The 57,671-nt window shown below is 68.8% G+C and carries 34 protein-coding genes and 7 pseudogenes; 24 read left to right on the top strand and 17 right to left on the bottom strand.

What is annotated here, in order from left to right; genetic code table 11:
* The first annotated feature begins 809 nt into the window (after positions 1-809).
* The 6 genes from ACZ7IB_RS14525 to ACZ7IB_RS14500 all read left to right on the top strand — a co-directional run bounded on the left by ACZ7IB_RS14525 (position 810) and on the right by ACZ7IB_RS14500 (position 17,006).
* On the top strand, positions 810-1,751 hold the full coding sequence (locus ACZ7IB_RS14525; RefSeq protein ID WP_470912796.1) for a sterol desaturase family protein: 942 nt from the start codon (positions 810-812) through the stop codon (positions 1,749-1,751).
* An 80-nt stretch (positions 1,752-1,831) separates the two neighbouring features.
* On the top strand, positions 1,832-11,254 hold the full coding sequence (locus ACZ7IB_RS14520; RefSeq protein ID WP_470912794.1) for a non-ribosomal peptide synthetase/type I polyketide synthase: 9,423 nt from the start codon (positions 1,832-1,834) through the stop codon (positions 11,252-11,254).
* On the top strand, positions 11,244-12,926 hold the full coding sequence (locus ACZ7IB_RS14515; protein WP_470912792.1) for a phytoene desaturase family protein: 1,683 nt from the start codon (positions 11,244-11,246) through the stop codon (positions 12,924-12,926). Before ACZ7IB_RS14520 ends, ACZ7IB_RS14515 begins: the two co-directional genes overlap by 11 nt.
* A gap of 20 nt (positions 12,927-12,946) precedes the next feature.
* Positions 12,947-14,671 (top strand): phytoene desaturase family protein, encoded by a 1,725-nt coding sequence (locus tag ACZ7IB_RS14510; protein WP_470912790.1) that lies wholly within the window; start codon positions 12,947-12,949, stop codon positions 14,669-14,671.
* Positions 14,668-15,723, top strand: coding sequence for an MDR family NADP-dependent oxidoreductase (locus ACZ7IB_RS14505; RefSeq protein ID WP_470912788.1), 1,056 nt, complete (start codon positions 14,668-14,670; stop codon positions 15,721-15,723). The genes ACZ7IB_RS14510 and ACZ7IB_RS14505 overlap by 4 nt, the downstream gene beginning before the upstream one ends.
* 80 nt (positions 15,724-15,803) lie before the next feature.
* Positions 15,804-17,006, top strand: a complete 1,203-nt coding sequence (locus tag ACZ7IB_RS14500; protein ID WP_470912786.1) for a cytochrome P450 — start codon at positions 15,804-15,806, stop codon at positions 17,004-17,006.
* Positions 17,007-17,093: 87 nt separating this feature from the next.
* On the opposite strand, the gene ACZ7IB_RS14495 is transcribed toward ACZ7IB_RS14500, so the two are convergent.
* Positions 17,094-18,383, bottom strand: a complete 1,290-nt coding sequence (locus ACZ7IB_RS14495) for a cytochrome P450 (RefSeq protein WP_470912783.1) — start codon at positions 18,381-18,383, stop codon at positions 17,094-17,096.
* A gap of 662 nt (positions 18,384-19,045) precedes the next feature.
* On the opposite strand from ACZ7IB_RS14495, the pseudogene ACZ7IB_RS14490 reads away from it, so the two are divergent.
* The 3 genes and pseudogenes from ACZ7IB_RS14490 to ACZ7IB_RS14480 form a co-directional block, all read left to right on the top strand.
* Positions 19,046-19,342, top strand: a pseudogene (locus ACZ7IB_RS14490) (mycothiol transferase); the annotation flags it as partial.
* Positions 19,343-19,497: 155 nt separating this feature from the next.
* The gene (locus ACZ7IB_RS14485) at positions 19,498-20,736 is read left to right on the top strand and encodes a DUF4032 domain-containing protein (RefSeq protein ID WP_470912921.1); all 1,239 of its coding nucleotides are present in this window, start codon (positions 19,498-19,500) and stop codon (positions 20,734-20,736) included.
* 190 nt (positions 20,737-20,926) lie between these two features.
* A pseudogene (locus tag ACZ7IB_RS14480) lies at positions 20,927-21,118 on the top strand (SpoIIE family protein phosphatase); the annotation flags it as partial.
* Between the two features lie 104 nt (positions 21,119-21,222).
* On the opposite strand, the gene ACZ7IB_RS14475 reads toward ACZ7IB_RS14480, so the two are convergent.
* The 3 genes from ACZ7IB_RS14475 to ACZ7IB_RS14465 all read right to left on the bottom strand — a co-directional run bounded on the left by ACZ7IB_RS14475 (position 21,223) and on the right by ACZ7IB_RS14465 (position 24,546).
* The gene (locus tag ACZ7IB_RS14475; protein WP_470912781.1) at positions 21,223-22,248 is read right to left on the bottom strand and encodes a PP2C family protein-serine/threonine phosphatase; all 1,026 of its coding nucleotides are present in this window, start codon (positions 22,246-22,248) and stop codon (positions 21,223-21,225) included.
* Positions 22,249-22,573: 325 nt separating this feature from the next.
* Positions 22,574-23,815: a SpoIIE family protein phosphatase gene (locus tag ACZ7IB_RS14470; protein WP_470912779.1), complete on the bottom strand. Its 1,242-nt coding sequence runs from the start codon at positions 23,813-23,815 to the stop codon at positions 22,574-22,576.
* A gap of 110 nt (positions 23,816-23,925) precedes the next feature.
* Positions 23,926-24,546, bottom strand: a complete 621-nt coding sequence (locus ACZ7IB_RS14465; protein WP_470912776.1) for a TetR/AcrR family transcriptional regulator — start codon at positions 24,544-24,546, stop codon at positions 23,926-23,928.
* A gap of 414 nt (positions 24,547-24,960) precedes the next feature.
* On the opposite strand from ACZ7IB_RS14465, the gene ACZ7IB_RS14460 reads away from it, so the two are divergent.
* Both ACZ7IB_RS14460 and ACZ7IB_RS14455 read left to right on the top strand, forming a co-directional pair.
* Positions 24,961-26,157, top strand: coding sequence for a cytochrome P450 (locus tag ACZ7IB_RS14460; protein WP_470912772.1), 1,197 nt, complete (start codon positions 24,961-24,963; stop codon positions 26,155-26,157).
* Between the two features lie 31 nt (positions 26,158-26,188).
* Positions 26,189-26,377, top strand: coding sequence for a ferredoxin (locus ACZ7IB_RS14455; RefSeq protein WP_093897037.1), 189 nt, complete (start codon positions 26,189-26,191; stop codon positions 26,375-26,377).
* 43 nt (positions 26,378-26,420) lie between these two features.
* On the opposite strand, the gene ACZ7IB_RS14450 is transcribed toward ACZ7IB_RS14455, so the two are convergent.
* The 7 genes and pseudogenes from ACZ7IB_RS14450 to ACZ7IB_RS14420 all read right to left on the bottom strand — a co-directional run bounded on the left by ACZ7IB_RS14450 (position 26,421) and on the right by ACZ7IB_RS14420 (position 34,246).
* Positions 26,421-26,798 (bottom strand): hypothetical protein, encoded by a 378-nt coding sequence (locus tag ACZ7IB_RS14450; protein ID WP_470912934.1) that lies wholly within the window; start codon positions 26,796-26,798, stop codon positions 26,421-26,423.
* Positions 26,799-26,811: 13 nt separating this feature from the next.
* Positions 26,812-27,015: pseudogene (locus ACZ7IB_RS14445) on the bottom strand (phosphopantetheine-binding protein); the annotation flags it as partial.
* A gap of 393 nt (positions 27,016-27,408) precedes the next feature.
* The gene (locus tag ACZ7IB_RS14440; RefSeq protein ID WP_470912770.1) at positions 27,409-28,842 is read right to left on the bottom strand and encodes an ATP-binding protein; all 1,434 of its coding nucleotides are present in this window, start codon (positions 28,840-28,842) and stop codon (positions 27,409-27,411) included.
* Complete coding sequence (locus ACZ7IB_RS14435) at positions 28,839-30,497, bottom strand: NAD(P)/FAD-dependent oxidoreductase (RefSeq protein ID WP_470912768.1); 1,659 nt, start codon at positions 30,495-30,497, stop codon at positions 28,839-28,841. The genes ACZ7IB_RS14440 and ACZ7IB_RS14435 overlap by 4 nt, the downstream gene beginning before the upstream one ends.
* 543 nt (positions 30,498-31,040) lie before the next feature.
* Positions 31,041-31,727 carry an SDR family oxidoreductase gene (locus tag ACZ7IB_RS14430; RefSeq protein WP_470912764.1) on the bottom strand — a complete coding sequence of 229 codons (687 nt, stop codon included), beginning with the start codon at positions 31,725-31,727 and terminating at the stop codon, positions 31,041-31,043.
* A gap of 86 nt (positions 31,728-31,813) precedes the next feature.
* A complete protein-coding gene (locus tag ACZ7IB_RS14425; protein WP_470912761.1) occupies positions 31,814-32,860 on the bottom strand; it encodes a YVTN family beta-propeller repeat protein in 1,047 nt (348 codons plus the stop codon).
* A gap of 84 nt (positions 32,861-32,944) precedes the next feature.
* Positions 32,945-34,246: a Dyp-type peroxidase gene (locus ACZ7IB_RS14420; RefSeq protein ID WP_470912757.1), complete on the bottom strand. Its 1,302-nt coding sequence runs from the start codon at positions 34,244-34,246 to the stop codon at positions 32,945-32,947.
* A 202-nt stretch (positions 34,247-34,448) separates the two neighbouring features.
* Here ACZ7IB_RS14420 and ACZ7IB_RS14415 point away from each other — a divergent pair.
* The 3 genes and pseudogenes from ACZ7IB_RS14415 to ACZ7IB_RS14405 all read left to right on the top strand — a co-directional run.
* Positions 34,449-34,631, top strand: a pseudogene (locus ACZ7IB_RS14415) (alpha-ketoglutarate-dependent dioxygenase AlkB); the annotation flags it as partial.
* Between the two features lie 341 nt (positions 34,632-34,972).
* A complete protein-coding gene (locus ACZ7IB_RS14410; protein ID WP_470912755.1) occupies positions 34,973-35,740 on the top strand; it encodes an SDR family NAD(P)-dependent oxidoreductase in 768 nt (255 codons plus the stop codon).
* Positions 35,741-35,841: 101 nt separating this feature from the next.
* Positions 35,842-36,021: pseudogene (locus ACZ7IB_RS14405) on the top strand (helix-turn-helix domain-containing protein); the annotation flags it as partial.
* Between the two features lie 193 nt (positions 36,022-36,214).
* Here the strand turns inward: ACZ7IB_RS14405 and ACZ7IB_RS14400 are convergent.
* The gene (locus ACZ7IB_RS14400) at positions 36,215-36,781 is read right to left on the bottom strand and encodes a YcxB family protein (RefSeq protein ID WP_470912751.1); all 567 of its coding nucleotides are present in this window, start codon (positions 36,779-36,781) and stop codon (positions 36,215-36,217) included.
* A 1,023-nt stretch (positions 36,782-37,804) separates the two neighbouring features.
* On the opposite strand from ACZ7IB_RS14400, the gene ACZ7IB_RS14395 reads away from it, so the two are divergent.
* The 5 genes and pseudogenes from ACZ7IB_RS14395 to ACZ7IB_RS14375 all read left to right on the top strand — a co-directional run.
* A complete protein-coding gene (locus ACZ7IB_RS14395; RefSeq protein ID WP_470912748.1) occupies positions 37,805-38,326 on the top strand; it encodes a hypothetical protein in 522 nt (173 codons plus the stop codon).
* Positions 38,327-38,421: 95 nt separating this feature from the next.
* On the top strand, positions 38,422-43,011 hold the full coding sequence (locus ACZ7IB_RS14390; protein ID WP_470912746.1) for an HAD-IC family P-type ATPase: 4,590 nt from the start codon (positions 38,422-38,424) through the stop codon (positions 43,009-43,011).
* Positions 43,012-43,179: 168 nt separating this feature from the next.
* Positions 43,180-44,841 carry an NAD-dependent malic enzyme gene (locus tag ACZ7IB_RS14385; protein ID WP_470912743.1) on the top strand — a complete coding sequence of 554 codons (1,662 nt, stop codon included), beginning with the start codon at positions 43,180-43,182 and terminating at the stop codon, positions 44,839-44,841.
* Complete coding sequence (gene fumC / locus ACZ7IB_RS14380) at positions 44,838-46,304, top strand: class II fumarate hydratase (RefSeq protein WP_470912741.1); 1,467 nt, start codon at positions 44,838-44,840, stop codon at positions 46,302-46,304. Before ACZ7IB_RS14385 ends, fumC begins: the two co-directional genes overlap by 4 nt.
* A gap of 1,312 nt (positions 46,305-47,616) precedes the next feature.
* Positions 47,617-47,922 (top strand): annotated as a pseudogene (locus tag ACZ7IB_RS14375) (FUSC family protein); the annotation flags it as partial.
* A gap of 57 nt (positions 47,923-47,979) precedes the next feature.
* Here the strand turns inward: ACZ7IB_RS14375 and ACZ7IB_RS14370 are convergent.
* A pseudogene (locus tag ACZ7IB_RS14370) lies at positions 47,980-48,338 on the bottom strand (FdhF/YdeP family oxidoreductase); the annotation flags it as partial.
* A 381-nt stretch (positions 48,339-48,719) separates the two neighbouring features.
* Here ACZ7IB_RS14370 and ACZ7IB_RS14365 point away from each other — a divergent pair.
* Positions 48,720-49,355, top strand: coding sequence for a DUF1345 domain-containing protein (locus ACZ7IB_RS14365; protein ID WP_470912738.1), 636 nt, complete (start codon positions 48,720-48,722; stop codon positions 49,353-49,355).
* A 151-nt stretch (positions 49,356-49,506) separates the two neighbouring features.
* Here ACZ7IB_RS14365 and ACZ7IB_RS14360 read toward each other — a convergent pair whose 3' ends face one another.
* Together ACZ7IB_RS14360 and argG are read right to left on the bottom strand one after the other, a co-directional pair.
* On the bottom strand, positions 49,507-50,016 hold the full coding sequence (locus ACZ7IB_RS14360; protein ID WP_470912736.1) for a hypothetical protein: 510 nt from the start codon (positions 50,014-50,016) through the stop codon (positions 49,507-49,509).
* 509 nt (positions 50,017-50,525) lie between these two features.
* Positions 50,526-51,971: an argininosuccinate synthase gene (gene argG / locus ACZ7IB_RS14355; RefSeq protein ID WP_470912733.1), complete on the bottom strand. Its 1,446-nt coding sequence runs from the start codon at positions 51,969-51,971 to the stop codon at positions 50,526-50,528.
* A 236-nt stretch (positions 51,972-52,207) separates the two neighbouring features.
* On the opposite strand from argG, the gene ACZ7IB_RS14350 reads away from it, so the two are divergent.
* The 4 genes from ACZ7IB_RS14350 to ACZ7IB_RS14335 all read left to right on the top strand — a co-directional run bounded on the left by ACZ7IB_RS14350 (position 52,208) and on the right by ACZ7IB_RS14335 (position 54,941).
* Positions 52,208-53,446 carry a sensor histidine kinase gene (locus ACZ7IB_RS14350; protein ID WP_470912730.1) on the top strand — a complete coding sequence of 413 codons (1,239 nt, stop codon included), beginning with the start codon at positions 52,208-52,210 and terminating at the stop codon, positions 53,444-53,446.
* Positions 53,418-54,134: a response regulator transcription factor gene (locus ACZ7IB_RS14345; RefSeq protein WP_470912727.1), complete on the top strand. Its 717-nt coding sequence runs from the start codon at positions 53,418-53,420 to the stop codon at positions 54,132-54,134. Before ACZ7IB_RS14350 ends, ACZ7IB_RS14345 begins: the two co-directional genes overlap by 29 nt.
* Positions 54,135-54,460: 326 nt before the next feature.
* Positions 54,461-54,724 carry a hypothetical protein gene (locus ACZ7IB_RS14340; RefSeq protein ID WP_470912724.1) on the top strand — a complete coding sequence of 88 codons (264 nt, stop codon included), beginning with the start codon at positions 54,461-54,463 and terminating at the stop codon, positions 54,722-54,724.
* Complete coding sequence (locus ACZ7IB_RS14335; RefSeq protein WP_470912721.1) at positions 54,687-54,941, top strand: hypothetical protein; 255 nt, start codon at positions 54,687-54,689, stop codon at positions 54,939-54,941. Before ACZ7IB_RS14340 ends, ACZ7IB_RS14335 begins: the two co-directional genes overlap by 38 nt.
* A 280-nt stretch (positions 54,942-55,221) precedes the next feature.
* Here ACZ7IB_RS14335 and ACZ7IB_RS14330 read toward each other — a convergent pair whose 3' ends face one another.
* On the bottom strand, positions 55,222-56,805 hold the full coding sequence (locus ACZ7IB_RS14330) for a N,N-dimethylformamidase beta subunit family domain-containing protein (protein WP_470912718.1): 1,584 nt from the start codon (positions 56,803-56,805) through the stop codon (positions 55,222-55,224).
* Between the two features lie 239 nt (positions 56,806-57,044).
* Positions 57,045-57,476: a hypothetical protein gene (locus tag ACZ7IB_RS14325; RefSeq protein WP_470912716.1), complete on the bottom strand. Its 432-nt coding sequence runs from the start codon at positions 57,474-57,476 to the stop codon at positions 57,045-57,047.
* Positions 57,477-57,671: the final 195 nt, after the last annotated feature.

Genomic DNA, 57,671 nt, shown 5'->3' with positions numbered 1-57,671 from the left:
ATTCGCGCCGCCCATCCAGTCCTCGAAGGCGCAACATCGGCACCGCTGACATGTAGTAAAGGACCGAGGGTTCCCCTGCCGGGCTCCGGCACCAGACGCTCAACCATCAATACGCTGCCGGTCTACCGAGACCTCCGGCTGAGACGATCTCTGACACGGTCGCCGCCCTGGACCCGGCGTTTATGAGCCATGGCAGACCCGGTTGCGTCCCGCGAGTCCGGCCGTCCGATCACGAGGCCCGCACAGCGCTGTGGGCCGTACATCGTCCGGACTGGGGCCGAAGCCACACTGCCGTCCTGGCGGAGGCGAGCGAGATCCCGACCGGCAGGGAAGGCCGTTCCGGCCCGGGCGGCCTTTCCCAGGTCTTTCCGGCCCGCGCCGACCAATCGAAGGATCCTCGCCCGGAAAAAGAGGGAGTTATAAAGTCCCAATAGATTATCAGTATTACTAGTAATCCACTTGATGGAAGGTCGAATTATTCGCATTCCGCCCGACTGGTCCGGCTGGTTCATTGAAAATTGGACGGGATGGCGAATACTGCCCTGGCGGTCCGTCACATCAAGACGAGGCTTGAATCAGACGGTTGAGGGCGCCGGAAAGGGAAATGCAACAGGGCGGGTTCACCCGGCGGCCCCGCTCGGGTTCGCCGGGTCCGTAAGGCGGTTCACATCAGTCTCCAGGTACGAATTCTTCAATGCGTGACAATTGACGTCCGAAGCGTCGGTCCAGCGCGCCCGCGGGAAGTCATCAGTTCCTCCTTCGCGGTCTGTGCATTCTTCTGTACTGGTTCCTTCGTAAAGGTGCTGCGGATGGAAAACTACGAACCACTGCCCGATGGTGATCCGGAGAAGGATTCCGGTCCGGTGCAGCGGGAGAGAGCGCTCGTGCTCCCGGCGCGCGTTGCTCTCTGCGTGCTGGCTTATCCGTTCCTGCTGGTGGCCACAGTTTCGGTGGCTGCGGCGGCGCTGTGTCTCGACTGGGATCCAGAGCGCGTGAGCCCGCTCTTCCTGGTCGGCACCATCTCCTACCTCACTGTTCTCGAACGTCTGATTCCGTATCAGCGTGCGTGGCACCCGAGCCCCAGCGAATGGCGTTGGTACGGCATCTACTTCCTCCTGACGATGGCGGCCAGCGCCCTGGCGCAATATGCGGTCACAGCGGCCGTCTCCGCGGTGACGCCCGACGAACCGGCGCTCAATCTCTGGGTCGAAATACCCGCGGCCCTGCTGACCGGCTCGCTGGCCAGCTATCTCGTGCACCGACTGGGTCACGCCAACCCGATATTGTGGCGACTGCACGGTGTGCACCATGTGCCGCCGAAAGTCAACGTCGCCAATAACGGCGTCAATCACGTTCTCGACATCATCCTTGCGCAGGGGGCAGTGCAACTGACTCTGGCGTTGGTCGGGTTCTCCCGTGGTTCCGTCTTCGTCGTGGGTCTTTTCGTGGCTGCCCAGGGCTATTTCGTCCATGCCAACATCGACGTGCGAATCGGCCGGCTCAATCATGTGCTCGCCAGTCCCGAACAACACCGCCTGCACCACAGCACCAAGCTGTCCGAGGCGGGCCACTACGGTTCGGATCTGTCGATCTGGGACCACCTCTTCGACAGCTACACCTGGCGGCCCGGCCGTGAGCCGATCGCGGTCGGAATCGGCGATCCCGAGTCGTTCCCCCCTACCGGCGAGATCGCCACCACCCTTCTCCACCCCTGGCGCCGTGCGAACAGGGCCGGGCCCGGTTCCGCCTGACCGCCTCTCTTCATCGGGAAACCGCACCGCCCTCCCGCATCCATGCCGTGCCGCTGCGCCACGACTTGAGGAGTACGACCTTGCCCGACGTGAACAGTGCCTCTGTGAGCGACAAAGTAGCGATCATCGGCATGGGCTGCCGACTGCCCGGCGGTGCATCGGACCACCGCACGTACTGGCAGAACCTCATGGACGGCAAGGACTGCATCACACCGACACCGGCGGACCGCTACGACGTCACGACGCTCGGCAGCAGATACAAGGAGAAACCCGGACGTCTGATCGGTGGCCGAGGCGGATACATCGACGGTTTCGACGAGTTCGACCCCGGCTTCTTCGGTATCAGCCCGCGGGAGGCCGACCAGATGGACCCGCAGCAGCGCAAGCTGCTGGAGGTGGCCTGGGAGGCGCTGGAGGACGGTGGTCAGCGGCCCTCGGAGCTTGCCGGAAGCAATGCCGCCGTATTCGTCGGCGCGTTCACGCTGGACTACAAGATCCTCCAGTTCTCCGACCTGAGCTTTGCCTCACTGACCGCGCACACCGCCACCGGCACCATGATGACGATGGTCTCGAACCGTCTCTCGTACTGTTTCGACTTCCGGGGTCCCAGCCTGTCGATCGACACCGCGTGCAGCTCCTCCCTGGTGGCGGTGCACCTGGCCTGCCAGAGCCTGAACAACCGGGAGACCGATCTCGCGCTGGCCGGTGGCGTCCTGCTGCATGCGGCACCGCAGTACACCATCGCCGAGACGAAGGGCGGCTTCCTGTCGCCCGACGGCCGCTCGCGTACGTTCGATGCCGCGGCCAACGGTTATGTACGGGCCGAGGGTGTCGGAATGGTCGCGCTCAAGCGGCTGGACGACGCCGTACGCGACGGCGATCCGATCCACGCAGTGATCCTCGGTACGGGGGTCAACCAGGACGGCCGCACGAATGGCATCACCGTGCCCAGCGCGGACGCCCAGGTCGCCCTCATCCAACGCGTCTGCGCCGGAGCCGGCATCACCCCCGGCGCCCTGCAGTACGTGGAAGCGCACGGCACCTCGACACCTGTCGGCGACCCGATCGAGGCGAACGCACTGAGCCGGGCACTTGCCGTGGGCCGCAGACCCGGTGCCACGTGCTACGTCGGGTCCGTCAAGACGAATATCGGGCACACCGAAGCGGCAGCGGGCATCGCCGGACTGATCAAGACCGTTCTCTGCCTCAAGCACCGCCGTATTCCGCCCCACATCAACCTGGATCGGATCAACACCTCCATCGACCGGGAGTCCTCCCCGTACCGGATCCCGACCGAGCCGACCACCTGGCCCGAGCACGAGGGCCCCGCACGGGCCGGGGTGAACGCGTTCGGCTTCGGCGGCACGAACGCGCACGTCGTGCTGGAGCAGGCACCCGAGCGCGAAGCACAGCCGACCGAGCCCGTCGAACGGGCCTGGAATCTCATTCCGCTGACCGCCCGGAGCCCGGACGCCCTGCCGGAGCTGGCGGCGGGCATCCGCCGCGAGCTGGCAGGGGTCCAGGAGGCCGAGGTGTCGCTGCCCGACCTCGGATACACGCTTGCACGCCGCCGCCAGCACCTTGAGTCGCGCCTCTGCGTCGTGTACTCCTCACGGACCGATCTGGACGAGGGGCTCGCCGCCTTCCTGCGGGATGAACCTCACCCCCGGGTGGTCCACGGCAGACAGCTCGACGTCGAACAGCGCGGCCTGGTCTGGGTCTTTACCGGAATGGGGCCGCAGTGGTGGGGCATGGGTCGCCAACTGTTCGAGGGCGATGAGGTGTTCCGGGACGCGGTCACCCGCTGCGATCTCGCCGTCCGCAAGCTTGCGGGCTGGTCCCTGATCGAGGAGATGACGGCCGACGAGGCCGGATCGCGCATGGGCGAGACATGGCTTGCGCAGCCGGCCAACTTCGCCGTCCAGGTGGGACTCGCGGCCATGTGGCGTCAGTACGGTGTGCGGCCCGACGCCGTGGTCGGTCACAGCACCGGCGAGATCGCTGCCTTCTACGAGGCGGGGGTCTACACGCTGGAGGACGCGGTCAGGATCGTGGTGCACCGCAGCCGGCTCCAGCAGAAGCTCACCGGGACCGGCACGATGCTAGCCGTGAGTCTGCCCGAGGAGGAGGCACAGGTCCGGGCGGGCGCGTACGGGGACCGGGTGTCCGTGGCCGCGGTCAACAGCCCCTCGGCCGTCACGCTGGCCGGGGACCGCGACGCACTGGCCGAGCTGGCGGACGGGCTTCGCTCCGAGCAGATCTTCGCCAAGTTCCTGACAGTGCAGGTCCCGTATCACAGCGCGGGCATGGAGGCGATCAAGGACGATCTGCTGGCCTCACTGGACGGGCTGGACCCCCGGGCAGCGACGGTTCCGCTGTATCTGACGGGTCAGCAGGGCACAGCGCACGGCAGTGAGCTGGACGCCGGCTACTGGTGGAAGAACGTCCGACACCGGGTCCGCTTCCGCTCGGCCGTCGACCGGCTCGCCGACGACGGGTACGGGCTGTTCCTGGAGATCGGCCCGCATCCGGTGCTCGGTCACTCCATCCGTGAATGCCTCGACGGCCGGGGGACGGACGTGCGTACCCTTCCGTCGATCCGCCGCCAGGAGAACGAACCGGAGCGCTTCGCCGCCTCGTTGGCAGAGCTGCACAACCTCGGCGTCCGCGTCGCGTGGGACACTCTGCACCCGGTGGGCACTCCGGTGTCCCTTCCCCGCTACCCGTGGAAGCGCGACCGCCACTGGACGGAGCCCGGCCCCGTGGCGCAGGTCCGCCTCGGGCACGCCGACCACCCTCTGCTGGGCCGCCGCACGACACACACCGAACCGACCTGGCACACCACCCTGGACACCGAGCGGCTGCCCTACCTCGAGGACCACCGCATCCAGTCCACCGTGGTCTTTCCAGCAGCGGGGTACCTGGAGATGGCCACGCAGGCGGTCCGCTCCCTGACCGGCGGCACCCATGCCGTACTGACGGACATCGAACTCCGCAAAGCGCTCTTCCTGCCCGAGGGCGAGGACCGGGCCGTGCGTCTGACGCTCTCGTCGCAGAACGCGGCGTTCACGATTGCTTCGGCAGGGGAGGGCGAGGGCGACCGGGCAGTGCACGCGAGCGGTGTCGTGCGTTCCGGGCAACCGCGCCCGGCCGGCCCGCCCGTCGATACCGCCGCCCTCCGGGCACGCACCCTGCGCCGGCTGGACGGCAAGGACTGCTACGCGGCGCTGGCCGCCCTGGGTTACGACTACGGCCCCGCGTTCCGGGCCATCGAAGAGGTGTGGATCGGTTCCGGTGAGGTGCTCGCCCGGCTCCGTCCGCCTGCGGTGATCGGTGACGACGCGGCCCGACACCACATCCATCCCGTGCTGCTCGACGCCTGCTTCCAGTCGTTGCTGACGACGCAGCTCCTCGATGACGGCGCGGACCGGCAGACCTCCGGCATCCGCCTGCCCCTGTCGATCGACGAGGTGTGCCTCGCCCCGGTGGGAGACCAGCCGATCTGGGTGCACGCCACGGTGACCCGCAGCGACGGGGACGAGCTCGTCGGGGACATCGCCGTCTACGCGGACAGCGGTGAACCTCTGGGCGGCATCGGTGGGTTCCGCGCAGCCGACGTGGAAAGGGCGTCCACGGCGGTCGGACTCGGCACGATTGATTCCTGGCTCGCCGAGACCGTCTGGATCGACAGGCCCTTCGACGCCGCCGAGAACCAGGCCGGCTCCGGCAGCCCCGTCTCCACCAGCAGCGACTGGCTGGTGTTCGCCGATCGGCAAGGCGTGGGCGAGGCCCTGAGCGCCCTGCTCACCGCGCGCGGCGAGCGCTGCCACCTCGTGAGTCCGGGGGACTCGTACCACAAGGGGGGCGACGGAAGGGAATCCACTGTCGTCCCGGGGTCCGCCACGGACCTGGATCAGCTCTTCGCCGACCTGGGCATGGGCGGCAGGGACGGCGAGGGCGGCCGGCCGTCCTTCGGCACCATCGTGCATCTGTGGAATCTCGACCTGCCGCACCTTGCTGAAGCCTCGCGGCAGGACCTCGTACGGCACAGCGGCACCGGGACGTACTCACTGATCGCCCTCGCCCGGACGCTGCTCCGCCACGGGGCCGACGGCCGGCTGCACATCGTGACCCGCGGCGCGCAGCACGTCGGGCCCGGCGAGACCGTCGAACCTCTGGGGGCGCCCGCGTGGGGGGTCGGCCGGGTGCTCAGGCACCAGGAGCTGATCTCCCACCGCGGCAAGCTGATCGATCTGGATCCCGGCCGGCCGGAAGACGAGGGATGCCTGGCCGAGGCGCAGGCGTTGCTGCGCGAGATCCTGACCGATGACGAGGAGGAGATCGCGCTGCGTGGTGCCGGCCGCCTCACCAGCAGGGTGCGGCGGGCCGAAGGGCTGACCCGCCCCCTTCCGCTGACCCTGCGCACCGACGCGAACTACCTTGTCACCGGCGCCTTCGGGGCGCTCGGCCGGCTGCTCTGCCGGACACTCGTACGGCGCGGGGCGCGCAGTCTGATCCTGATCGGACGAACCGCGCTGCCGGAGCGCTCCGCCTGGCGCGGTCTCGATCCCGGCACTGCCGATGGCCGTGCCGTGGCCTTCGTCAAGGAGTTGGAGGCGCTCGGGGCGCGGGTCGTCCTGGCACCGCTCGACATCACTGATGAGGCCGCGTTCACGGCCTGGCTCGAAGCTCACCGGCTCACCGACCCGCTGCCGGTCCGCGGGGTGTTCCATCTCGCCGGGCAGGTCCGCGACACACTCGTCGCGGACATGGACCGACAGACGTTCGCCGAGGCCCACGATCCCAAGGCCGTCGGCGCGTATCTGCTGCACCGGCATCTTCGGGACGAACCGCTCGACCACTTCGTACTGTTCGCCTCGATCGCTTCGCTCATGACCACGGCGGGCCAGACGAACTACGCCGCCGGAAACGCGTTTCTGGACGCGTTGGCCCACCACCGTCGGGCGCTCGGCCTGCCGGGACTCAGCGTCGACTGGGGACCGTGGGCCACCGGCATGATCGAGGAACTGGGGCTCGTCGACCACTATCTCCACAGCCGTGGGATGAGCTCGCTCGCACCGGACGTCGGCATGGCGGTCCTGGAACGCGTCATCGGCCAGGACCGGGCCCAGCTGCTCGTCGCCACCGTCGTCGACTGGCCGGTGTTCCTGGCCTGGTACCCCTCCCCGCCCTCGCTGGTGGCCGAACTGGCGGCGACGGCCTCAGCCGCGACGGCCGACGGGACGAGCGACGGCATCCTCGACACCTTCCGAAATGCGGACGCGACGGAACGCCTCGCCCTGGTGACCCGGCGGTTCACCGCAGTGGCCGCCTCGGTCCTGCGGACGAGCCCCGATCAGATCAATCCACAGGCTGGCCTCAACGCGCTGGGACTCGACTCGCTCCTGGCGATGGAGTTGCGCGCCCGGCTCAGCTCGGAGCTCGGCGTAGCTCCCCCCGTGGTGGCTCTGCTGAGCGGTACATCGGCCGGCGAACTGATCGCACAGCTCCACGATGCCCTGTCCGAGTCAGTGGAGTTGGCAGCCGGCGGTGACGACACGGCGGCTGTGGAGGTCTTCGAGGACGAGTTCCGCCATCCACTGACGCAGAACCAGAAGGCCCTGTGGTTTCTCAGGCAACTCAACCCCGAGGGCTACGCGTACAACATCGGGGGCGCGGTCGAGGTTCGCGTCGCTCTCGACCCCGACCTGATGTTCGAGGCCGTCCGCTGCCTGGTCGCTCGCCACCCCGCGCTGCGGACCAACTTCCTCACGGTGGACGGACTGCCGCTGCAGCAGGTTTCGACGGACCGGATCCCGGACATCGCGCTGTTCGACGTGCAGGACCAGGAATGGGAGGAGATCCACCGCACGATTGTGGCCGAGTACCGCAGGCCGTACGACCTGGAGCGTGACCCGCTCTTCCGCTTCCGCCTCTTCAAGCGTGGCCACGACCGCTGGGTGATCATGAAGGCGGTCCATCACATCGTCTCCGACGCGATCTCGACGTTCACCTTCATCGAGGAGCTCCTCGCGGTGTACGAGGGGCTGCGCCAGGGCCGTGCGCCCTCGTTGCCACCGGTCACCGCGCGCTATCTGGACTTCCTCAACGCCCAGAACCGCTTCCTGGCCGGTCCCGCGGCGCAGCGCATGCTCTACTACTGGCGCTCGCATCTGCCGGCCGAGGTGCCGGTCCTGGAGCTGCCCGTCGACAAGCCCCGTCCGGCCGTGCAGACACACAACGGAGCCTCGGAGTTCTTCGTACTGGACACGGCGCTCACCGCCCGCGTCCACGCTCTGGCCCGCGAGCACGACGTGACCCCGTTCATGGTGCTTCTGAGCGTCTACTACGTGCTGCTGCAGCGCTATTCCGGTCAGGACCACGTCATCGTGGGCAGCCCCGTCACCGGCCGGACCGAGCAGGAGTTCGCCTCCGTCTACGGCTACTTCGTCAACCCGCTTCCGCTGCACGCGGACCTGTCCGGGGCACCTTCAGTCGCCCAGCTGCTGCAACAGGTGCGTACGACCGTGCTGGGCGGCCTCGACAACCAGGAGTATCCGTTCGTCCTGCTGGTCGACAAGCTGGGGCTCCAGCACGACCCCAGCCGCTCCGCCGTGTTCCAGGCCATGTTCATCCTGCTGACCCACAAGGTTGCCACCGAGAAGTACGGCTACCGGCTCGATTACATCGAACTCCCCGAAGAGGAAGGGCAGTTCGATGTCACCCTGTCCGTCTACGAGGACGAGGCGGAGCATCGGTTCCACTGTGTCCTCAAATACAACACCGACCTGTTTCTGCCGGAGACCATGCGGCGGATGGCAGCGCACTACACCACTCTGCTCGACAGCATGACCCGGGCGGCGGCCGATCACCCCACCACCCGGCTGGAGATGCTGGGTGCTCAGGAGCGTGAGCGGCTGGTCAGTGAGTGGAGCGGCGCAGGGCGCGCAGCCCTGCCCCCCGGAGCAGGGGAGTGCGAGGCGGACGGCGTCCGTCCGGTGCATCAGCTGATCAGCGTGGTCGCCGCCCGGTGTCCGGACGCCGTCGCCGTCACGGTCCCGGCCCGTCACGGGACGGCCCTTCGGCTGACGTACGCGGAACTGGACCGTCGCTCCGGGGAGCTGGCCCGGCGGTTGCGGGGGCTGGGGGTCGGAGCCGGCTCGGTGGTGGCGCTGTGCCTGGACAAGTCGTCAGACCTCGTCGTCGCGCTGCTCGCGGTGCTCAAGGCAGGTGGCGCCTACCTTCCTGTCCCGCCCGACCACCCGGCCGACCGCATCGCCCACACCGTGCGGACGGCGGCCGCCACCATCGTCGTCGTCGAGGACGACGCGTGCCGGGACCGGATGGCAGGACTGCCGGCCGAGACGCTGACGCTGCGGGAGCTGTACGAGGCGGACGACGAACGGGTGCCCGCGGTCGGCGTCGAGGACCTGGCGGGTCTCGACTCACCTGCGTACGTCATCCACACTTCCGGTTCGACAGGGCGCCCCAAGGCCGTCCGGGTCAGCCACCGGAACCTCGCCTCGGCGTACGGAGCCTGGCTCCAGGAGTACAGGCTGGACCGTGACGTCCGGGTTCACCTCCAGATGGCGGCCCCGTCGTTCGACGTCTTCACCGGTGACGTGGTGCGCGCGCTTTGCTCGGGCGGCAATCTGGTACTGATCGACCGTGATCTGCTCTTCGACACCGAACGCCTGTACCGGACCATGCGCGAGGAGCACGTCGACTGTGCGGAGTTCGTCCCCGCGGTCGTACGCGGTCTCATGGACCACTGTGAACGCGAGGGCCTGCGGCTGGATTTCATGCGTCTGCTGGTCGTCGGGTCCGACGCGTGGAAGGCCGGGGAATACCGAAGGCTGAGCGATCTGTGCGGGTCGCACACCCGTCTGATCAACTCCTACGGGGTCACCGAGGCCACCATCGACAGCGCCTGCTTCGAAGGATCCGTCGACGACCTGGAACCCGGCCGGACGGTGCCGATCGGACGCCCCCTGAGCAACAGCACGCTCCATGTGCTCGATCGGCACGGTGAGCCGGTGCCGCCCGGTGTGCCGGGCGAACTGTGGATCGGCGGCGACGGCGTCGCACTCGGCTACGCGGGCGACCCCGCACAGACGGCCCAGCGATTCGTGACCCGGACACTGAGCCGGGAGCCGGGCGCCGAACCCGTACGCCTCTACCGGAGCGGCGACGCGGCGCGCTGGGACGCGCACGGCCGGGTCCATCTGCTCGGGCGGGTGGACGACCAGGTCAAGCTCCGCGGCCATCGAATCGAGATCGGCGAGATCGAGGCACACCTTGCCCAGTGGCCCCAACTGGCCCGAACGGTCGTCACGGTGCGCCCCGACGCCCGGGGAGAAGATGCGCTCTGCGCCTACTGCGTACCGGCGGACGGAGCAGCGCTGGACCGTCGCGCGCTACGCCGGCACCTCGCGGGACTGCTACCCGCATACATGGTTCCCTCGCACTTCATCGCTTTACCGGAACTGCCGCTGACCGCCAACGGAAAGGTTGATGTCGCGGGCCTGCCGACACCCCGGTTCGACGCCGACGACGAGCCGGAGGAGATGCTCGGCACACCGTTCGAAGAGAGCATGGCGCGGCACTGGAAGGAGCTGCTCGGGCTGGAGCGGGTCGGCCTGACTCAAGAGTTCTTCGAGGCCGGAGGCAGCTCCATCAAGCTGATCGAGCTGATCCACCGCCTGCGGCAGGAGTTCGGTGTCGCCATCCCCGTCAGCCTCCTGTACCGGGTCACGACCCTGCACGGGATGGCCGCGACGATGGAGCGTCTTGCCACCGGCGGCAGCTCGGACGACCTGCCCTGCCTGAGCTTCAACAGCGATCGGGAGCCGACAGTGTTCTGCTTCCCACCGGCGGGCGGCCACGGACTCGTCTACCGGACATTCGCCGCCCAGCTGCCCGAGTACCGGCTGGTCGCCTTCAACTACGTCCCCGGCGAGAACAAGGTGGCCCGCTACGCCGACTTCGTCGAGTCTCTCCGGCCCGAGGGCAGATGCCTGCTGCTCGGCTACTCCCTCGGCGGCAACCTCGCATTCGAGGTGGCCAAGGAGCTCGAAGGCCGGGGACGCGATGTCGCCCATGTGATCGTCCTGGACTCGCACCGCATCCTGGAGCCCTACGTACCCGGCCCCGAACACTTCGAGTTCTTCGAGACGGAGCTCGCCGAGCACCTGCTCAAGCACACAGGGTCGGAGATCGTCACCCGCGAAACCCTTGACCACGCAGCGGAGTACCTGGCGTTCTGCGGCCGCACACCGAATCTCGGCGTGGTGTCCGCGACCGTCAGCATTGTCACGGACGAGGAGAAGACAGCGCTCTACGCCGCGGACGCACGTGGCACCTGGCACGGCAGCTCCACCACGGCCACGGCAGTGCTGCGCGGCTCCGGAATCCACGCCGACATGCTCGATCCCAAGCACGTGGCCCGCAACGCCGAGCTGGTGCGCGGCATCCTCCAGGAGGGCGGCGCCGATGGCCGGTGACGAGGGCGACGCATGGAGCGCCGAAGAGCGGGAGGCGGACGGCAGGCCCCGTGTCATCGTGATCGGTGCCGGCGTCGCCGGAATGTCCACCGGGTGCTACGCGCAGATGAACGGGATGCGGTCGCGCATCTTCGAAAAGCATGTGCTGCCCGGGGGCTGCTGCACGGCCTGGTCGCGCGACGGCTACATCTTCGACTACTGCATCGAGTGGCTGATCGGCACGGCCGCCGGCAACGACGCCCATCAGGTGTGGCGCGAACTGGGGGCGCTCGACGGCAAGACCATCACCAACTTCGAGATGTTCAACCGAGTCGTCGACGAGACCGGCCGGTCAGTGGTCTTCTACAACGACCCGGACCGGCTGGAGCGGCACCTGCTCGGTCTCTCGCCCGCCGACGCCCGGCTGATCCGCTCATTCTGCCGAGACCTGAGGCGATTCATCGGCATCGAGCTGTACCCGTTCCTCACCGCCCCCGCCCTGCGGACCGTGCGGGAAAGAGCGGTGACGCTGCGCACGGTCCTGCCCGCGTTCCGTCTGTTCTGGCGTACGGCGGGGACCCCGATGCACCAGTTCGCCGACCGGTTCCAGGACCCGTTGCTGCGGCGGGCGTTCCGTAACATCTTCTTCCAGGACCCGGAGGGTTTCCCGCTGCTCCCGTACCTGTTCAACATGGCCAGCGCCCATCACCACAACGCCGGTTTCCCGCAAGGAGGTTCGCTGGGCCTGGCCCGGTCGATCGAGGAGCGGTACAAGGCGCTGGGCGGTGAGATCAGCTACCGGGCACGGGTCGAACGGATCCTCGTCGAGGACGGGCGTGCCGTCGGCATCGAACTGCGCAACGGCAGACGGTACTACGCCGACCATGTCGTCTCGGCCTGTGACGGCCACACCACGATCCACGGTCTCCTGCAGGGCCGGTTCACCGGTCCGCGGATCAACAAGCTGTACAACGACCTGCTGCATCGTCCGGGCACTCTGTTCCCCGCGGTGGTCTCGGCCTTCGTCGGGGTCCGGGGCGACCTCGGCCCCGACCGGGCGCACAGCACCACGTACCTGCTCTCTTCCGAGGACGCCGCCCAGCTGCCCGGTGCACTGCAGAGCAGTCTGGTGGTCCAGTTGCGCTCCCACTACTCGGACGGATTCGCCCCGCCCGGAAGGTCGGTGGTCCACTGCACCTACTTCAGCGACTTTGCCTACTGGAAGGCGCTGCGCGTCGTCGACCGCAAGGAGTACCGGGCGAAGAAGCACCAAGTGGCCGACTTCGTCAGGAACTTCCTGGAACGCCGCCTGCCGGGCACGGCCGAGCGCATCGAGCTGGTAGATGTAGCTTCCCCGGCGACGACCCGGCGCTACACGGGTAACCACGACGGCTCCATTCTGGCCTGGAAGGCGTTCTCCGAGGCCGACGACATCGCGGCCAAGCTGGTAGGCAAGGACAGGATGCGCCTGCCGGGCCTGCGTGGATTCTCCATGGCTGGGCAGTGGGTCGGCATGGGCGGCTTGATCCGTGCCGCGTCGACCGGCCGCTTCGTCGTCCAGTACCTCTGTGACGAGCTGGGACGCGGGTTCACGGTGTCCGAGAGCCAAGGCGGCGAGCCATGGCATTCCGGAAAGCTGGGCCGTCTGCCGCAGCTCGACAGATGGTCCGCGCGCGGGGACAACCGCACATGAACACCGAGGAGAGCAGGTTCATGGCGCGTTCCGAACGACAGTCGGTGATCATCATCGGCGCAGGGCTCGGCGGTCTGTCCACCGGCTGCTACGCCCGGATGAACGGCTATCGCACCCACGTCCTGGAGATGCATGAACTGCCGGGCGGCTGCTGCACGGCCTGGGACCGCGGCGACTTCACCCTGGATCCCTGTGTCAGCTGGCTCCTCGGCAGCGGCCCCGGCAATGAGATGCACCAGATCTGGCTGGAGCTGGGCGCGTTGCAGGGCAAGGAAGTACGGCACTTCGATGTGTTCAACGTCGTGCGCGGCCGGTGCGGCCGGGCCGTTTACTTCTACTCCGACCCCGACCGGCTACAAGCCCATCTGACGGAGATCTCGCCCGCCGACTCCGCTCTGATCCGGGACTTCTGCAAGCAACTGCGCGCCTTCCGTAAATGCCTCGCCGTCTATCCGTTCCTCAAGCCGGTCGGGCTGATGCCGACGCTGGAACGATGGCGGATGCTGGCTTCCTTCGTCCCGTACTTCAACGTCGTGCGCAAATCCATCAGCGTACTGATGACCGATTACTCGGCGAGGTTCAAGGACCCCCTGCTGCGTGAGGCGTTCAATTTCATCCTGTACGAGAAGCATCCGGCGTTCCCGGTGCTGCCGTTCCACTTCCAGCTCGCCTCGCACGCGAACCTCTCCGCGGGCGTCCCCGAGGGCGGATCGCTCGGACTGGCCCAGTCCATCGAGCGCCGCTACCGCAGGCTCGGCGGCCAAGTGACCTACAACGCCAAGGTCGAAAAGGTGCTGGTCGAGGACGACCGCGCGGTCGGGGTACGGCTGAGCGACGGAAGCGAACTGTACGCCGACATCGTCGTCTCGGCCTGCGACGGCCGCACCACGATGATGGATCTGCTCGGCGGCCGCTACCTCAACGAGGCGTACCACCGCCTCTACACCCGGACCATCCGTGAACCCGGCATGGTGTTCCCCGGATACTTCACACTCTTCCTCGGTCTCCGCCGGGACTTCCCCGACGCCGACCCCTGCACGACCTATCTGCTCGACGAAGCGGAAGCGGCAGGCCTGACCGGCTTACGTCACCCGAGCATCAACGTCCAGTTCCGCAGCAGGCACTACCCGGAACTCTCCCCGCGTGGGACGAGCATCGCGTACGTCACCTACTTCTGCGACATCGCCCCCTGGCGGGCTCTGGACGAAGGACCGGAGCAGGTGACGCGGGCCCGTGGCGGCCAGGAACTCCACACGCTGCCGGTACGCCATGGTCGCGGGTACTACGCGGCCAAGCGGCGGGCCCGCGACGCACTCGTCGAATTCCTGGAGCGGCGCCACCCCGGCATCGCGGACGCGATCGCAGTGCGCGATGTGTCGAGCCCGCTCACACAGGTCCGTTACACGGGCAACTACGACGGCACAGTGCTCGGCTGGCAGCCGTTCGTGGAAAGCGGGGAGACGCTGGAGACGCTCATCAAGAAGCACGGCCCCGGCCTGCCGGGACTGCGGAACTTCTACCAGTCCGGCGTATGGGCGACGACGGGCGGTCTGATCCGCGCGGCGGCGGCAGGCCGGCACGTCATGCAGTTCATCTGCCGGGACGACGGCCGGGCCTTCACCGCGTCCGTCGACGAGAGCGGGCCGCCCCCCACCCATCTGGTCGTTCCGGTGGGGCCCCGACCGGACGCGCGGTCCGTCATGGAGGACCGCTCGTCTCCTGTGGAGAGAAAGGGAATCGGATGAGGGCCAGGAAATGGGTGGTACGTGAGCACATCGAAGGCGTCCCCGACGTCGAGAGGGTCTATGGGCTGGTCGAGGAGGATCTCGACGTCGACCTCGCCCCGGACGAGATGCTGCTGAGGACGCGCTACGTATCGGTGGATCCCTACCTCCAGGGCATCGCGCTGGACACCCCTCTCGGCGCACACATGGGCGCCGACTCGATCATGGAGGTGCTGGAAGCGGGTCCACTGGCGGCCCACCGGCCCGGTGATCTGGTGCAGGGGTTCGGAGGCTGGCGCACCCATCTCATCAGCAACGGTGCGGCCACCCCCTGGCAGACCGGGACGTTTCCGATGGTCTTTCCCGCCTTCCGCCGCCTGGACCCCTGCTGGTATGACGACGCGCTTCCGCTCCTCACCGCGCTGAGTGTCATGGGCGGTCCCGGTATGACGGCCTGGGGCACCCTGACCAAGTTCATGTCGGTCCGCTCGGGAGACACCGTCGTGATCAGTGGTGCCTCCGGCTCCGTCGGTTCGCTGGTCGGCCAGCTGGCCAAGCTCGCGGGCGCCCGCGTGGTGGGCACCACCTCGACGACGGAGAAGGCGGAATACCTCGACGAGCTGGGATTCGACGCGGTCGTCGTCTACCGCCACGGGGACAGCTGCGAAGCGGTGCGGGACGCTCTCACCCGGGCCGCACCGGATGGAGTCGACAAGTACTTCGACAATCTCGGTGGCACGGTGACGGATGCCGTGTTCTCCATGCTCAACGTAGGCAGTCAGGTGGCCGTGTGCTGGCAGTGGGCCACCCAGGTCGGCCGGGAGGTCACCGGGCCACGGCTGCTGCCGTACATCATGTTCCCGCGCACATCCGTGCGCGGCATCTTCTCGCTGGAATGGTTCACCGAGCAGAATTGGCGCGCGCTCCACGATGAGCTCGGCGGCAGGATCCGGAGGGGCGAGGTCCGCTGCGGGCACACCCTCCACCACGGCTTCGAGAACATCCCGGACGCCTATCGGAGCCTCTACCGGGACACGGGAGCGAGCCGGGGCAAGGTGCTGGTCGAGCTCTGACCGTCGTTTCCCCCGAACCCCTTTTCAGCCGGCCCGCCCGGCCGCACCCCCTCCCGTACCCGTGCAAGCCAGGAGGTCCCGTGCCCCGCTCCGACGACACCCACGCGATTGCCGGCCCGCCGTCGCTCCCTCTGCACCGTCTGAGTTTCGACCCACCCGGACCGCCCAGGCCCATTGCGTTACCCGATGGCACTCAGGCCTGGCTGGTAAGCCGTTACGCCGACGTACGCATGGTCCTGACCGACAACCGATTCGGACGCGCACAGCTCCACGCACCGGACGCCCCGGCCTTGTCGGGCGAATCCGGTCTGGTGGGCAGCCTCGACCTGATGTTCAACCAGGACGGCGAGGACCATCTGCGTCTGCGCCGCACCTTGCGGCGTGCGTTCACGCCGAGGGCCGTCGCCCGCTGGCGGCCCTGGATCGCATCGATCGTGGAGCAGCGCCTGGACGAACTCTCCGGCAGCACACCTCCGGTGGATCTGGTGGCCCGCTTCACCCTTCCGCTCCCGGTCGAGGTGATCAGCCGACTGATGGGTCTCGACGCCCCGGCACGGGAACGGCTGCGCCACTGGAGCCAGTACGCCTTCTCCGACGGCTCCCACCCCAAGGAGGAGATGGAGTCGGCGCTGGCGGAGTTCGCCGCTTTTGGAAGCGCGCTGCTGGCCGAGCGGCGAAGCGCGCCGGGCGACGATCTGACCAGCGTGCTCGTCCGGGCGGCCGATGACGAGGGCGGTATCCCGGAGGGGCAACTGGTCGACCTCGTGTGCGGGCTGGTGGTGGGCGGACACGACAGCACGATGACGATGCTCGGCAACTCCCTGCTCTACCTGCTCGGCGAACGGCCGGAAAGCTGGCTCCGTCTCGGTGCGGACGAACAGGCCGCCGGGGTGGTGGCCGAGCGGCTGTTGCACCTGGTTCCGCTCGGCGACGACCGGGGGACCGCGCGCCACGCCGCCGCCGATACGGAGGTCGGCGGCGTGACCATCCCGGCGGGCTCGGTGGTTCTCGCCGACTGCGGCATGGCCAACCGTGACCCCGATGTGTTCCCGCCCCGGCAGTTCGCCGACCTGTTCGAACCCTTGGAGGCCCCCACTCTGTCGTTCGGCGCCGGCCCGCACTACTGCCTGGGCGCCTGGCTGGCCCGGCTCGAACTCCAACTGTCCCTGCACCGGCTCGCCGCCCGCTTCCCCGGCCTTCGGCTGGCGCGGCCCGCCGACGGAGTGGAGTGGCGTCGCGGCACCACATCCCGCAGTCCTCAGCGGATCACAGTGACCTGGTAGGAGGGCATCCGCAGCGCCGGCCGGGGAAGCCGGCCCGTGTACGGCGCCCGCTGTCGCTGTGCGGGTGCGCCGAGGGTGTGCGCCCGCTCAGTGCAGGTGCACAGGCAGCGATTCGATGCCGTAGACGATCGACAGCTTGCGGAAGGCCAGGTCCTGGGGCGGGACGGCGAGGCGCATCCGGGGAAACCGCCGCGCCAGGGCCGGGTAGGCGGAACGTAGTTCCATGCGTGCCAGTTCGGCGCCGATGCAGCGGTGGATTCCGTAGCCGAAGGCGAGATGCCCTGAGGTGTTGCGGTGCGGGTCGAAGCGTCCGTCGTCCATGACGTATGACGCATCACGGTTGGCACTGCTCAGTGAGCAGAGCACCATGTCGCCCCGGGGAATGACCACCCCAGCTATCTCTATGTCCTCGCGGGCGAACCGCGGGAAGGCCATCTGCACCGCGGAGAGGTACCGCAGCACCTCCTCGACGAACGGTGCGGCCATTGCGTCGTCTGTCCGTATTCGCTCGAAGACGTCCGTGTTCTGAAGCAAGACGAGGGAGCCGAGGGCGATCGTGCTGGCGGTCGTCTCGAACCCGCCGGTGAGCACGCCGTCGGCGAGGCCCGCGAGTTCCTCGTCGTCGACGCTGTCGCCGTGCTCCTTCACGATCATGCCGAGCAGTCCGTCGCCCGGTTCCTCGCGCTGCATCCTGACCACATTCCTGAAGTACGCCAGAGACTCCGACATGGCGCCGAAGGGTGCGGTCGTCCCACCGAAGAGGTCGAAGCGGTCCATGGCCAGCTTCTGGAAGTCCTGGCGGTCCTCGTAGGGAATGCCGAGCAGCTCACAGATCGTGAGGGAGGGGATCGGCAGCGCGAACTCCTGCACCAGGTCGACCGGGCCCTGACGGGCTTCCATCGCGTCGAGGTGCTCCTCGATGATGGCATCGATCCTGGGGGTGAGGCGACGCAGCCGGCGCATCGTGAATTCCGGGGTGAGAATGCGGCGCAGCCGGGTGTGCACGGGAGGATCGCTGAACCCGAGCCCGCCGGGGCTCTGCTCCGCTGCGACTCCGGCGTTCGTGGCGAGGTGGGCGAAGTCGGTACTGAACCCGTCGGGAGATCCGAGGACGGCTTTCGACTCCTCGTAGCCGGTGACCACCCAGGCGTCCATACCGAACGGCAGCGAGACCTTGGACACCGGCGCCTTCGCCCGGAGCCCGGCCAGCTTGTCCACCGGGTCCAGGCCATCCCTGCGCAGCAGCATCAGCAGGTCTTCGGGCAGCAGCCTGATCGTGGAAGAACCGATCCCGTACTTCTGGATCCTGGACAGGTAGGTGCGCCCGAACCGGGCGGTGATACGAGAACGGAACGTCGTCCTCAACGTGCACTCCATTAGTCGTCGCGCTGTCCGCACACACGGCGCGGACATGAGAAGGCTTTGCAGTAGGCATGGACACGGACATTGGCCGACGCCAACACGGTTTGCGCCGAGAGACGTTGTGTCGCAGGGCAGGAACCGGAAGAGCGCTGGTAGCACACGGTAGCTGAGCGGACGGAGTGGGCAGTCGGCATGTCTTCGAAGTCAGGACCGGCCGACCGCCGCTGCATCTGCTGCCGGGCGTGATCACTGGCCACGCGGCCGGACGCGGGACGGCCGGGCGATCGGTATGGCGCCTGGGGCCGGGATCCCGGTGAATCGGTGCACGCAGCGGGTCGTGCGTCCGTCGCTGCTTGCCCGCCCGTCGGCCGACTGCTCCGCGAGGCACAGCTTCGTGAGCAACGTCGGGCCCGCCAGGGATTCACGGCAGAAGCCGACAGCGGGCCCGCGTCCCGCGGCGAGGGCACGCTGCGGGAGTGACTGGACCGAGCCAGTCCATCTACACGGCCGACGACCGCGACCCGGATCGGCGCGAAGTCGGACGGCAGGCCGCGCTCGAACGTGGGCGCGCCCCAGTGGTGGAAGTTCGGTCCCGTGCTCAAGTCGGGTTCTGCATCGGCGAAGCAGGCCGCGTTGACAGCGGCATAGTCCCTCTGCGCGCTGGGTAGACTGTCCACCGTTATCGCCGGGTGTGGGCCCACTCGGACGCGACGATCGATTCGTTGCACCTCGACGCGGTCGGGCGAGTGGCCTGGGGAGCGCGGAGTGAGGTGACGCTCCACCGGATTCTCGTCCACATGATCGCCGAGACCGATCGGCATGCCGGGCATGCCGACATCGTCCGAGAACTCATCGATGGGGTCGTGGGACTGCGGAACGGGAGCGACAACATGGCGCCCGGCGACTCGGCGTGGTGGGAGAACCATCGAAGCCGGCTGGAGCGTGCGGCCAAGGAAGCCGGCAGGGATGCGTAGTCCATGGAGTCGTCCGAGGCTCGAGCCCACGCGGTCGTCTGCTCTGCCGTCGGCCCGGCGGGCACCTGCAGGCCAAGAAGCCCAGGCTTGCCACGGTGCTCGCGACCGGCTACGTCACACTGGTGTTCCCGTCACCGTACGAGCGAGGCGACCCGATGGCTTTGCAGTTCAGCGCCACCAACCCCGAACACCCCGCCTTCCTTCTCGAACTGCCCTGGCACCTGCCGCTCGAAGAGTGGCCGGAGACGCATCTGGTGACGCTGCCGCGCGGCATCTCCCGACACGTCGTGCGCTATGCCCGAGCGGGGGCCGACGTGGTGGCCGTCAAGGAACTCGCCGAACGGCCGGCGGTGCGCGAGTACGAGCTGCTGCGTACCCTTGCCCGGCTGGGGATACCCGCGGTGGATCCACTCGCGGTGGTTACCGGGCGCACCGGCAGCGACGGGGAACCGCTGGAGCCAGTGCTGGTCACCCGTCACCTCAACGGGTCCCTGCCCTATCGCTCGATGTTCGAGACGACAATGCGCCCGACCACGGTGCACCGGCTCATGGACGCACTCGCCGTACTGCTGGTCCGGCTGCACCTGGCGGGGTTCGCCTGGGGCGACTGCTCTCTGTCCAACACACTCTTCCGCCGGGACGCCGGTGCCTACGCCGCCTACCTCGTAGATGCGGAGACCGGCGATGTGCACAGCCGGCTCAGCACAGGGCAGCGTGACTACGACATCGATCTGGCCCGGGTGAACATCAGCGGAGAGATGCTCGACCTGGAGGCCGCGGGTGCGCTCCATCCCTCGGTGGATCCGATTGCGTTCGGCGCGGAGATCTGCCAGCGGTACGAGGAGCTCTGGAAGGAGCTGACCCGCACTTCGGTCTATCCGGCCGGCAAGTATCACTACATCGAACGTCGCGTGCGCAGGCTCAATGATCTCGGCTTCGACGTCGCCGAGATGCAGATCGTCAACTCCTCGAACGGCGACACGATCACTTTCGTCCCCAAGGTTGTCGACGCAGGCCATCATCAGCGTCAGCTGCTGCGCCTGACCGGACTCGATACCGAGGAGAACCAGGCCCGGCGACTCCTCAACGACCTCGAGAGCTGGATGGCGACACAGGAGGACTACGCGCCGGGCGACCCGCTCGGTGCCCGTGCGGAGGTGCTTGCCCACCGCTGGGTCCGCGAGGTGTTCAGGCCCACGGTGCGTGCGGTTCCGCAGGATCTCCGGAGCTCCATGGACCCGGCCGAGCTCTATCACGAGCTGTTGGAACACCGCTGGTACATGTCCGAGCGGGCACAGCAGGACGTCGGTCTGGAGACGGCCGTGGCGGACTTCAGCACCACTGTTCTTCCCGGGCGGGACACCGAGGCGCCGGCAACGAGCGATTCTCCGTAACCCGCGTGAGTCCGTCCACCGGGCGCGAGGTGCGCGCCCTCGGCCGTCCGGCGTAGGCGTCACGCACCTCGGGTGTCGCCGCGCGCCAAGGGCGTCAACCCGCGCCGGCCGAAGCGCTGGGGCCCGCGAGGGCCGGAATCGGGCGGGCCTTGTGCCCGGGCCGACTCGCTCCGGGCCGGCTCGCTCCACCCTTTACCTGCCCGCACAGGCCGGAATGGGTGGACTGGGCGGTGTCGGCGGGGACTGGTTCGACGTCATCCCGCTGCCCGGCGCCCGCGTCGCGCTCGTGGCGGGCGATGTCGTCGGCCACGGACTGCACGCCGCCGCGACCATGGGGCGCCTGCGCACGGCGATCCACAACGTACGGCCGACCGAGCAGCCCGTCGGCTCCGTGACGCGGTCCCGGAGGCCTCCTTCGGACTTGGCACCTGCAGACCTCCGGCCGGCGTGCCGAGGGCAGGAGCCGAGGTCCGGGCGCCGGGACGCCTACGTCAGGGTGAGGGCGATCACGGCCCGGTCGTCTTTCCCTCCGGCCGACCACTTGTCCGTGTCGGCCCTGATGAAGGACACGAGAGCCTCGGGATCCAGAGCCCTGTGACCATTACCGAAGTGAGCCGTCAGCCGGTCCATCACCGGATAGAACTCTCCGCCCGCGTTCCGCGCCTCGCTCACCCCGTCCGTGTACAGAAGGATCACTTCCCCTGTCCGCAGCGGGTGAGTGGTGACTTCGGCGCTTCCGAGGCCCAGCTCGCCGAGCCCCAGAGGCAGGCCAGGGGCGGTACGAAGCCGTTGCGTTCCTTGCGGAGTGAGCAGAAGCGGTGACGGATGCCCGCGATCGACGATCCTCACCGAGCCTCCGCCGGGCGGGAACTCCAGGATGAGAGCCGTGACGAACAGCTCCTCATCGCCTGCAGGGCGTCCGGCATTGCGGGCGATACTGAGCTCAAGGCGTTCCGCGAGACGGCTCAAGTCCGTCCACTCGTGGGCGGAGACCCGGAAACTCCCCAGGACGGCGGCGACCGTCTGAACGGCATTCAGCCCCTTCCCGCGTACGTCTCCGAGGACGACCCGCACGCCGAACGGGGTCTCGCACAGCTCGTAGAGGTCACCGCCGACGAGCGTGCCGCCCTCACCGGCCTCGTAGAAGCCCGCTGCCCGCACCGGACCGAGCCGTTGCGGGAATGGGCGCAGCAGCGTCATCTGCATGGCCTCGGCAACCGAGCGGGCATGGACCAGGCTGGCCTCGGCCCGGATCCGCTGCCGGGACAGCGCGACGCTGGCGATGCCGATCAGAGCGGTGGCGCTGTAAACGGCCACATGGTGCTGTTCCGCGAAGTGCCCCGGGCGCAGGGAGGCCATCCACATCTCCAGCCCCAGACATACGACGGTGATCCAGGCGGTGTGCCGCGGGCTCCGGGTGGCCGCCGCCAGGGGCGGGGCTCCGACGAGCAGGAAACTCAGGGGTTCGCGGCTGTGGAGCAACGCCAGATCCACCACCACGTCCACGGACATCAGCAGCAGGGGGAGCCACCAGACCCACGTCCTGTCGCCGCCAGGCCGAGGACGCCACCGCGGTAGGCGCTCGATCCCTCCCGCGCCGCCTTCACTGGCATGTGACATATGGGAACCTTATGCACATCTCATGCCCTTCCTCCATTGATGTGCAGACCCACTGGTTGGCTTTCACGGCGTCACCCGCCGCCGTAGCCGCGGGTCGTGGCGGCCGCGCCGACGGCACCGTACGGCCCGCTTCGCGTCCCAGTCGTTCTGCCCGACCGGCGGCGCCGCGGGCACGGGGCAGGGATCATGGCGGGCCGAGCCGGCGGGAGGCGCGGACTCACAGGCGGACGACGACCAAGGCGATGTCGTCACGGGCGCCGCCGCTGACGCCGAGGACGGCCAGCAGGGCGTCGGCGAGGCGATCCGGGCCCAGACGCCGGTAACGGGACAGGGCATCGGTGAGCCGGCCCAGACCGGCGTCGATGTCCTCGCCGCGGCGTTCGATGAGCCCATCGGTGTAGAGAACCAGGGTGTCGCCTCGGGCGTAGGACACGGCGGCCCGGGGGCGGGGGACATGGTCGGGGTGGGCGGCCAGGGGCGGGTCTGTGGCCCGGTCCAGCAGGTCCCAGTTGCCGTCGGAGTGCACCAGGACCGGAGGCGGGTGACCTGCGCTGCTGTAGGCGATCCGGCAGCCGACGGGGTCGATGACCGTCTGGACGGCGGTCGTGGCCAGCGCTCCCTCTACGGACCGGGCGTACAGGTCCAGGACTTCGAGGGCTTTGTCCGGCCCGTCGACGGCTCTGACGGCGGCGCTCAGGGCGCTGCGGAGCATGCCCATGACGGCGGCGGCCCCCAGGCCGTGGCCTACGACGTCACCGACCGCGACGGTGAAGCCGTCTGCGGGCAGGTCGACCACGTCGTACCAGTCACCGCACACGTTCAGCGTCCCGGTGGCGGGCAGATAGCGCACCGCGACGTCCCGGTGCCGGCCCAGGTCCGGCGAGAGAAGCATCGCCTCCTGCAAGGTCACGGCCACCTGGCGTTCCCTGGCGTGGGACTGGTGCAGTTTCTCGTTCAGCCGCTGCAGTTGCTGCGCCCGGGCGTACAGTTCGGCCGCCATCGCCTCTCGCTCGCCGAGCGCCTCACCGCCCGCCTCCGGGCGGCCGGCATGGGACAGGACGAACGCGGTCACGTCCTCCACCCGATGGATGATCCAGGCCACCTCTCCATCCGGTCCGAGCACGGGGGTGTTGATCGGGGACCACCACCGTTCCTCGAACACCCCCACCTGGCCCGCGACGGGAATGTCGTACTTCTGCACTGCCATCGTGTCCGGCTCTTTCGAGCCGAGGACCCGGCGCAGCGAGGCACCCAGATTCTGCACACCGTCCGCGTCGGGGTCCGCCGGATTGTCCGGAAAGGCTTCGAAGAGGTACTGCCCGATCAGGTCCTGCCTGCTCCGGCCGGCCGCCCGCAGATAGGCCTCGTTGACGTCGACGATCAACAGGTCGGGGTCCAGCACCAGGTACGGACTGGGCGTGGCTGCGAACAACCCCCTGTAATCGATCTGCGGTGTCACGGGTCCCGTGCCGGCCTTCCGGTGCTCGCGGTGTTCTCGCCAATCTACGAAGCGCGTGGCGTCCGCGCCCGCCCTGATCCGCCATCCGCTGCCGGTCGGAGAGGGCGCCGTCAGCCGGTGGTGGCCGAGGGGGCGCCGGCGCAGCGCAGTGACATCGCCATCAGCTCGGCGACCAGATGATCGGCCGCGTCGCCGGTGGGAGCGGACAACGGGTCCACCAACACCTCTCCGATCGCGCCGGTCAGCGCGGCGGCCGTGACCTCCGGGTCCTGCTGGGGGAACAATCCGGCGGCGACGCCTTCGCGAACCACATCGGTGAACACCGCGCGATAGCGGCGACGGAATTCCGAACGGGCCTCACCCAGCGCGGGCTCGGCCGGGGCCGCGAGCAGGGCGTAGGCCAGTCCGGGGTGTTGCAGGGCGCGGCGGGCGAAGACACGGACTCCGCTCGCGAGTCGCTGCGCCGCGTCGCCGCTGCCGTCCCGGAACACTTCTCCGAGCGCCTCGACCTCGCGTGCCGAGGCGCGCCGGAAGACTTCCACGGCCAGGGCACCCTTCGAGGGGAAGTGCTGGTAGACGGACCCGACCGACATTCCGGCAGCGGCGGCGACTGCGGTGACGGAGGCGTTCGCCCAGCCCACGTCGGCGACGACGGACGTGGCGCACTGGATGAGGCGGTCCTTCGCGGCGGCGAGTCGGTCCTGCACTGCGGGGGTTTTGCGGTAGGCCATGAAAGAAGTGGACCATTGTTCGGATCTTTCTGTCACCCTCCCTGCCGCCTCGTGGCTCTCCTTCGGGAAGTGGCCCTGTACGAATGGGCATCCGATGACGCATGCTCCTGAGCATGCGCGCGGCGCGCACCGGTGCCGTGGGGCGGCAAATCTCGGCCGGAGCCTGTGGCCGCCATGCCCGGATACCCGGTCGCCCCTGTCGGTGTCGTGGTACGCGGCACCCTCGCTGCCCCGGTTTCCGCGCGGCCGTGTCCGCCGGTGGCTCGCGGGGCGGGACGCAGGTCGCGGCGTTACGCTTCCGAGGGGCCGCACGCCCGGCGAGTTGGCCGAACATTGCGTAGACTAGTTAGGTGACTGAGGCATCTAGTGGGGGAGACCGGTAGGAACCCCTACGTCCTCATTGCGAGGCCCGCCATGGCAGACACCCAGACCGTCTCCTTCCCGCAGGACCGCACCTGCCCGTACCACCCGCCGGCGGAGTACCGGCCACAGAACGACGGGCAAAAGCCGCTGTCTCCCGCCAGACTCTTCGACGGCCGCCGGGTGTGGCTGGTGACCGGGCATGCCGAGGCGCGTGCGCTGCTGGTCGACCGGCGACTGTCGGCCGACCGGGAGAACCCCGCGTTCCCGGTGTTCACCGAGCGGGTGGCCCGGAGCACCAGACGGCGTATCGAACTGCTCGGCGTCGACGACCCCGAGCACAACGCGCAGCGCCGGATGCTGATCCCGAGCTTCTCCGTGAAGCGGACCGCCGCACTGCGGCCGAAGATCCAGGAGACCGTGGACCGGTTGCTGGACACCATGATCGAGCAGGGCCCGCCCATCGATCTGGTGACCGCCTTCGCGCTGCCCGTTCCCTCAATGGTGATCTGTGCGCTTCTCGGCGTTCCGTACGCCGACCACGACTTCTTCGAGTCCCAGTCGCGCAGGTTGCTGCGCGGTCCCGGGGCTGCGGATATCGAGGCCGCGCGGGCGGCGCTCGACGAGTACTTCCGGTCGCTGATCGAACGCAAGCGGTCCGACCGGGGCGAGGGATTGCTCGACGAGCTGATCACCCAGCAGCTCGACACCGGGGCCATCAGCCGCGACGAACTGGTCCAGCTGGCCGAGATCCTGCTGGTAGCGGGCCACGAGACGACCGCGAACATGATCTCGCTGGGTACGTTCACTCTTCTTCAGTATCCGGACCAGCTGGACCGGTTGCGCACGTCCGAGGATCTGATGCCCGCCGCGGTCGAGGAGTTGCTGCGATTCCTGTCCATTGCCGACGGCATCTCACGGGTGGCGACGGAGGACATCGAGGTGGGTGGGGTGACCATCCGGGCAGGTGAGGGTGTCGTACTGTCCACTTCGGTGATCAACCGGGACGAAGCCGCGTACCCGGCGCCGGACGAACTGGACCTCGGCCGGGAGTCTCGCCACCATGTCGCCTTCGGCTTCGGGGTCCATCAGTGCCTCGGCCAGAATCTCGCGCGGGCCGAGCTGGAGATCGCACTGCGCACCCTCTTCGACCGGCTGCCGGAGCTGAGGCTGGCGGCACCCGTCGACGAGATCCCGTTCAAGCCCGGCGACACGATCCAGGGCATGCTCGAACTGCCCGTGGCGTGGTGACCGGACCCCTCCTGGAAAGGATGCAGTGGTGATGCGGATCAGTATCGACAGGGATGTGTGCATCGGTGCCGGCCAGTGCGCGCTGACCGCGCCGAAGGTCTTCACCCAGGACGACGACGGCTTCAGCGAACTGCTGCCGGGTCACGAGGAGGACGTGGACGACCCGATGGTCAAGGAAGCCGCCCGCGTCTGCCCGGTGCAGGCGATCACGGTGGAGTAGGGGAGCGGCGGAGCACGCGTTCTGCGGGCCCGGGCTGCGGGGCTCAACCCACCCGCGGTTCGCCCGCAGGTGCGGCGCTGTCCTGCTCACGCGCGGGGGCCGCGCCCCGTGCAGGCCCCTCGTCGGACGGGGCGTCCGCCACCGACGGCACCACCTGCGGAGCGGGAATCGAGCGGACCAGCAGACTGACCGCGCACGCCACCGTGGTCACTGTCATCACCAGGTACATGACCCGGTAGTCCAGCACCCCGATCAGCGCCGCGCCCGCCGTGAGCGACAGGGTCTGCGCTCCGTCCTTCGCGGTGTTGACGCGACCCTGCATCCGGGCCGGTGCGTACAGGTGCACCGCCGCACCCAGCACCACGGCCACGAACGGCAGGCCCGCACCGATGAGTGTCGTCCCGACGAGGAAGAGCGCCACATCGCGTGAGACGCACGGCCTTGATGGAATGTCCGCCCGCGTTCAGGAAGTTGTCCTCCGGCCGGGCGCTCCCGGTGCCGAGCACCTCCTGCCAGAGCGCGGTGACCGTGCCGTCGACCGGGTCGCCGTCCTGCGCCGGATCGGCGGACTCCGCCTGGGCGCAGCCACCGGCCCCGGTCCCGGGCCCAGCCGACGCCGACAGGAGTGCCTTCTCCACGTGTGATTCGCCGGGGACGCTCTCGCCGTCGACAGGTGATGTATCCGATGTCTACCGAGTCTGCGACTCCGGGACGCCGCCCCCGTGCGTCGTTCGGAAACCTGTCTCGGCACCTTGATGTGCGGCTGGTGGGCCGGCTGTGGCCTCGGCGCCTGCTCAGTCGCCGCTGCTGTGGTCGAGCACCAGTCGGCGGAACCGATGCAGTGAATCGCGGCGGGCCGCATGCGGGGGAGTTGGGGCGTGCGGGGCGACGGCGGGCCATGCCGGCCATCGTCGTAGTGGATGGTCAGTGGCGTCAGCCTCCGCAGTCCTCCGTGCCGCCACGACATCGCGTCGCGGACAACGCAGGGCCGAGCCCAGAGCTGCCCCCACTGTTGGATGCCACGTCAGTCCTTAGGAGTCCTCGGGCTGGAGGTCGATCGGCAGACACACCTGGAAGCGGGTGTCGCCGGGCTGCGAAGAGACCCGGATGTCCCCATGATGCTTGTTGACGACGATGCGGTAGGAGATATCCAGCCCCAGCCCAGTGCCCTCACCGACCGGCTTGGTGGTGAAGAACGGCTCGAAGATCCGCGGTCTGATCTCAGCCGGAATGCCTGTGCCCGTGTCGGCCACCTCCACGAGCAGCCGCGCGTCCTCCCGCCACGTCCGAATCGTCAGCGTGCCCCCGTCAGGCATGGCATCGACGGCGTTGACGATCAGGTTGGTCCATACCTGGTTGAGCTCGGCTCCGAAAGCCGGAATCGGCGGCAGCCCAGGGGCGTACTCCTTGACCACCTGGACACCGGAGGGGATCTTCGCCTGCAGCATCGTCAGCGTGGCGTCGAGCAATGTGTGCACATCCACGGTCTGCTGCGGCGCCCGGTCCAGCTGCGCGTACTGCTTGGCGGCGCCGACCAGCCCGGAGACGCGGGTCACGGCATCTTCGATCTCGCCCATCAGAAGTTCCGCATCGATGGTGTACGCCAGCCAGCGCACCGTGGGGCCGAGGTTGTCCTCACCGATGGTGTCGGCGGCCGAGGTCAGCCACGGCACGCCGATGTCCGCGGCGACCAGTGTCGGCGCCAGGTCCCATGCTTCTGTCACCCCGTGCTCATCGAGCCAGTCGCCGACGGCATCCTCGGCATCGGCAGCAGCCAGCGCGGGTAGACCGGAAGCCGTTGCGGCCTGTCGCACCGCATCGTCCTGCAGCTCTACGAGACGGTGCAGTTCGGTGCCGTCCAGCCGGCCGTCAGCGATCAAGGCGAGCTTGTGGCGCATGCCGGCCACTCGCTCCCGCAGAGCCGCAGTGGCCCGCACAGCGGCTGCCGCCGGATTGTTCAGCTCGTGGGTCAGGCCTGCCGACAGCGAGGCCAGGGCCAGCAGCCGCTCCCGCTCACTGACGATCGCGTTGGCCGTCCGCGTACCGAAGAAGAGTCCCTCCAGCAGGTGCAGCGCCATCGGGAACCACGTGCGTACCGCGTGGGCGAAGTCTTCGGCGGGCAGCACGAAGAACTCAGCATCGGTGACAGCCCGCACCGTGTGGGGATACCGCTGCTCGACGCGGTCCCCGAGGTACGCACGGGTCGCCCCGCTGTACACACCGCGTTGATCGGTGCGGTTGACCTCCACATCGTCGCCGTGCAGCACACGGCTGAGCGCGATGGCACCGCTGAGCAGGACGAAGAAGCACGTGGCCGGTTCGCCTTCCCCGTACACCACACTTCCGGCCGGCCGCTGCTCAGCACGGCCGCGCTCCGCCAGCCAATTGAGCTGCTCGTCGCTGAGCTTCTCGAAGAGGAACAGCGTCCGCAACTGCTCCGGTGACAGATGTACTGACGTGGTCACTGTGCCTCCAGATAGCGATGCACCAAGGAGACGGCCATGGCTCCCTCGCCGACGGCCGACGCGACTCGTTTGACCGAGGAGGAACGCACATCTCCGGCGGCAAAGACACCAGGCACGCTCGACTCCAGGTGGTACGGATCTCTCGGCAGTCGCCAGCCCGCCGGACGCTGCCCTCCGGCCACCAAGTCCGGGCCGGTCAGCACGAATCCGCGTTCATCACGGGAGACCACTCCCTCCAGCCACTGGGTGTGCGGCTCGGCCCCGATGAAGATGAACAGCCAGGACGCAGCAACGGTGCGCACGACGCCGGACCGGCTCTCGCGAAGGGTCAGCCGCTGCAGGTGTCCCTCGCCTTCACCGCCGAGGACTTCGGTCCACGCGTGGATCTCGATGTTGTCGATGCCGTTGATCTGGTCGATGAGATAGCTGGACATCGAACGGGTCAGATCACCTTGACGGATGAGTATGTGGACGCGCCGCGCGTAGCGCGAGAAATAGACCGCTGCCTGTCCCGCGGAGTTGGCTCCGCCGACGATGTACACATCCTCCCCGGAGCAGCTGGGGGCCTCGGTGACGGCGGACCCGTAGAAGACGCCCGCACCCGTGAATTCCTGCAGCCCGGTGGCGGCCAGCCGCCGGTAGGCCACTCCGGTGGCCAGGACCACGGTGTGGGCGGCAATGGAGCCCTCCGGCCCCAGGTGCAGCACCCGGCCCGATCCTGCAGCCTCCAGCGCTACGGCTCGTTGCGCACTCAGAATCTCCGCCCCGAACTTCAGCGCCTGGCGGCGAGCACGTTCGGTCAGCTGGGAACCGGAGACACCGTCGGGAAAACCGAGGTAGTTCTCGATGCGGCTGCTCTGCCCGGCCTGCCCGCCGGTCGCCTGCTGTTCCACCAGGACCGTACGCAAACCCTCCGAAGCCCCGTAGACGGCAGCTCCCAGACCGGCCGGCCCGCCACCCACCACCACCAGGTCGTAGAAATCCGAGGCAGGAACCGTGCTCAGTCCTACCTGTGCAGCGAGTTCCTGCTCGGTGGGGGAGACCAGGGGCTCGCCTTCCGGGGTGATGACCAGCGGTACATTGGCCGCCGACACCCCTGCGGCGGCCAGCAGACGTTGCCCTTCCGGCTCGTCGGACAGAAGCCACCGGTAGGGCACGAGGTTGCGGGTGAGGAAGTCACGGACAGCGAAGGACGGTGCGGACCAGCGGTGCCCGACCACGCGGGTCTCCGTGATCCCTGGATCAGGCGTGGCGTGCCACAGGTCCAGCAGTGTGTCGATCACCGGGTAGAGGTGCTGTTCCGGCGGGCTCCAGGGTTTGACGAGATAGTGGTCGAGGTCCACGACGTTGATGGCATCGATCGCCGCTTCCGTGTCGGCGTAGGCGGTCAGCAGCACACGACGGGCGAGCGGGAAGAGATCCATGGCCGCCTCGAGGAACTCGATGCCGTTCATGTGCGGCATGCGGTAGTCGGCCAGTATGAGCGCGAGCTGATCGCCACGCAGCTTGATCTCGCGCAGTGCGTCCAGGGCATCGCGGCCGGAGAGGGCGCGCACCACGCGGTAGCGGTCGCCGTACTGGCGCCGGATGTCGCGGGCGACCGCCCGGGAGACCGCCGGGTCGTCGTCGACAGTCAGGATCGTCGGGTTCGCCATGGCTCCATCATTCCCGCAAAGATGCGGAAACGGCGGGTGAAGATCCGATGGGAGGCTTCGTCAGCACGGAGAGCAGCTCCACGGCCGCTGCTCCGGCCGAGGCCTTCCTCCTGGGTCGATCACCCTGGCGTCCCAGCAGTGCGGTGGGACAACCGGTGAGGCGCCCGTACCGGGGTCCACACGATGGCGGTACCTCGCCGGAAGGCCACGACGTGGCGAGCGCGTCAAGGTCTTTTCGGCCGGGTATCACCACAGCCGCTGGTTTCCGCCGTCTGGAAGACTGATGAAGCGGCGTCGCAGGTCCTGGGTAATCAGTCGAAGAACGAGCATCCCGGACATGGCGTGATCGCCGACATGCTCCGCGTAGTTCGCCCGGTCCATCCCGACTCAGCAGTGCTGTCCGCCACGACCCCGCGCTTGCGGCGACGACATCCGACAGAGCCGGCGACCGGTCGGCGCCGGATGCGCCGGGGCGCGGTGGGTGTTGTCGTTGAGCGGCCGGACTTGCGGCGCCGGCACGGTCTGTGCGGGTACCCCGATGCGTCAGGTCACGCGCAGTCCGCCGTCGACGAACAGGTCGAGGGCGTTGACGCCGGTGTTGCGGAGGACGAATTCGGTGGCATCGACGACCTCCGCGGTCGTCACGAGGCGTCCGATGGGGGTACGCGCCAGGTGGGGGTGTTCGGGTGCGTCGCGCCACTTCGGGCTGTCTCCCACCACGCCCGGGTGGATTGCGTTGATGCGGTGGGGTGCGATTTCCACGGCCAGGGTTTTCACCAGACCGGTGATGCCGCCGTTGAAGGCGGTCACCATGGTGGAACCGGGGTAGGGGCGTTCCTTGGCCAGGCCGCCGAAGAGCACGACCGACGCGCCGGGGGTGAAACGGTCACGCAGGGCTCGTACGGTCTCGGTGTAGCCCACCAGTTTGGTGGTCACGCTCTCGATGGCTGCGGCGATATCGAAGTCCGCGAGAGAGTTGCTGCCTTGCTTGATGGCGGTGATCACCAGGTTGTCGACCTCGCGCACTTCGCCGAGCGCGGCGGCGATCGTCTCCGGCTGCGACAGGTCGACGGCCAGGCCGCGGGTGGTGCCGCCGATTTCGCCGGCCACGGTGTCGGCGTGAGCCGTGGTGCGGCTGGTGACGACGACCGTGTCGCCGCGGTCGGCGAATCGCTGGGCTACAGCGCGGCCCAGTCCGCTGCTTCCTCCGACGATGATCGAGGTGGTCACGATCCAGTGGTCCCTTCTGGCTGACAGATGGCTGCGCGCCGGCGTCTTCGATGCGGACACGCACGGTCCGGCGGTACGTCGCGGGCTCAGCTCACCGCCACACCGTAGGGGCCGGCGCCGAGGGTGACCGTCGCGACGACCTTGTGGGAATTCGGGTCGATGACCTTGAGGGTGCCCGCTCCCTGGTTCGTGACGTAGATCGCCTCCTTGGTGACCTCCAGGTTGAACGGGTCGGTGCCGGGCGGGCCCAGGGCAATGGTCGAAGAGACACGGTGGCTGCCGGTGTCGATCACGGATACGTTGCCCGGGCCGAGGTCGGCGGAGTAGGCGAAGCGGCCGTCGGGCCCGACGGCCACGTCGAAGGGGCCCTCGCCGACGGACACGGTGGTCACCTTGCCGGTACGGGTTCCGACGGCCAGGACGTGCGCTGCCACCTCGTCGGCGACATAGGCCGACTTGCCGTCCGGCGTGATGGCGACGCCCACCGGGGAGCGCCCTGCGGGGAGGTTCCGGTCGACCCGGCGCGTGCGGGTGTTGATGACCGACAGGCTGCCGGACCCGGAATTCGCCACGTAGGCCGAACCACCATCAGGGCTGAACGCCACGTTCACCGGAGACTTGCCGACCGGGATGGTCAAGGCCACCCGGTTGGTGCGGGTGTCGATCAACGAGACGGTGTTCGAAATGCCGTTGGTGACGTAGAGGGAGCCGCCATCGGGGCTGAGGCCGACACCGGTGGGGCTCTTTCCGACCGGCACGGTTGCGACGATCTTGTTGTTCCGGGTATCGAGGACCGAGACCCGGGCCGAGCCGCTGTTGGCGATGTACACGTGCTTGCCGTCCTTGGCGACCGCGACGCCTTCGGGCGCCTCGCCGGCCGGCACGGTCGCGATGACCTTGTAGGTACTGGCGTCGATCACCGAGAGCGTGTCGTCCTGCTGGTTCGTGACATACACGCGGCCACCGGCACCGGCGTGGACGGGCGCGACCGGCACGGCGGAGTCCTTGCGGACCGAGGTGGCGGGCGTGCAGGAGATCAACAGGATCCCGATGCCCGCCGCGAGTGCCGGCCGGAGCGTCCTGCCGGGGCGCCGGCGGCCGTTGCCGACTCGGGTCCGCAGAGCAGAGAACATCTCGCCTCCTGTGCGCTTTGCGATGGTTCGGTCCGGGGCCGGGCGGGGCGGCGTCTCGCCGACGCCGGCCGGGGCGGAGAAGGATCAGGTCAGGAGCCCGCGGGCGTAGTAGTCCTTCTCGTCCCGAACTCCGGGAAGTGCGAAGAAGTAACCGCCACCCCGTGGGCTGATGAACGGCACCAGTGTTTCGTCTTCCAGCCGGGTCTGCATGGCGACGTAGGTGTTCAGCTCTTGCTGGAAGCAGACGAATGCATGCCCCATGTCGAGTTCCGGTGGGTTGGGGCTCCGGTCGTAGTCGTAACTGCGACGCAGGATGGTGCTGGTCGCCGCGGTCTGCGGGGTCTGGGGATTGGCGAGGCGGATGTGAGAATTCAGCGGGGTGATCAGGCCTTGCGGGTCGTTGGTGTAGATGGGGTCGAGGAGATCCGTGGCGTTCTCATCCACGGCGTACATGGGGGCGCCACTCGCCTTGCGGCGGCCGAAGATCCGTTCTTGTTGAGCAACGGGCACCTTCTGCCACGCCTCGATGAAGAAGTGCACGATACGCACCACGTGGTACGTGCCGCCCGCGGCCCAGGCCGGTTCGGCGCCCTTCGGCTGGACCCAGACCACCTGATTCATCTGGGCGTCGTCGGTGACGGTCGGGTTGGAGATGCCGTCCTTGAAGCCGAACCAGTCACGCCGGACACCGACGGGACGCTCCGGATTACGCTGGCCGTCAATGCGCCAGCGCAGCTTCATCGCGGACTTGGTGTGGGTCAGGATGTCGAGCAGCGCGTGCACCGTCGTGTCGCGGTGATCGGCGCAGATCTGGATCAGCAGGTCGCCCTGGCTCAGCGCGGGGTCCAGGTCGTCGTGGCGGAAGGGCGTCATCGTGACGAGCTGGACCGGCTTGCGCGTGCCCAATCCGTAGCGGTCGTCGAAGAGGGACGCGCCCACTCCGACTGTGAGGGTGAGACCATCCGCCACGAACGTGGGTCCCATGATGCCGTTGTCCGATGGCGTTGCGGTCGGGGGCACCTTTGGTGGCCTGCCGCCCGCCGTGAGGAAGCGGGCCCGCGCGGTCAGCGTGCGGAACAGGTCGGTGAGCTCCGCGCGTTCGGAAGCGGTCACGTCGAACGAGACGAAAATCGCGTCCTGTTGGGGCGCAGTCGCGATCCCTGCCTGGTGAAAGCCGTGAAAGAGAATCGCGCGGGATTTCGGCTGCGTCTTGATCTCGACCGTCGTGTCGGCGAGCGCCTCACCGCTGCCAAGGGCTGTCCCGCCCGCCGCTCCGGCCATGCCCGCGGCGGCGCCGTGCAGAAACGACCGCCGGGCAAACGCACTCGCCGGGCACCCTTCGCCGCTCCACCCGTCCTCCAGGTTCGCGGATGTCTCGTCAGTCATGGTTCCCCTCAGGCAAGGAGCCGGGTGGCAAACCGTACGGCGCTGCCGCGATCGGATTCCGTGAACCGGCCCCGGCTCGAACGGCGCGCGACCGCATGTGGCAGCCCGACCGGCGTCTGGAATGCGGCCAGTTACACGACTGTTTCGCAAAACGTAATATATTGGATCCTCGGACTCGCGCCACTTGGGTGCGCAGTGCTGACCGGACCCCCTGCTGCTGCGCCCGCGCCGCGGCGGCGACGTCGTCCGGCGGCCGCTCGGACACGGCGACCTGATCGTGATGGGCGGTTCCTGCCAGCGGGCCTGGGAGCACGCCATCCCCAAGACCGCGCGGGCCGCGGGAGGACGCATCAGCATCCAGTTCCGGCCGCATGGGGTGCAGTGACCTCTCACCCCGCAGGGGTGTACTCGCAGGATGGACGCTCGCCTTTGGACTCAGCCGGCAAAGCGCCCAATTGGCACGCCCGGGGCGAGCTGGTTCCGGACGCGGGCGCGCCACTCGGGACCGGACTTTGCTCCGAGTGGCGCCAGTGCCCGGGCCGGGGCGATTCTGGTGCTTGTGGCCCGGCGGTGAACGAGTACGCGCCCACCGGGCAGGACGATCACGGCAGTCCTCCACTGTGTGTGCGGTGAAGATTTCTTCTGCTGTCGTGAGTTCCGGGACGCATACGCCGCGTTATGCGCATTCTGTGTGACCGCCGGATTGCCGTGGACGGGAGAAGACCGATGAGCGGAAAGCTGACTGGCAGGAAAGCCCTGGTCACCGGTGGCGCACGAGGGATCGGTGCGGCTGTGGCCCGCAGGCTCGCCTCTGACGGAGCCGACGTGGCGATCAACTACCGGAGCAGCGGTGACGCGGCCGAAGCGCTCGCCGCCGAGATCACCGCCGACGGCCGCCGAGTGGTCGCGATCAAGGCGGACGTCAGCGATCCGGACGAGATCCGTCGGCTGGCCGATCAGGCCGCCGAAGCTCTTGGTGGGCTCGACATTCTCGCCAGCAACGCTGGAATTGAGCACTTCGGCAAGCTGGACGACGTCACCCCCGCCGACTTCGACCGCGTCTTCGCCATCAACACGCGAGCCCAGTTCTTCGCCGTACAGAACGCGGTACGGCATATGAGCGAAGGAGGGAGGATCGTACTGACGTCATCGCAGAGTGCCCACAAGGCGGTTTTCTACCACGCCCTTTATGCGTCGAGTAAGGCCGCCGTCGAATGCATCGCGCTCAACCTCAGTGCCGAACTCGGCCGGCGCGGCATCACCATCAACGCCATCGCGCCCGGGGGAACCGTCACTGACATGTCCGCTCACGCGGCTTCCCACTACGTCCATCCCGACGTCGACACTGAATTCCACACCCTCATTCGCACCGCCAGTTCGCTCGGACGGATGGCCCAGCCCTCCGAAATCGCCGCGGTCGTCTCGTTCCTGGTGTCGGACGATGCCTCTTTCATCACCGGCAGGACCATCCAGGCCGACGGCGGCTGGTTCTGACCCAACAAAAGGCAGGGGCGCGCGATGGAGCGTTACCGAGGTTGAACTCGCGGTGCCGTATGGGCTGACGGCTAGTCGTTCGCTGCGGGATCACCAGGGGCATGCGGTGTTCACAAAAGGGCGGGTCGACCGCCGAGCGCCAGCAGTTTCGCGAGTGGTTACGGCTCCAGGCGGCGGAGCGGTTCGCCCAGGGCGAGGCGAGTGCGGTGATCGCCAAGGGCCTGCGGGTGAGCGTCCGTTCGCTGCACCGGTGGCGGCAGACGTGGAACGAAGGCGGTCCGTGAGCTCTGCGGTCACAAGGGGCGGCGTCGCTGCTGAGACTGAGCCAGAAGGGGAAACTGCTGGTGTGCAACGGCTGGTCCTGCCAGGTCCCGGCCCAACAGGGAAATTTCACACCTCCCGGCGCGGTCGAAAGCCATGCGGCAGCGGATGCAGCCGGATCAACCGGCCGGCGCTGGGTGCCTTTCAAGTTCGTCACACGCGAGTGGTGTGCTGGTCCAGGATGGCCCGCAGCCGGTCGAGGCCCTCGGCCTCATGCACGCCCCGCTTGGGCAGGACATCGAGGGACATGATGTTGGGGTCCCGGCTGAGCAGGACGAAGTGACCGGCCGTCTCCCGGTAGCCCTGGAAGACGGACCACTTCTGGACCAACGTGCTGTGGTCGCTGCGGCAGGTGATCCCGGCCGGAGACACGGTGGCGCGGTACTCGCCCTGCCATCCGATGATCCGTTGCACGTGGGCGGCCTGTAGCCGCGGGTACCCCCACACCATCAGGACGACGAACAAGAACAGAACCGTCGAGACCACGTCGATACTCCCGCGGCCCACGGCGGAGACCAGCCAGTGTCCTACCCACAGTACGAGGAACACGCCTCGCAGCAGTAGCCCGGTCCGCTTGATCCGCTCGCGGACCCGCAGGCCGACCAGTGTGTCGGCAGACTGGGGCCGGTACACCAGCTGGACCGCGGTCTGCTCGTCCACGACATCGCCAGACGTTTCCGCGCTTTTGTCGGTGCCTTCGGCGCTACGGCCCTCGGCCATGATCCCTCCCCGGAACGAAGACCTGCGGATCCTACCGAACCTCGGTGCCGGGGCGGACGGCCGCCGTGGCGGGGCAGGTGGCGATCGAGTACGCCGCGCAGCCGGTCGGTGTCTCCCCTGCCTATGGCGCGCTCCGGCGGAAAGTGCACGACGAGCAGGTCCGGCGGAGGCGTCGGCAGGACGAATCCGGCGGCGGTCTCCACGTATCCGCCGAGGCTCCGCCAGCCAGACGGTCTGTCGCCTCAGGCATGACCTGCCGACCGACACGACCGACACGACCGGTGAGGCCCTCCGGCCGACGGGCCGCGTGACGGCGATGCCTCTGCTCGTGTCCGGTCGTCGGCGGACACACTCGACCGCGGCGGCCAACGCGATACGGCCGGGGTGGGCCCGTCAGCAGCCGGCCCGGTTTCTGCGGGAGGCCGGATAAGTGCTCCGCGGATCGCGCCGGTTCGCCGAATTTTCGGGCCAGTACCTATGGGTGTGGCAGCCGGCCGAGGCCGAGGCGTTCCCGCCTTCGCGCGGCCAGGTCGGTTCGATGCGCATGAAACGACCTCCAGTGGAGGTAGGGGGCCTGACGCCGGCCCGGCCGGTCGGGCAGGGAGCAGTGTGTGGCGGGTCGGTCGACGAGCGCAGGGGCCGCGGTCAGACGGTGCCGGCGTCGGTGGGCGAACGTTCGGGAAGCCGGCTCTGGGCTGGGACGGGAACTCATGCCCTCATCTCCTCGCGGCCAGGACACACGCGGGTGTCGGTCAGCGATCCGCAGCGACCCGCTGTCGGGACCGGACAGCTGGTCTTCTCGGAATTGCCGCAGCCGGGAAGGCCCTTGGCGTTGGGGACACCGCCTGTTACCTCACTTGGCGGTAAGTAGATATGTCCAGGCTTGCCGGATTTGCGAGATTTTGTCAAGGTTGCTGAAACGTGAGAGGCGTCACGGCCACGTGCCGCCCGCCACCCCTGCCCCACGGAGAGAGAGCGACCATGACTGACAGTTCCCATGCGTCTGACTCAGGGGACACAAAGGTGCAGCATCCCGTTCAGGAGACGCTGGCGCACCCCGTGCAGAGGGTGACGGCAGCAGTGGAGAGGGTCCCCGGGGCGGATCGGGTCAAGGGGATCGTCGACGGTGTGCTGGACTCCGTCGGGATCGTCTCGCCGCATGCACGGCGTGTCGCGGCGTACACCGGTGCCGGACTGCTCGGCGTAGCCGGTGTGGTCGAGTGGCCCGTGGCCATGGCGGGCGCCGCGGTGGTGTGGCTCACGCAGCCGCGTCCGACGGATGTCACGGCGGCCCCCGCCGCCAGGTCGGCCAAGGCGCAGACCACCGCGAGGCCGGCGAAGGCCCGCTCGGCCAAAGCATCGACCACCTCGAAAACGGCAAAGAAGCGTCCGGCCAAGTCATCGACCGCCTCCGGGACGGCGAAGACCCGCCCGGGCAAGGCGTCGACTGGCTCCGGGCCGGCGAAGGCCCGCGCGTCCAAGCGCGCAGCCACGAGCGCCACGGGCACCTCGCGCGCCAAGGCACGTGGGCGGAAGAAGCCCTGAGGTCGCCTCCCATCCGCTGTTACGACCGTTCCGTGCCGGCGCCTGTTACGACCGTTCCGCCCCGGCCGCGTGCGGCAAGCCCGCGAAGGTGAGACATGCTGCTCCGCTTCCTGACCGGGCTGCCCGCCGTGGCCCTCCAGAGCGCCTTGGCCGTGCCGGTCGAGGCCACCCGCAGGATCGCCACACCGACCGCAGATGCGGCGCGGTTGGCCGCTGAGCTGGTGAACGCCGGTGCACGCGGCGCGGTGGACGGGGCGGCGGCGGTGTCGGCGACCGCGCTGCGGGTCGGCAGGGTCGCCCGCAACGCGATGACTCCTCAGGTCGGTTACTGGCGCTCCGGAACCCGGATGCACCTTGCACTGGAGCACCACCCGGACGCGCCCGTTCGAACCGTGGAACGACTCGAGGCCACAGCCAAAAAGGTGGCCGTCGAGCTGGCCGAGCACCCTGACGTGCTGATCGCCTACTGGGACGGCGGCCTGGGGCGGCTGGTCGTGCAGACCACCGACGACGCGGTCAGCGAGCGAGTGGTGGACCAGGTGTCCGAACTGGCCGCCGAACACGGGCTGGTGCACGTCGGCGATCAGACGCTGGAACACGTGCACCCGGGCGCCGCCGGGGGCGTGCGTGCCAACGCTGTCGCCCTGGCGTGCGACGCGGCGGGCATCGGCGTCGCATTCGCCGCACGGGCAGCCTTTGTGAAGCGCGCGCCGGAAGCCCTGGTGGCCGCGGTCGTCATGATGCGTGAGGACTCGCGGGTACGCGTGGTGCTGAGCCGTGCGCTGGGCCCGGACGCAGCCGATCTGGTGCTGGCCGCGGCCCATGCGGCCGTCTGCGGGATCGGGCAGTCGCCGAGTCCGCTGCTCCTCGACGCGGCACTGCGGACCGCCCAGTTGGTGGAATCGCTGGCTCAGCTCGCGACGTTCGACGCCGTACACGACACGCTGTGCGCCCCGGACCGGCTGACCGTAGCCAACACCGACGTCGTACGTCCGCCGCTGCGTCCGTGCCCGGGCGAGGAATATGCCGCCGCCGCGGTCAACGGGATGCTGGGCGGCGCCGCCACCACGCTCCTGTTCACCCGCAGCCTCGATGAGGCGGCCGAGACCGTACTCGCCGGTTCGCCCAAGGCCGCACGTTACGGCCCGGCGGCCTTCACCGCGGCTCTCGGCAGTGCCCTGGCACGCGAGGACGTGCTGGTCCGCGACCCCGAGCGGCTGCGCCAACTGGAGCTCGTGGACACCGTGGTCCTGCATCCCGAAGCACTACGCAGCACTCGGCGCACTGTGCTCGAGGTCCACCCCAGTGCGACCGACTGGGATCACCACCGGTTGTGGCAGGAAGCCACTGCGGCCCTGAGTGCGCCCGAGGACGCGGCAATGTCGTCCGAGTCATGCATCGGCCTTCGCCCGGTGCCCGATGAGACGGCGCCGGACGCGGGACTGTTGATCGCGTCGGTTCGAGGAACGGACGTCGGCACCGTCCTGGTCGGCTGGGAGGTCGACCCCATGGCCGAAGCCGCGCTGAACGCAGCGCGCCGAGCCGGTCTGCACGTCGTGGTGGTGGACGACTACTCGCTCGGCGAGTTCGGGACCCTGGCCGACCAACTCGTCTCTGCCGAGATCCCGTTGGCCGAGGTGGTGGCTGCCCTGCAGAACGTGGGCCGAACGGTCCTTACGGTGGCGCGCGTCCCGCACGACCGGGCGGCAGCCGAACGGGAGTTGACTGCCGCCGCCCACGACGTACTCGACGGACTGCTCCGCAGTGACATCGCCGTCGCAGTCACCGACGAGCGCAGCGCCATCGTCTGGGGCGCCGACCTTCTGCCCCTGCGCGGACTGGAGGGCGTGTGGCGGCTGCTGTCCGCCGTACCTGCAGCGCGGGCGGTCAGCCGGCGTGCCAAGTTCTGCGCCGAGGCGGGCGCCACGCTCTCCGAGCTCCTGGTACTCACCCAGGGGGCTCGGTCGCAGCGGGTTCCCTTTCCCCTCGAAGTCCGGCTCAGCCCCGTCACGATCGCCACTGCCGCGGCCCTGGTCATGGGCTGGTGCGCCGCACTCGGTGTAGCTGCCGGTACGACCCCCCACCCCAGGCCGCGGGTGCCCTGGCACGCCCTGCAGCCCGAGCAGGTCATGGTCCGGCTGGCGAAGGCGTCACGCGCCGCGCCCACCGCCCTGACGGTGGTACGGACCCGGGCCGGCCACATCGCGGGCACCGCTGCCACGCACCCGGCCTTCGCGCCTGTACGGGTGAGCGCACGCCTGGCCGGCGCCGTGTGGGCCGAACTGGACGACCCGTTCACCCCGGTCCTGGTGGTCGGTGCCACGGCGCAGGCACTGCTGGGGTCCGCGGTGGACGCATTCCTGGTCATCGCCGCCGTGGCGGTGAACGCCTTGGTCGGCGGGGTACAGCGATTGCGCGCGGAGCAGGCGCTGTCCGCACTGGTGACCGGGCAGCGGCGAACCGCCCGGCGACTCGCTCACCCGTCAGCAGGGGAGGCATCCGTCGTCGAGGCCGTGCGGCTGAAGCCGGGCGAGGTGATCGAGTTGCGCACCAACGATGTGGTGCCGGCCGACGCACGGCTGTTGGAAGTCAGTGGCTTCGAGGTGGACGAGTCCTCGCTGACGGGCGAGTCACTGCCCACCCGCAAGCAAGTGGCCGCTGTACCGCAGGCGTCCGTCGCCGACCGCAGCTGCATGGTGTTCGAAGGCACCACGGTGGTGGCCGGCCACGCCCGGGCAGTGGTGGTGGGCACGGGTGACCAGACCGAAGCCGGCCGCGCGGCCTCCCTCGCCGCCCGGGTCCCCACCTCGGCGGGGGTTCAGGCACGACTGCACCGGCTGACCCGCCGGGTACTGCCCCTCACCCTCGCCGGCGGCGCCGCGGTGGCCGGCCTGTCCCTGTTGCGCGGCCGCCCGCTGCGCACAGCCCTCCGGGGCGGATTGGCAGTCGCAGTGGCCGCCGTACCCGAGGGCATGCCTCTGGTGGCGACCGTCGCACAGATGGCCGCGGCACGGCGGCTGAGCAAGCTCGGCGTCCTGGTGCGCACGCCACGCAGCCTGGAAGCGCTCGGACGCGTTGACACCTTCTGCTTCGACAAGACCGGGACCCTCACCGAGAACCGGTTGCGGGTCGTCCGCCTGATCGATGGCACAGGTGTTGAGCACCCGGCCGACGCTGTCGAGGTGGTACACATCCTGCGCATTGCCGCCCGGGCCTGCCCCCGTGTTGCCGAGCAGCCGGGCGTCCACGCCCATGCCACCGACGAGGCGGTCCTGGCAGTAGCGCCGCCCGAGGCAGGGTGGACCACCGTACAGGCCCAGCCCTTCGAGGCGAGCCGGGGATACGCCGCCGCCGCCGGAAGAGACGCGGACGGCGCGAACATGCTGGTCGTCAAGGGCGCGCCGGAAGTCGTGCTGCCCTGCTGCCCGGATACGGATCCGGCAGTCGTCGAAGAGGCACACTCCCTCGCCGGCCAGGGCCTGCGGCTCCTGGCCGTCGCCCAGCGCCGTCTCGCGACGGACGACGAGGCGAGGGAGGCACTGGACAAGCCCCTCGAACTGCTCGAGCTCATCGGGTTCGTGGCACTGGCCGACACCCCCCGCGCCAGCTCCGCACCGCTCGTGGCCGGTCTCGAAGAGGCCGGCGTACGACCCGTCATGCTCACCGGCGACCATCCACAGACCGCCCGCTCCGTGGCAGTCGCCCTGGGCTGGCCCCCGGATGTCACGGTCGTCACCGGTAACGAGTTGGCTTTACTGGACCGGGCGGGACGGGCCCGCCGGCTCCGGGACTGCGGCGTCGTGGCCCGCGTCGCACCCGAGCAGAAGCTCCAGGTCGTCGAGGCACTCCGGGAGGCGGGCTGCGTCGTGGGAATGGTCGGCGACGGCGCCAACGACGCCGCCGCAATCCGCGCTGCCGATGTCGGGGTCGGTATCGCCGCGCGCGGATCGGCAGCCGCACGCAACGCCGCAGACCTCGTGATCACCAACGACGAACTGTCGGTTCTCATCGACGCCATCGGCGAAGGCCGAGCCCTTTGGCGCAGCGTGGCCGACGCGATCAGCATCCTGCTCGGTGGGAACGCCGGCGAGGTCGGCTTCTCCGTACTGGGCACACTGCTGTCCGGCACGTCGCCGCTGTCGACACGTCAGCTGCTGCTGGTCAACCTGCTCACCGACATGTTCCCGGCGATGGCGGTCGCGGTTACCCCCCACGACCCTGAAGCCGTCGGTGAGTCCACCGCAGACGACACCGTACCTGTGGGCCTCGCCGTCCTGGGGCAACCGCTGACACGCCAGATCCGCCATCGTGGCCTGATCACCGGAATCGGTGCGGCCATCGCATGGCTCATCGGCACCCTCACTCCCGGCACAGTGCGACGCACCAGCACCATGGCCCTGTGCGGTGTGGTCGGCGCCCAGCTGACGCAGACCGTCGTCGGACGCCGCCACAGCCCGTTGGTCCTGACCACAGTCCTCGGTACCGCCGCCGTGCTCATCGCCCTGGTCCAGACACCCGTCGTCAGCCACTTCTTCGGATGCACACCGCTGGGCCCACTGGCATGGACCGGAGTGGCAGTCGCCGTCGGCACCGCCTCCCTCGGACCCCACGTACTGCCACAGGCCGAACAGTTGCTGGCCGACCTCACGTCACGACTGCGTCCCGTGGTCCGGCTCGTCCGCTGACATCCTCACTGCTCCGCGAAGGCCTCCGATTCCGGTGGTCGCGTGAAAGCGCGAGGCTGACGGGGCGGGGACAGTGCAGCCTTCTGCGGTAGCGACGCTTGGGGGAGTGGGGCGAAAATGGGGGGACGGGCTCGGAACCGGTGGAACCATGCCCATGGAGGAGTTCTCATGCCTATGTATGTGCCTCCCGTCCTGTTGGAGCCGCTGGCCAATCGCGGTAGCGCTTTCACGGCCGAGGCACGCAAGCGCCTCGGACTGGTGGGCCGGCTCCCCGAGGCCGTGTTCACCCTCGACCAGCAGGCAGTACGCGCTTACGAGCAGTTGCAGCAGGAGCCGACCGCGCTGGCGAAATTCATCAACCTCGAGCAGTTGCACGACCGCAACGAGGTGCTGTATTACCGCCTGCTGCAAGATCACCTCGCGGAGTTGCTGCCGATCGTCTACGACCCGACCGTGGGCGAGGCGATCAAGCGGTACAGCCACGAGTACCGGCGCTCGCGCGGGGTGTTCTTGTCCATCGACCGGCCGCAGGATGTGCGCTGCTCGTTCGAGGCACTTCAACTGCACCGGGACGAGGTCGACCTGGTGGTGGTCACCGACGCCGAGGAGATTCTGGGCATCGGCGACTGGGGGGTGCAAGGCATCCAGATCTCGGTCGGCAAGCTGGCCGTTTACACCGCTGCGGCCGGCCTGCAGCCCGCCCGCTGTCTGCCGGTGGTCATGGATGTCGGCACTGACAACGAGAACCTGTTGAACGATCCCCTCTATCTGGGCGTGCGCCACAGCCGGGTACGCGGGGAAGAGTACGACGCGTTCATCAAGACCTACTTGGAGACGGTCTCAGAGCTGTATCCGAACGCGCTGCTGCATTTCGAGGACTTCGGGCCGGGCAATGCCCGCCGCATCCTCGAAACGTACGGGGAGCGCTATCGCATGTTCAACGACGACATGCAGGGCACCGGGGCGATCACCCTGGCCGCCGCGGTGTCGGCCCTGAAGATCACTGGCGAGCCTTTCCGCGACCAGCGTGTCGTGGTGTTCGGCGCCGGCACGGCCGGGGTGGGCATCGCCGACCAGTTGCGTGATGCGATGGTCCGTGACGGACTGGACCCAAAGGAGGCCACCCGTCGGGTGTGGCTGGTCGACAAGCAGGGGCTGTTGGTCGAGGGGATGCCGGACCTGCGCGACTATCAGGCGCCCTACGCCCGGCCCGCCTTGGAGGTGCAGGGGTGGGCGGACGGGAAGACCGACCTGCCGGCAACCGTCCGGCACGTCCATCCGACCATGCTGATCGGCACCTCGACGTCGCCCGGCGCCTTCGACAAGGAGGTCGTCACCGCGATGGCCGAGCACGTCGACCGGCCGGTCGTCTTCCCGCTGTCCAACCCCACGGAGAAGATCGAGGCGATGCCGGCCGACCTGTTGGCCTGGACCGACGGCAAGGTCCTGACAGCGACGGGCATCCCGGTCGACCCGGTCGAATACGGTGGAGTGCGCCATGTCATCGGGCAGGCCAACAACGCGTTGCTCTACCCCGGTCTGGGCCTGGGCACCGTCGTCGCCGGGGCTGCACGGCTCACCGCAGGGATGCTGCTCGCTGCCGCGGAGGCGGTGGCCGGGCAGGTCGACGCCAGGGCCCCCGGCGCGCCGCTGCTGCCACCGGTGGCGAACCTGCGGGCTTCCTCGGCGACGGTAGCGGTGGCGGTGGTCCGGGCGGCCGTCCAGGACAAGGTCGCCACCCGTCAGCCGGCCGACCTGGTCCAGGCCGTGCAGGACGCCATGTGGCAGCCGGTCTATGGACCGCCGTCCGAGAAGGAGGCGTCGCAATGACCTCCGGGTACCAGCGCGCCGCCGTTGAGCAGCCACCGAAGGTGCGGGACGTCCCGATCGGCATCGACGCCACTGGCACGCGCCGCGAAACGGACTCGATGGGAGCCATCGAGGTGCCTGCCGATCGGTACTGGGGTGCCCAGACGCAGCGGTCCCTGATCCACTTCTCCATCGGGGACGACCGCATGCCCAAGGCCGTCTACCACTCCTACGGCTACGTCAAGAAGGCCGCCGCGCTCGTCAACGGGCGCGAGGGCCGCCTGCCCGGCTGGAAGGCCGATCTGATCGCCCACGTCGCCGACGAGGTGATTTCCGGCGCCCTGGACGACCACTTCCCGCTGTACGTGTGGCAGACCGGGTCCGGCACGCAGAGCAACATGAACGTCAACGAGGTCATCAGCAATCGGGCTGTCCAGCTGGCCGGCGGCACACTCGGCTCCAAGACACCGGTCCACCCCAACGACCATGTCAACATGGGCCAGTCTTCCAACGACACCTTCCCCACCGCGATGCACATCGCCGCGGTCCGCCAGGTCCACGAGCACCTGCTCCCGAAGGCGAGGGACCTTCAACATGCCGTGGAGGCCAAGTCCCAAACGTGGTGGGACATCGTCAAGATCGGGCGCACTCACCTGGAGGACGCCGTCCCGCTGTCCGTAGGCCAGGAGTGGTCCGGTTACGCCGCCCAGATCTCCGACGCCATCGATCGCATCGAGGCCACCCTGCCGGGCCTGTACGAGCTGGCCGTCGGGGGGACCGCGGTCGGCACCGGTCTCAACGCCCCCGAGGGTTTCGGCGCCCAGGTGGCACAGGAGATAGCACAGCTGACCGGCTATCCGTTCCGCTCGGCCTCCAACTCCTTTGCCGCCCAAGGAAGTCTGGATGCCATGGTGGCGGCCTCGGCCGGACTGAGGGCTCTGGCCGTGCCGCTGATGAAGATCGCCAACGATATCCGCTGGCTCGCCTCCGGCCCTCGCTGCGGCGTCGGTGAACTCTCCCTGCCTGCCAATGAGCCCGGCAGCTCCATCATGCCGGGCAAGGTCAACCCGACCCAGTGCGAGGCGATGGTCATGGTCTGCATCCAGGTCCTGGCCGAGGACAGCGCCGTCGCGTTCGCCGGCACCCAGGGCAACTTCGAACTCAACGCCATGCGGCCCGTCATCATCAACAACTTCCTGCACTCCGCCCGCATTCTCGCAGACGCCGGAGAGAAGCTGCGCACCTACTGCATCGAAGGCACCGAAGTGAATCGCCCGCAGATCGACGACTACCTCTCCCGCTCCCTGATGCTCGTCACCGGGCTCTCGCCGGTCATCGGCTACGACAAGGCCAGCCAGATCGCACACAAGGCGGACGACGAGGGGACCACACTGCGCGAAGCCGCCCTCGCAACCGGCTACATCACCGCAGACGACTTCGACCGCATTGTCGATCCCAAGAAGATGGTCAACCTCAAGCGTTGAGATCCGGCAACGACCAGTCCGCGGCGGTGGGGAACGGTGCCCTCGGCTTGCCGCGTCGGAACCCGGCGCGAGATCCGCCGCGAGGTACGAGGATCGCGGCCGTCTGCTGCCCGCACCGCTCAGCGGCCTTCGCCGCATGCAGCCGCCCGGTCGAGGACCTGAGACTCGAGGTGCCGATCTGGAAGCGCCAGATCTTCTCGGACGGTGACGGGGAGTGGGCCGGCGCCTGCTGAGCACCGGCGTGCCACCGGCGCAGCACCCCCGGCGCACCAGCGGATTCAGTGATCAATAACCCGCCGGGCAGTAGAAGCAGGTGATATACACCGCATTTGCCCCGTTTGCGTATTCCGCTCCCAGCTGTGATCGGGAGCGGTCGGCGGCGTTCGGCAGCCCGTGCGGGGCGCGCGCTCTCCCCGCGTGGCGCGCTCGCCCTGCAGAGCGTGGACGGTGCCCTGTCCTTCGCTCTGCGTGCCGCGCTGGCCGTGGCGCTGCCGGCGCTGCCGATGGCATTGGCCGGGCGGGCCGATCAGGCTGTCTACGCCATGCTGGGCTCCTTCACCACCACATTCGGCCGCAGCCTGCCCTACGCGCGTCGTGCCCGCGTCCTCGCGCTGGTCGCGGCAGCCATGACAGCGTGTGTGGGCTGCGGTTCTGCTCTCGCCGCGTGGGCCCATCCACGGGACGGCGTGGCGGCCAACGGTTCGCCGGTTCCTGCCGACATCCTTCCCCACACCGCCCTGGCCGCGTCGGGTGCGGCCGTCGCCTGGGTACTGGCCGTGTCGGGCTGGTTCGTACACCCGGATCGTCCGCAACGTCTCGCCGTGGCCACGGCTCTGCGCGAGCTCGCGGAGCTGTGGGAAGCAACCGGCGCGGCGGACGGAAGCGGTCTCGTCCGGCACCCGGCGACCGCTGCTGTTCTGCAGGCGTATCGGACTCTTGGCGTCATGCCTCCGACAGCCGCAGAGTGGGGCGGCCGGGGCGGCACGTGCTTGCGCCTGACCGACCTCTCCTGGTCGCTGCTGATCGGTTCCGCCCGCCGGCTACCGGATGAACCCACCGGCCTGGCGCGACACCTGCGCCGCCAGGTTCGCCTGCTCGTGAGCCGTCGTCACCGGGTTCCGCAGTTGCTGCCCGAGCTGTCGCTCCCGTCCGTGGTCGCCCAGGCCGGCATGGTCTTTGTGGCCGGCCCCGAGCCGGTTCCGGTCGATCCCGCCTCCCGGCGCGCTGCCGAACTGCGCGCCGCGGAACTGGTGACGGGGCAGCGCCACGGCGGCCCCGTCACGCGTCGGTCCTGCTCGTTCCCGCCCTGCGGATGGTCCTCGGCACCGGGCCGACGGGAGGGACGGCCCTCCTGCTGGGCCTCGGACACGGCTATTGGGCAGCGATCTCCGCCGCCGCGGTGCTGCACTCGATCAACGTCCGTACGGCGGTACAGCGGGCCGTGCAGCGTACCTTGGGCACGGTCGCCGGACTGGTGCTCGCTTTCGGCGTGCTGGCCGCGCGCCCCGAACCCGTGGTGCTCGTCCTCGTGATCGTACTTCTGGAGTTCCTGCTGGAGTACGTCGTGGCCCGCAACTACGGTCTCGGCGTCGTCTTGCTCACGCTGCTGGCGCTGCTGCTGACAGACCTGGCCGCTCCCTCACCCGCCGGAGCCCTCGTCCAGGACCGGGCGCTTGCGGCCAAGGCACGGCAGGATAGGGCCTGGCGGCCGTGGACGACGTGGCTGCGGTTCAGCTTGGCGCTCACCTGGAAGGTGAGGTCGCAGTTGCGCAGCGCCGCGTAGGTGTACGGGGTGTCGGGCGCCGCGAGGGCGAAGTTGCCGCCCATGCCGACGAACACCTTCACATCGCCGCTGCGCATCGCCTTGACCGTGTGGACGGTGTCCAGACCGTGCTCACGGGGCGGCTCGATACCGCAGACCTCGGTGAGGCGGTCCAGGAACTCGTCGGTGGGGCGGTGGCCGATGCCGCAGGTGCGGTTGCCCTGGACGTTGCTGTGCCCTCGTACGGGGGAGGGGCCCGCTCCTTCGCGTCCCCCGGTCCGGTGAGGTGTGGTGCGGCCTGGGGGGATCCTCCGCAAGGGTGCATCGTCGTATTGTCGGGCTGCGCCCTGGTTCGCACGCGAATACTCTGGCTCTGTCCCGTATATCCACTTTGCTCCTCATTGTTCGACGGGAGTCATATGGCCGTGGCTCAGCCCGTCGTCACAGCCGTCCTCGAGGACGGCTGTGTTCCTGGTGGCCACTGGCCCCCGCCGGTGAGGCCACCGTGAGGGAGGGCTCCAGGAACTGGCAGTCCGACTCGCTCGGTGGCGTTCCGTTCCCCCGACGACTGCCGGTGCTCAGTCTGCCCGCCGAGTCGCGCGACCAGCCTGAGACCCTTCACCGAGTTATCGAGGCGGTCGCTCTTGAGGCCCATGAACCACTGGTTGGCGCTTTCCGCCGTTCCTCGACTGGCCGGCGCGGCGGTCGTCGGCGCGGTGATCGGCGCAGTCGTCGGTGTACTGACCAACGCACCGCTTGGGATTCTCGCCGGAATCGCCGCCGCGGAGACGATCTTCGTCGTGGCAGGGTGGATGGTCCTGTGGCCCATGGACGCCGCCACCACCCATCACAACGTCCGACGCGAGGAGTTCCGGCCCGTTACCGAGGAACTCGTCGTCGTCGCGGCCGCCCTGTGCGGACTGGTCGGCATCGTGGCGCTGCTCCTGGTCGGCGACTCGGAGCTGAACCACGCCGCGGCCGCGACGGCACTCTGTGGCGTGTTCATGGCCTGGGCGGCACTCCACCTGATGTACGCCACCCGCTACGCGTTGCTTTATTACCTGACACCTGAAGGCGGGATCGACTTCAATTCCAACGACCCGCCGCAGTACAGCGACTTCCTCTACTTCAGTTACAACCTCGGAATGACCTATCAGGTCTCCGACACAGACGTCTCCAGTTCCACCATTCGCGCGGTCGCCCTCCGGCACTGCCTGCTGTCCTATGTCTTCGGCGCCAGCATCCTGGCCACCACCATCAACCTTGTCGTCGGAATCGTCACGCGCTGATGAGGGCGGTCCCGTACGGTCATGCCGGGACCGCGACCCGAGTCGATGCGCGGCGAGAGACACGGCACAGACATCGAAGCCGGCGTCGAGGCACTTGGGCGCATGCCGGGCCGGGCGTCCAACGCAGTGTGCTGATCAGAGGTGACCGGCACTACTGCCGCGGGATCTCGACCTCGGCGCGGATCGCCCGCATGATCGGGGCGACATCCATGGCGGTGAAGCCGAGTTTGGTGCTGGTGCCGTCGGCCTTTGAGACGAGGGTGATGCCGGCGGCGGTGGTCGGGGTGAACCAGGAGCACGTGGAGACCGCTGTGGTGAGCACGTCGGTCTGGACCAGGACGGTGTTGCAGATCGCCCGGCCGCCGTGCGGGCCGGGCTTGGCATCAATGGCGCTGGTGGTGGTCCGGTCACCGGCGCCGTCGTCGTTGACCGCCGGGAGCTGGTAGAGGATGTCGTGCAGATGGTCGGGGTCGAAGCCGCTGCCGGTGACCCCGGTGTAGAAGATCCACGCGCCGTCGGCCGGAGCGCCAAGACGGGCCGCGACTTCCTTCGAGACCTCACCGGCCTTCTGCTCGCCCGGAGTCGGCGTTCCCTGCGAAGGCCGGCGCCGGAGGTCCCTGGTAAACGTGCCGAGCGGCTGCTGCCACGATCCCGTGTGCATCCAGGCAGCCAGAGCCCGGGCGTCCTTGCGGGCCCCGAAGCCGGTGGCGTGGGGCTCGCGGACTCACAGACCGCGGCCGTGGACGGCGGCCACGGCGATGAGGGCTGCGGTGAGGGACCAGGCCGCGTACACGATCCAAGACCCGCTGACGGTCGCCAGGCAGGGCGCCGATCTGAAGGGGTCACACCTCTGCACCAGGCGTTCCCAAGCACTGCGGGGCAGAGCGTGAAGGATGCCGGACGACCAGCGGTGGCGGTCGTCGAGGAGGAACGGCAGCAGCAGAATGATGCCGCTCGTGCATTTTGCAGAGCGCGGCGGTGGTCAGTTGCTCGGGGCGGGCGGGTTGGGGAAGACCCGGACGACATCGGTGCGGCGGCGCCTGCGACTCCTCCTGACCACAGGCCCCGGGTGACGGAATAGGCCGGCTCGGCGCCGTTGGCGCCGAGCCGGCCTGTCCGGTGGTGCATCCCCCCTCGGGGCGTGCCTAGCCTTCCGCTTGACGGGGCTGGTCAGTCCGTGCCGAACTCCATCGCGGCGCGGTCCAGCATCTCGTCGTCACCGGAGACCTCGCCGCGGGAGGCGATGGCCTCGGCGCCGCCCTCCGGCATCGTGCCGATCAGTCCGGTCGCGGCCGCCTGGGCGGCACCGATGGCGGCATTGGCGGTGCCGATCAGGCCGAGCCCGGCGTACTGCTCCAGCTTGGCACGCGAGTCGGCGATGTCGAGGTTGCGCATGGTGAGCTGGCCGATCCGGTCCACCGGGCCGAACGCCGAATCCTCGGTGCGCTCCATGGACAGCTTGTCCGGGTGGTAGCTGAACGCCGGGCCTGTGGAGTCGAGGATCGAGTAGTCCTCGCCGCGCCGCAGCCGCAGCGTGACCTCGCCGGTGACGGCCGCGCCGACCCAGCGCTGCAGCGACTCGCGCACCATCAGTGCCTGCGGGTCCAGCCAGCGGCCCTCGTACATCAGCCGGCCGAGACGCCGTCCCTCGTTGTGGTACTGGGCGAGGGTGTCCTCGTTGTGGATCGCGTTGACCAGACGCTCGTACGCCGCGTGCAGCAGGGCCATGCCGGGCGCTTCGTAGATGCCGCGGCTTTTGGCCTCGATGATCCGGTTCTCGATCTGGTCGGACATGCCCATGCCGTGGCGGCCGCCGATGGCGTTCGCCTCCATCACCAGGTCGACGGGGGAGGCGAACTCCTTGCCGTTGATCGTCACCGGGCGGCCCTGGTCGAAGCCGATCGTCACGTCCTCGGTGGCGATCTCGACGGACGGGTCCCAGAACCGTACGCCCATGATCGGCTCCACGGTCTCGACGCCGGTGTCGAGGTGCTCCAGGGTCTTGGCCTCGTGGGTGGCGCCCCAGATGTTGGCGTCGGTGGAGTAGGCCTTCTCGGTGCTGTCGCGGTACGGGAGGTCGTGGGCGAGCAGCCACTCCGACATTTCCTTGCGGCCGCCGAGCTCGGTCACGAAGTCCGCGTCGAGCCACGGCTTGTAGATGCGCAGGTGCGGGTTGGCGAGCAGGCCGTACCGGTAGAACCGCTCGATGTCGTTGCCCTTGAAGGTCGAGCCGTCGCCCCAGATCTGTACGTTGTCCTCGAGCATCGCCCGGACCAGGAGGGTGCCCGTGACGGCGCGGCCGAGCGGCGTGGTGTTGAAGTAGGCACGCCCGCCCGAGCGGATGTGGAACGCCCCGCAGGTGAGCGCGGCCAGACCCTCCTCGACCAGCGCCGCGCGGCAGTCGACCAGGCGCGCGATCTCGGCACCGTAGGTCTTCGCGCGGCCCGGCACCGAGGCGATGTCGGGCTCGTCGTACTGGCCGATGTCGGCGGTGTAGGTGCATGGGATGGCGCCCTTGTCGCGCATCCACGCGACCGCGACCGAGGTGTCGAGGCCGCCCGAGAAGGCGATGCCGACGCGCTCGCCGGCGGGAAGGGAGGTGAGGACCTTAGACATAGGAAGAGTATGCATAATCTCGCATGATCATGCAAAGTCACTTCCTGGTGCCGCTCCGAAGGCGGAACCGATGCGGGCCGGTTCGTCCTGCACGCAATGGAGCCACAGGCCGTACAGCACACCATGTATTTACTGTTCGCCGTTCAAAGCTCCGCGAACGGGCGGACGCCGACGGGCGGGGCACCCCTGTCGCGCCAGACGATGCCCGATGCGGCCGTCGACCCTACCGTGGTGACATGGCGGTGATCAGCGGATTGAAACGGGGGGCGCGGCCCCGGATCGGTGTGGTGGAGGCACTGGGCGTGGCGCTGCTGTTCGTGCTGTCGGTCGCGGCTGCCTCGGTCGTACGGCACGGGCACCAGTTCTCCCTGCGGTGGCCTGTCGTGGTGCTGGCGGGTGTCGGTTGCGCTGCGTTGGTGTGGCGGCGCCGTTACCCTTTCGGCGTACTGGCGGTCGCAGTTGCCTGCGGGGTGGCCTTTCAGGTACTCGGGATTCGGGAGAGCCCGCTGGTGATCAGCCCGGTCCTGGTGTCGGTCTACAACGTGGCCGCGCTGACCGACCGGCGTGCCACCTGGGCTGCGGCATCATTTTCGGCTGTCGTACTGGTGGGCGCCGCCGTGCTGTGCGACCCGCACTCATGGCTGGCCCCCGACAACGCGGCGATGCTGGCGTGGACGGCGCTGCCGGCTGCTGTCGGGGACGGGGTGCGCTCACGTCGCGCCTATGTGGCGGCCGTGGAGGAGCGGGCGGAACACGCGGAGCGCACGCGTGAGCAGGAGGCGCAGCAGCGGGTGGCGGCCGAGCGGGTGCGGATCGCGCGCGAGCTGCACGACATCGTCGCGCACCACATCGCCCTGATCAACGCTCAGGCAGGCGTGGCCGTCCATCTGGTGGAACGGCGGCCGGAACAGATTCTGGCCGCTTTGGAGGACATCCGGGACACCAGCCGGTCCGCGCTGGACGAACTACGGGTGACCGTGGGGCTGCTGCGGCAGTCCGGCGATCCGGTGGCGCCGCGTGATCCGATGCCGGGCCTTGCGCGCGTACCGGCGCTTCTGGCTTCGTTCGAACGCGCCGGCCTGACCGTGAGCCATACCCGGCGGGGCATCGCCGAACCACTGGCGCCGACGGTCGACCTGGCCGCGTACCGCATCGTGCAGGAGGCTCTGACCAACGTGCACAAGCACGCCAACGCCGACCATGCCCGGTTGTTCCTTCACTACCGCCCTGAGCGTCTGACGATCACCGTTGAGGACGATGGACGGACCGGAGGGAACCTGGCCCATCCGGGGACGGGCCACGGGCTGATCGGAATGCGTGAGCGTGCTTCCACGGTCGGGGGTTGGCTGTACGCGGGAGAGCGCCCGGAGGGCGGCTTCACCGTGACGGCCGAACTGCCGCTACGTCCAGGCCTGGTATCGGGCAAACCACCGAGGAGAGACGGGCATGACGATTCGCGTACTGCTGGCGGATGACCAGGCCCTGCTGCGGGGTACCTTCAGGATGCTGTTCGACTCCACGGACGACATGGAGACGGTGGGGGAGGCGTCCAATGGGCAGGAGGCACTGGAACTGGCGCGTGCAGAGCGTCCGCATGTGGTCCTGATGGATATCCGCATGCCCGAGATGGACGGCCTCGACGCCACACGGCTCATCAGTGAGTCCGAGGACCTCTCGGCGGTGAAGGTGCTCATCCTGACCACCTTCGAGGACGACGAGCACGTCGCCGAGGCTCTGCGTGCCGGTGCGAGCGGGTTTCTCGGCAAGGGAGCCCGGCCCGAGGAGCTTCTCGACGCCGTCCGCACGATCGCCGCCGGCGAGGCACTGCTGTCCCCGTCAGCGACGCGTGCGCTGATCAAGCGTTTTCTTGCGCAGCCGGACCCGTGCCCGGCGGGCGTGCACGAGCGGCTGGAGTGCCTGACGCGACGGGAACGCGATGTCGTGGGGCTGGCGGCACTGGGGCTGTCGAACGACGAGATTGCAGAACATTTGTTCGTGAGCCCACTGACTGCCAAGACGCACGTCAACCGGGCCATGACCAAGCTGGCGGCTCGTGACCGGGCTCAGCTCGTCGTCATCGCCTATCAGTGCGGCCTGGTCGGTTCAGCAGCGGAATCTGTCAGTCCAGCTACGGAGTCTGGGCGCTCACAGGTGTCCGAGTAACAGTCGGCGCGGTATGGGCATGTCGGTTCAGTCGTAGGCAGGCGTGGCAGATACCGCAGCCGTGGTAGCCGGGAATCGCTGCGGGGGGACGACGCGCGAGGGGCCGTTCCTGGGCGAAGGTGAGAAGGCGAACGGAGGTTTCGCCATGATCGAAGCCCACTGCCCGACCAAGCGATACAACGCCGACCGATCAAGCCGCACACCGCGCGCCGATCACACTGCGTGCTCGCACCCTTCACCGCGGCCTGCGTCGCCGCTCTCTTCGGCGGCCAGGCGGTCCCGTCCTCGCATCACCTGACCACACACTCTCCCCCAGCATCACCCGTGTGATCTTCGGTACCGCCCTCCACCTCACCACCGCCGGACTGCTCGGCGTCGCCCTCGACGCCATCATCCGCAGTTCCGTCGGAACCATTGCAGCCTCGGTGGGCATCCATCTCCTCCTGCCCGGTCCGGCAGCCCTGCTGCCGACCGACCGGGCCCGGCTCACCACCTCCTACGCGGCCGCGATGACCGCGCGACCGGCACCCCAGCACAGGAAGGACCCCTCCCATGCTCACGGCATCCGAGAAGCACCGCACGATCAGTGAACGACCGGCAACCTGCCCCCCGTGCCGGGACGGGGACGACTTCCGCGCAGACCTGCCCGTGCACCTGTCCCTGCTCCGCGACGCCCTGACCGACAGCACCGGCCGATACCAGGGGACGTCCAGGGACGGCCAGGCCGAACGCCGCCATGTGGCACCCACACAGCTCACCCTGTCCCAGTGGGTCAGCAGGACCGCGAGGATCGGGGACCAGAGCTGACGCGACAGCAACGACGAGCCCCGGGGCGGCCCGGCACAGCGGCCGCCGGGGCTGAGCGGTCCTACCGCATGTCGGGGCAGCGCGCAGAGCCCAGCAGTGACTTGGAACGCTTGGCCGCCCGGCATTCCGCGACGACTCGGCCACTCACGGGATGCGTGCGACAGGATCGCTCGGTGAGGGCATGCCGGCGAAGCTGTCGCAGCGGGTGGCCAACGACGAGGCCGCACTGACCAATCCGATGGTGACGTCCTCGCACTGACCCGGGCGATCGATCATGACGTCAGCGTGGTGCGGACCCGTATACGTCCCTCACATTGTCCCTGGGCTTCGGCCTGCTCCGGCCGCACCGGCCCGCCGCGAACGCGTGGAGCAGATTCTCCGTCGCGCGGGTGACGAAAGCTCCCGTACGGGCGTCCATGCCATGGTTGCGTCCGTTCTCACGGGTCCCCGCCATCAGAGCCTCGACCCACCGCATCGTCCCGGAGGCGAAGACGCCCGCTCCGCTCGGCACGGTGTAGTAGGCGGAGTCGGAATAACTGTGTGTGCCCTCGCAAACGAGAGGGGAATGGGCGATGATCTCGAGCGGCGCCGGGGTGGGCATGCCCGGAGCGACCCGGTCGTACTCCACCCCGACCAGGTGCTCGAAGGAGTCTCCTCGCTTCACGCCCGTCCCCTCGAAGAGCCAGTGGCCGCTCCGGTGGACGACATACGGGGCGTCCACCGGATAGCCCTCGTAGAGGACGCCGGTCAGCGACGACTCGGGGGAGGCGCCGGGCGGCAGGCGGAAGTCGTTGGTCGGCATGTCCGGGTGATCGGCGAGGTACGGGTCGTTCCGGTAGTCGGTCTTATAACAGATGACAAGGCGGTCGGTGCCGGTGGCGTCCGGCCCCAGCCTGACCCTGCGGAAGCAGGCGTTGGCGCCGAGGAAGGCCACGTTGGTGCCCGCGTCACGCGCCCGGGTGAGGTATGCCCGTTGCTGCGGCGTCCAGTACTCGTCATGTCCCAGTGAGAGAGCTCCGGCGGCGTTCTCGAGAATGCCGGGGTCGCGATGGATGTCCGCGCCCGTGGTGTAGGCGAGCGGGATGCCCAGCCTCTCCGCCAGGACCACCGCCGCCCGTTCGTAAACCATGAACTTCTCGGCGCCATTGCCGTCATAGGGACGGTCGAAACTGACAGCGAGCGACCGAGTGCTGTACGCACCGCTCTCGCCCTGGTAAAGGCTGTAGCCGCCCCACCTGTTGTACGCCTGCCATGTTGCTACGGCATGCATCAGCACGATTCTGCCCGCCGCGCTCGCCGAGCGGACGATCAGTGGCACGTAGCGCTGGTGGCCGTTGTCCGAGTCCAGCCGGAGCAGATACGCGCCCTCCGGCCAGCCGCTGGTACGGACACGGAGTGTGCGTCGCCAGTCTGCCCGTACGGTTCGGGTGACCTGGAGCAGCCTGGGGCGGGCCTGGACCGACCCGGAAACACGGTGCGAACGCCAGATCAGTCGCGCCTGCGCCCCGTCGTACCAGCCGACGCGGTAGGCCGAGACTCGGAACGCGGGGGCGGTGGTGGAGACGTACATGCCGAACTCCTCACCCGGCACCACGCTCACCTTGTCGGCATAGCCCTCGATGGCCCCGGGCGGGCCCACCGAACGGATACGCCAGTCGGAGTCCGCGGCCCGAGCTCTGCCCGCTTCCTCGGTGCGGCGGGACGCGCCGGGCGGGGTGGACCCGGTGCCGGTCCCCCCGGCCGCGGACGAGTGGCAACCGGTCACCGCCACGCCGCCGGCCAACGCCCCGCCCGCTGCGGCGAGGAAGAGCCTGCGGTCCAGCCGACCGGCGATCCCGGTGTCCTGCCCCTCACCATGCTTCATGTCGCCCGCCGAACCCGTCCCGCAGCGCTGTCACCGGCCATCGTCACCCGACACCTGCTCGGGCGCGATCCGGGAAGGGCCGAATCGGGGACGGGCCGCGTCGTGCGCGGCCAGCCGGGTTTGATCGCCTCGCACCATCCCGCCCTGCCGTCGGTCGAAGAGGTGTGAGCTCCGCTGTGACGAGACGGCGGCCCGCCGCGTCGCAGGCGGGCGCGTCGGGCGATGCGCCGGGTACCTGGTCAGCGCCGGGGACCGTCCTTGTTGCCTCGCCGGATCCAGTGCGCCCGGCGCTGGTAGCGGGCGACTGGCGGGGTGACCGCTGGACCGGGCGACGGCGCAGCCTCGCCGGTCGGGGGCGGGGTCGGGGCGGGCGTGTCGCTGGGCGGGCGGAGCCCTTCCGCCGAGTACTGCGTCGTGGCGATGCTCTCCACGAGCTGCTCTTCGGTGAAGCTCTCTGAACGGGACACATGAGGTACGAAGCCGATGAGCACTCCGTCGCTGACGATCTCCGCGTCGAGCCCCGAGGCCCCGTCGACGTCCCACAGCGCCTCGATCCCCTCGTCGAGGACGACCCGGATCCCGAACTCGTAGACGCCCGCCTCCACGAGATGGGCCATCACGCCACGGGCACGAAGCGCCGACACCAAACGACCGGCACGTTCCGAATCCATACCGGGTGCACCTCCTTCGAGTACGGACGCGCGAGGTGGACGACCGAACGGGGGCTCGTCCTGAGTGCCTCGGAACCGTCCTGGCGAACGGTGGCCTCGTTGGTCCTGGCCGCCAGTCCGGGCCGGCCCCCGGCGCGCAGCACCTGGGCGGCGTGGTGCCGATGACGGTCGCGCAGTGCAGCGCCCCCTTCTGGG

Source organism: Streptomyces sp. NPDC037301, assembly GCF_055602785.1.
Note: the sequence above shows the minus strand (reverse complement) of the source record. Positions and strands in the feature narration are given on the sequence as shown.

What these genes read in the sequence shown, in the direction of transcription:
- ACZ7IB_RS14525 (WP_470912796.1), top strand. Translation starts at nt 810, where the DNA reads ATGGAAAACTACGAACCACTGCCCGATGGTGATCCGGAGAAGGATTCC.
- ACZ7IB_RS14515 (WP_470912792.1), top strand. Translation starts at nt 11,244, where the DNA reads ATGGCCGGTGACGAGGGCGACGCATGGAGCGCCGAAGAGCGGGAGGCG.
- ACZ7IB_RS14510 (WP_470912790.1), top strand. Translation starts at nt 12,947, where the DNA reads ATGGCGCGTTCCGAACGACAGTCGGTGATCATCATCGGCGCAGGGCTC.
- ACZ7IB_RS14505 (WP_470912788.1), top strand. Translation starts at nt 14,668, where the DNA reads ATGAGGGCCAGGAAATGGGTGGTACGTGAGCACATCGAAGGCGTCCCC.
- ACZ7IB_RS14495 (WP_470912783.1), bottom strand. Translation starts at nt 18,383, where the DNA reads ATGGAGTGCACGTTGAGGACGACGTTCCGTTCTCGTATCACCGCCCGG.
- ACZ7IB_RS14485 (WP_470912921.1), top strand. Translation starts at nt 19,498, where the DNA reads ATGGCTTTGCAGTTCAGCGCCACCAACCCCGAACACCCCGCCTTCCTT.
- ACZ7IB_RS14475 (WP_470912781.1), bottom strand. Translation starts at nt 22,248, where the DNA reads ATGTCCGTGGACGTGGTGGTGGATCTGGCGTTGCTCCACAGCCGCGAA.
- ACZ7IB_RS14465 (WP_470912776.1), bottom strand. Translation starts at nt 24,546, where the DNA reads ATGGCCTACCGCAAAACCCCCGCAGTGCAGGACCGACTCGCCGCCGCG.
- ACZ7IB_RS14460 (WP_470912772.1), top strand. Translation starts at nt 24,961, where the DNA reads ATGGCAGACACCCAGACCGTCTCCTTCCCGCAGGACCGCACCTGCCCG.
- ACZ7IB_RS14455 (WP_093897037.1), top strand. Translation starts at nt 26,189, where the DNA reads ATGCGGATCAGTATCGACAGGGATGTGTGCATCGGTGCCGGCCAGTGC.
- ACZ7IB_RS14435 (WP_470912768.1), bottom strand. Translation starts at nt 30,497, where the DNA reads ATGGCGAACCCGACGATCCTGACTGTCGACGACGACCCGGCGGTCTCC.
- ACZ7IB_RS14425 (WP_470912761.1), bottom strand. Translation starts at nt 32,860, where the DNA reads ATGTTCTCTGCTCTGCGGACCCGAGTCGGCAACGGCCGCCGGCGCCCC.
- ACZ7IB_RS14420 (WP_470912757.1), bottom strand. Translation starts at nt 34,246, where the DNA reads ATGACTGACGAGACATCCGCGAACCTGGAGGACGGGTGGAGCGGCGAA.
- ACZ7IB_RS14410 (WP_470912755.1), top strand. Translation starts at nt 34,973, where the DNA reads ATGAGCGGAAAGCTGACTGGCAGGAAAGCCCTGGTCACCGGTGGCGCA.
- ACZ7IB_RS14400 (WP_470912751.1), bottom strand. Translation starts at nt 36,781, where the DNA reads ATGGCCGAGGGCCGTAGCGCCGAAGGCACCGACAAAAGCGCGGAAACG.
- ACZ7IB_RS14390 (WP_470912746.1), top strand. Translation starts at nt 38,422, where the DNA reads ATGCTGCTCCGCTTCCTGACCGGGCTGCCCGCCGTGGCCCTCCAGAGC.
- ACZ7IB_RS14385 (WP_470912743.1), top strand. Translation starts at nt 43,180, where the DNA reads ATGCCTATGTATGTGCCTCCCGTCCTGTTGGAGCCGCTGGCCAATCGC.
- fumC (WP_470912741.1), top strand. Translation starts at nt 44,838, where the DNA reads ATGACCTCCGGGTACCAGCGCGCCGCCGTTGAGCAGCCACCGAAGGTG.
- ACZ7IB_RS14365 (WP_470912738.1), top strand. Translation starts at nt 48,720, where the DNA reads ATGAACCACTGGTTGGCGCTTTCCGCCGTTCCTCGACTGGCCGGCGCG.
- ACZ7IB_RS14360 (WP_470912736.1), bottom strand. Translation starts at nt 50,016, where the DNA reads ATGCACACGGGATCGTGGCAGCAGCCGCTCGGCACGTTTACCAGGGAC.
- argG (WP_470912733.1), bottom strand. Translation starts at nt 51,971, where the DNA reads ATGTCTAAGGTCCTCACCTCCCTTCCCGCCGGCGAGCGCGTCGGCATC.
- ACZ7IB_RS14350 (WP_470912730.1), top strand. Translation starts at nt 52,208, where the DNA reads ATGGCGGTGATCAGCGGATTGAAACGGGGGGCGCGGCCCCGGATCGGT.
- ACZ7IB_RS14345 (WP_470912727.1), top strand. Translation starts at nt 53,418, where the DNA reads ATGACGATTCGCGTACTGCTGGCGGATGACCAGGCCCTGCTGCGGGGT.
- ACZ7IB_RS14335 (WP_470912721.1), top strand. Translation starts at nt 54,687, where the DNA reads ATGCTCACGGCATCCGAGAAGCACCGCACGATCAGTGAACGACCGGCA.
- ACZ7IB_RS14330 (WP_470912718.1), bottom strand. Translation starts at nt 56,805, where the DNA reads ATGAAGCATGGTGAGGGGCAGGACACCGGGATCGCCGGTCGGCTGGAC.
- ACZ7IB_RS14325 (WP_470912716.1), bottom strand. Translation starts at nt 57,476, where the DNA reads ATGGATTCGGAACGTGCCGGTCGTTTGGTGTCGGCGCTTCGTGCCCGT.